General features: G+C 48.7%; 37 protein-coding genes (1 of these 37 only partly in view). 12 read left to right on the top strand and 25 right to left on the bottom strand.

Features of this window, described 5'->3' with window-relative positions; genetic code table 11:
- Window positions 1-72: 72 nt before the first annotated feature.
- Window positions 73-390 carry a class I tRNA ligase family protein gene (locus tag BUB55_RS06090; protein WP_073189123.1) on the bottom strand — a complete coding sequence of 106 codons (318 nt, stop codon included), beginning with the start codon at window positions 388-390 and terminating at the stop codon, window positions 73-75.
- Between the two features lie 103 nt (window positions 391-493).
- Between BUB55_RS06090 and BUB55_RS06085 the strand changes: the two genes are divergently transcribed.
- Window positions 494-778: a type II toxin-antitoxin system RelB/DinJ family antitoxin gene (locus tag BUB55_RS06085; protein ID WP_073189121.1), complete on the top strand. Its 285-nt coding sequence runs from the start codon at window positions 494-496 to the stop codon at window positions 776-778.
- A 33-nt stretch (window positions 779-811) separates the two neighbouring features.
- On the opposite strand, the gene BUB55_RS06080 is transcribed toward BUB55_RS06085, so the two are convergent.
- The 8 genes from BUB55_RS06080 to BUB55_RS06045 form a co-directional block, all read right to left on the bottom strand.
- Complete coding sequence (locus tag BUB55_RS06080) at window positions 812-1,252, bottom strand: hypothetical protein (RefSeq protein WP_143152940.1); 441 nt, start codon at window positions 1,250-1,252, stop codon at window positions 812-814.
- An 11-nt stretch (window positions 1,253-1,263) separates the two neighbouring features.
- Window positions 1,264-1,914 (bottom strand): hypothetical protein, encoded by a 651-nt coding sequence (locus tag BUB55_RS06075; RefSeq protein WP_073189118.1) that lies wholly within the window; start codon window positions 1,912-1,914, stop codon window positions 1,264-1,266.
- Between the two features lie 41 nt (window positions 1,915-1,955).
- Window positions 1,956-2,726 carry an amidohydrolase family protein gene (locus tag BUB55_RS06070; protein ID WP_073189116.1) on the bottom strand — a complete coding sequence of 257 codons (771 nt, stop codon included), beginning with the start codon at window positions 2,724-2,726 and terminating at the stop codon, window positions 1,956-1,958.
- The gene (locus tag BUB55_RS06065; protein ID WP_073189114.1) at window positions 2,723-3,775 is read right to left on the bottom strand and encodes a radical SAM protein; all 1,053 of its coding nucleotides are present in this window, start codon (window positions 3,773-3,775) and stop codon (window positions 2,723-2,725) included. Before BUB55_RS06065 ends, BUB55_RS06070 begins: the two co-directional genes overlap by 4 nt.
- Window positions 3,768-5,225 carry a radical SAM/SPASM domain-containing protein gene (locus tag BUB55_RS06060; protein ID WP_073189113.1) on the bottom strand — a complete coding sequence of 486 codons (1,458 nt, stop codon included), beginning with the start codon at window positions 5,223-5,225 and terminating at the stop codon, window positions 3,768-3,770. The genes BUB55_RS06065 and BUB55_RS06060 overlap by 8 nt, the downstream gene beginning before the upstream one ends.
- A complete protein-coding gene (locus tag BUB55_RS06055) occupies window positions 5,225-5,650 on the bottom strand; it encodes a hypothetical protein (protein WP_143152939.1) in 426 nt (141 codons plus the stop codon). Before BUB55_RS06055 ends, BUB55_RS06060 begins: the two co-directional genes overlap by 1 nt.
- Before the next feature lie 7 nt (window positions 5,651-5,657).
- Window positions 5,658-5,876, bottom strand: coding sequence for a hypothetical protein (locus BUB55_RS06050; RefSeq protein WP_073189109.1), 219 nt, complete (start codon window positions 5,874-5,876; stop codon window positions 5,658-5,660).
- Between the two features lie 350 nt (window positions 5,877-6,226).
- Window positions 6,227-6,859, bottom strand: a complete 633-nt coding sequence (locus BUB55_RS06045; RefSeq protein WP_073189107.1) for a hypothetical protein — start codon at window positions 6,857-6,859, stop codon at window positions 6,227-6,229.
- Between the two features lie 514 nt (window positions 6,860-7,373).
- Here BUB55_RS06045 and BUB55_RS06040 point away from each other — a divergent pair.
- Window positions 7,374-7,553 (top strand): hypothetical protein, encoded by a 180-nt coding sequence (locus BUB55_RS06040; protein WP_200778518.1) that lies wholly within the window; start codon window positions 7,374-7,376, stop codon window positions 7,551-7,553.
- On the top strand, window positions 7,550-7,954 hold the full coding sequence (locus BUB55_RS06035; RefSeq protein ID WP_073189105.1) for a putative toxin-antitoxin system toxin component, PIN family: 405 nt from the start codon (window positions 7,550-7,552) through the stop codon (window positions 7,952-7,954). The genes BUB55_RS06040 and BUB55_RS06035 overlap by 4 nt, the downstream gene beginning before the upstream one ends.
- Before the next feature lie 303 nt (window positions 7,955-8,257).
- Here the strand turns inward: BUB55_RS06035 and BUB55_RS06030 are convergent, their stop codons facing one another.
- The 4 genes from BUB55_RS06030 to BUB55_RS06010 form a co-directional block, all read right to left on the bottom strand.
- A complete protein-coding gene (locus BUB55_RS06030; protein WP_073189103.1) occupies window positions 8,258-9,142 on the bottom strand; it encodes a class I tRNA ligase family protein in 885 nt (294 codons plus the stop codon).
- 296 nt (window positions 9,143-9,438) lie between these two features.
- Complete coding sequence (locus BUB55_RS06025) at window positions 9,439-12,048, bottom strand: TnsA endonuclease N-terminal domain-containing protein (RefSeq protein ID WP_073189102.1); 2,610 nt, start codon at window positions 12,046-12,048, stop codon at window positions 9,439-9,441.
- The gene (locus tag BUB55_RS14460; protein WP_200778517.1) at window positions 12,049-14,004 is read right to left on the bottom strand and encodes a site-specific DNA-methyltransferase; all 1,956 of its coding nucleotides are present in this window, start codon (window positions 14,002-14,004) and stop codon (window positions 12,049-12,051) included.
- Window positions 14,005-14,020: 16 nt separating this feature from the next.
- Window positions 14,021-16,906 carry an ATP-dependent helicase gene (locus BUB55_RS06010; protein ID WP_073189100.1) on the bottom strand — a complete coding sequence of 962 codons (2,886 nt, stop codon included), beginning with the start codon at window positions 16,904-16,906 and terminating at the stop codon, window positions 14,021-14,023.
- 863 nt (window positions 16,907-17,769) lie between these two features.
- Between BUB55_RS06010 and BUB55_RS14455 the strand changes: the two genes are divergently transcribed.
- From BUB55_RS14455 to BUB55_RS06000, 3 genes are all read left to right on the top strand, one after another.
- Entirely contained in the window at window positions 17,770-17,922 is a 153-nt protein-coding gene (locus tag BUB55_RS14455; RefSeq protein WP_200778516.1) for a hypothetical protein, read from the top strand.
- A gap of 77 nt (window positions 17,923-17,999) precedes the next feature.
- Window positions 18,000-18,284, top strand: a complete 285-nt coding sequence (locus BUB55_RS06005) for a type II toxin-antitoxin system RelB/DinJ family antitoxin (RefSeq protein WP_073189098.1) — start codon at window positions 18,000-18,002, stop codon at window positions 18,282-18,284.
- Entirely contained in the window at window positions 18,281-18,559 is a 279-nt protein-coding gene (locus BUB55_RS06000; RefSeq protein WP_073189097.1) for a type II toxin-antitoxin system YafQ family toxin, read from the top strand. Before BUB55_RS06005 ends, BUB55_RS06000 begins: the two co-directional genes overlap by 4 nt.
- Before the next feature lie 254 nt (window positions 18,560-18,813).
- Here the strand turns inward: BUB55_RS06000 and BUB55_RS14190 are convergent, their stop codons facing one another.
- Window positions 18,814-18,984 (bottom strand): hypothetical protein, encoded by a 171-nt coding sequence (locus BUB55_RS14190; RefSeq protein WP_157797868.1) that lies wholly within the window; start codon window positions 18,982-18,984, stop codon window positions 18,814-18,816.
- On the opposite strand from BUB55_RS14190, the gene BUB55_RS14185 reads away from it, so the two are divergent.
- Window positions 18,975-19,280 (top strand): hypothetical protein, encoded by a 306-nt coding sequence (locus BUB55_RS14185; RefSeq protein WP_159431935.1) that lies wholly within the window; start codon window positions 18,975-18,977, stop codon window positions 19,278-19,280. The genes BUB55_RS14190 and BUB55_RS14185 overlap by 10 nt on opposite strands.
- Before the next feature lie 30 nt (window positions 19,281-19,310).
- Here the strand turns inward: BUB55_RS14185 and BUB55_RS05995 are convergent, their stop codons facing one another.
- From BUB55_RS05995 to BUB55_RS05985, 3 genes are all read right to left on the bottom strand, one after another.
- A complete protein-coding gene (locus BUB55_RS05995) occupies window positions 19,311-20,843 on the bottom strand; it encodes a hypothetical protein (RefSeq protein ID WP_143152938.1) in 1,533 nt (510 codons plus the stop codon).
- A gap of 299 nt (window positions 20,844-21,142) precedes the next feature.
- Window positions 21,143-23,836 (bottom strand): leucine--tRNA ligase, encoded by a 2,694-nt coding sequence (gene leuS / locus BUB55_RS05990; protein ID WP_073189093.1) that lies wholly within the window; start codon window positions 23,834-23,836, stop codon window positions 21,143-21,145.
- Between the two features lie 94 nt (window positions 23,837-23,930).
- Window positions 23,931-25,265, bottom strand: a complete 1,335-nt coding sequence (locus BUB55_RS05985; protein ID WP_073189092.1) for a hypothetical protein — start codon at window positions 25,263-25,265, stop codon at window positions 23,931-23,933.
- Window positions 25,266-25,417: 152 nt separating this feature from the next.
- On the opposite strand from BUB55_RS05985, the gene BUB55_RS05980 reads away from it, so the two are divergent.
- Window positions 25,418-26,419, top strand: coding sequence for a porin family protein (locus tag BUB55_RS05980; RefSeq protein ID WP_073189090.1), 1,002 nt, complete (start codon window positions 25,418-25,420; stop codon window positions 26,417-26,419).
- Between the two features lie 157 nt (window positions 26,420-26,576).
- Window positions 26,577-27,401: an outer membrane beta-barrel protein gene (locus BUB55_RS05975; RefSeq protein WP_083596905.1), complete on the top strand. Its 825-nt coding sequence runs from the start codon at window positions 26,577-26,579 to the stop codon at window positions 27,399-27,401.
- An 87-nt stretch (window positions 27,402-27,488) separates the two neighbouring features.
- On the opposite strand, the gene BUB55_RS05970 is transcribed toward BUB55_RS05975, so the two are convergent.
- Genes BUB55_RS05970 through BUB55_RS05950 form a run of 5 tightly spaced genes read right to left on the bottom strand, consistent with a single transcriptional unit; the run spans window position 27,489 to window position 33,980 of the window.
- Window positions 27,489-30,437 (bottom strand): fused MFS/spermidine synthase, encoded by a 2,949-nt coding sequence (locus BUB55_RS05970; protein WP_073189087.1) that lies wholly within the window; start codon window positions 30,435-30,437, stop codon window positions 27,489-27,491.
- A 6-nt stretch (window positions 30,438-30,443) separates the two neighbouring features.
- Window positions 30,444-30,818, bottom strand: coding sequence for a P-II family nitrogen regulator (locus BUB55_RS05965; protein WP_073189086.1), 375 nt, complete (start codon window positions 30,816-30,818; stop codon window positions 30,444-30,446).
- Window positions 30,815-31,234 (bottom strand): hypothetical protein, encoded by a 420-nt coding sequence (locus BUB55_RS05960; RefSeq protein WP_143152937.1) that lies wholly within the window; start codon window positions 31,232-31,234, stop codon window positions 30,815-30,817. Before BUB55_RS05960 ends, BUB55_RS05965 begins: the two co-directional genes overlap by 4 nt.
- An 8-nt stretch (window positions 31,235-31,242) precedes the next feature.
- A complete protein-coding gene (locus BUB55_RS05955) occupies window positions 31,243-32,775 on the bottom strand; it encodes a DUF1538 domain-containing protein (protein WP_073189082.1) in 1,533 nt (510 codons plus the stop codon).
- The gene (locus tag BUB55_RS05950; protein WP_234971823.1) at window positions 32,775-33,980 is read right to left on the bottom strand and encodes an FKBP-type peptidyl-prolyl cis-trans isomerase; all 1,206 of its coding nucleotides are present in this window, start codon (window positions 33,978-33,980) and stop codon (window positions 32,775-32,777) included. The genes BUB55_RS05955 and BUB55_RS05950 overlap by 1 nt, the downstream gene beginning before the upstream one ends.
- Before the next feature lie 129 nt (window positions 33,981-34,109).
- On the opposite strand from BUB55_RS05950, the gene BUB55_RS05945 reads away from it, so the two are divergent.
- Both BUB55_RS05945 and BUB55_RS05940 read left to right on the top strand, forming a co-directional pair.
- Window positions 34,110-34,676, top strand: a complete 567-nt coding sequence (locus BUB55_RS05945; protein WP_073189079.1) for a hypothetical protein — start codon at window positions 34,110-34,112, stop codon at window positions 34,674-34,676.
- On the top strand, window positions 34,669-36,855 hold the full coding sequence (locus BUB55_RS05940; protein WP_073189077.1) for a PorV/PorQ family protein: 2,187 nt from the start codon (window positions 34,669-34,671) through the stop codon (window positions 36,853-36,855). Before BUB55_RS05945 ends, BUB55_RS05940 begins: the two co-directional genes overlap by 8 nt.
- Window positions 36,856-36,884: 29 nt before the next feature.
- On the opposite strand, the gene rsmG is transcribed toward BUB55_RS05940, so the two are convergent.
- Window positions 36,885-37,661: a 16S rRNA (guanine(527)-N(7))-methyltransferase RsmG gene (gene rsmG / locus BUB55_RS05935; protein ID WP_234971822.1), complete on the bottom strand. Its 777-nt coding sequence runs from the start codon at window positions 37,659-37,661 to the stop codon at window positions 36,885-36,887.
- Between the two features lie 55 nt (window positions 37,662-37,716).
- Here rsmG and BUB55_RS05930 point away from each other — a divergent pair, with 55 nt between their 5' ends.
- The gene (locus BUB55_RS05930; protein WP_073189075.1) at window positions 37,717-39,090 is read left to right on the top strand and encodes a hypothetical protein; all 1,374 of its coding nucleotides are present in this window, start codon (window positions 37,717-37,719) and stop codon (window positions 39,088-39,090) included.
- Window positions 39,091-39,308: 218 nt separating this feature from the next.
- On the opposite strand, the gene BUB55_RS05925 is transcribed toward BUB55_RS05930, so the two are convergent.
- Together BUB55_RS05925 and BUB55_RS05920 are read right to left on the bottom strand one after the other, a co-directional pair.
- The gene (locus tag BUB55_RS05925; RefSeq protein ID WP_073189074.1) at window positions 39,309-40,388 is read right to left on the bottom strand and encodes a radical SAM protein; all 1,080 of its coding nucleotides are present in this window, start codon (window positions 40,386-40,388) and stop codon (window positions 39,309-39,311) included.
- Window positions 40,389-40,393: 5 nt separating this feature from the next.
- Window positions 40,394-40,656, bottom strand: partial view of a hypothetical protein gene (locus tag BUB55_RS05920; RefSeq protein ID WP_073189072.1) — the end only. The gene runs 304 nt beyond the window's last position; the window shows 263 of its 567 coding nt (coding positions 305-567); the start codon falls outside the window, past its right edge; the stop codon is at window positions 40,394-40,396.

Genomic DNA, 40,656 nt, shown 5'->3' with positions numbered 1-40,656 from the left:
GAAAAGAGCATGAAACTACTTGACAATGAAGCGCTAATAGCCTAGATTTACACCAGTTGGAGACCTGGATTTTCAACTAAAAAAGGGACAAATTCCTCGTTCGTTGTCAAGTGCGAGCTTTTCGAGGGCGGCCTTGTCCATGTCCTTCGCGACACTTGCCTTGGCGCGGACCTTGCCGTTCACCTGGAACACGACTTCCACGGTGTTTTCTACGGCCTTGGAGTGGTCGGCTTCGGGCCAAGCGACGTTCGTGAGCGATTCGTTGTGACCGAGGATGCTCCACATTTCTTCGGCGATGTGCGGGGCAAACGGGTGCAGCAACTTCACGAACGTTTCGCACGGTTCGCGGTAGCGCTTGTCCATCTTCATCATTTCGTTGTTGAAGATCATGGCGTCTTTGATGTTCTGTAGCGGGTAAATATGGATAAAATTTAATACACTGTATTGCTCTTTTACTAATTTCTATATAAATTTTAGTAAAAAGGAGCACTTTATGGGAACCACAATGAACACCATCAGCGCAAGAATCGATTCGAAGCTCAAAACGCAAGCCGAAAACCTGTTCGACCAACTCGGGTTGAACATGTCAACAGCAATCACCGTTTTCTTGAAGCAGGTTGTCCGCCTCCGCAAGATTCCTTTCGAGATCGCTCTCGACTCTCCCAACGACGAAACCATCGCCGCCATGGCAGAAGCTAACGAAATTGCATCTGGCAAACGCAAGGCAAAGTCTTATAAAAATGCGAAAGCAATGATCAAGGAAAGTCTTGGTAAGTAAAAGTTTTCAGGCGACACGTTCGGTTTGCTATCCCTAACGCTTTTTCGCGACAAAGCAGCCTTCGCCCGTAATTGCCACGAAGATATTATTACCCAGCATTAACGTATCACCCGCCGTGGTGTGGTAAATTTTCCAAACCTCGTTACCGTCTAAACGGTCATCGTTACAGTGTTTATATGGCGGCGTTATCTCGCGGCATTCCGTGTATGTGTAATTTCGATACGTTTCATAGCAGGTTTCGCCATCAGCCAGCCCGTAACAGACCCGAAACGGATTATCCTTTTTTTGTTGAACATTCACGCGAAAGTCAGTTTGAGTTTCTTCAGAAAGCGAAGTTCTGTTTTGACAATGTATTCTTGAAATGCTACTGAATTCAGCAGATGCAAGCAAGTCGAAGCAATTTTCGCCGTCTTGCGTCATCGCGCATGTGCAAAGGAACAACGCTACAACAATAATCAAATGACTTCTTTTCATGATACTTCCTATCAGCGCCACACACCCTTGCTTTTTCCATTTGGATTTCGCCCCGGTTCATACACGCTACCCGGCCGCTCCCATGCATCCCAACCTGGACCAGGCTTAAGCTGCACCCAGTCGTAAGTGTCGCGGTAACGAATCTGGTTCTCATATTTCTTGCCAAAGCGATCCATCACTTCTCGGGTATTGTCCAAGACCTGCCTAATGGGAGTCTTGTCTTCATAATATATTGTCTGATTTTCCATCGGCTTGAAATAGTATTCCCCAATGACCTTCGGGACACTCTTCACAAACACAGTGACGATAATATCTGGGCAACTTTCGCGCAAGTTGTCTATGCTCCATAGGAGCCCGCCAGCAGGAAAGCCATAGTCGTAATAGCAATGGAGCCCCGCAATGTGATTGCTCTTGTATTCTGCAGCAGCCTTTGCCAAATGTCTGATTTCCACCGTTGGGCAAAAGCCTTCTTCATCCGCAGGGAAAGCAATCTGCCCCGTATAATGGCAGACTTTGACACCCGCCGCATCGATTAGAGTCCCTTCGGCCACCCAAACGGTCGAATATACGGCCAAGATGGAAGTTATATTCCACTCCCCCGTCGGTTTGTCGGCAAAGGTCAAGACAGAAAACGCAAGTAATAACAAAAGGATTCTTTTCATAGGCGGGCTCCGTTCATAAATCGCTTTAGGCTACAAATTTGTCAAAAGGAAATCAGCTTTTTTGCGTTCTCCCACGAAATTTTCTTCCAATCCTTACCCGCAATTTGCTTGCTGGCGGCAATTCGCGCCCGCAAGTGCCTCGGGAGGGAGCTTTTCAGGTAACGCCCAGGGATGGGAGTATCCGTCCCGAAAAGAATCCGATCAATAAATCCCTGTTCTCGTGCAACATGAATAAGATTTCGCAGCTGATTATGTGGCATAAAAGAGGTATCTACATAGGCGTTCGGATTTTTCATCAAAACATAGATGGCAGGAGATAACGGGCGTCCATGAGCAAGAATTACAGGAACATCGCTATAGATTTTACAAATATGCCCAAAATTTCCTGCATTACACCAATCGTTCTTTTCACCCGTATGGACTTTCACAAACAGTCCCAATTCCCTCGCAATTTCAAAGACTCGCGTAAAACATTTGTTCGACGCAGTAGGTATCCATTTCTCGGAATCACCATGAATTTTCAGCCCACAAATTTTTCCACCCTTTTCGCTCATATACAAAGACAAGTCCCGAGAACGTTTAAGCATATCATGCGTTACCCACAAAATGGGTTTGGCTCGACCTTTCGAAAGTTCATGCATAGCGACACGTTCTTCTAGCAAAAAACCAGGATTATCCGTGACGATCGTGCTGGTGCTAGAATAAGCGAAATGCGTGATCCCCGACAGTATCAGCGTGCGTAGTATTCGTGGCGGCGTGTAATAGTCGTCAAAATATTGCCCTATATGCACATGAAAATCGAAAAAATTCATCCTATTTTCATTTCCGCTTTAGCAGCATCCCTACGTTCCGCCATCTGTCTAATCAAATGAACATAATCACAATAATCCTTGCTCAATTTTCCTAATTGACCTTTATTCGCAGTCAAATGGGATATAGGACAGAAGGAACAATAGCCTATATCGTCACATTCACGACATTCCTTAAAATCTCCGATTTTTATTTGACGACATTTCGCTAGCAACGGATTGTTCAAGAAAACATTTTCCACCGAATCTTTGTGGATATTCCCCAATTTTTCATACCAACCAATCATAGGGTAAATACTTCCATCGCCTGAAATTAGAACACCCGATGCGGCATACTCATAAAAGAGCGAATTTAAATCTTTTCCATTTTTACAACTAAATCCCCAAACATACCCCAACTCAAAATTGTTTTTTGACGTTTCTGCATAGAAGATTTCCAAATCTTCAACAGAAAGCCTATGTCCAATGTTTACGCCTTCATAATCAGAGTTTTCAAAAATAAAAAGATTTGCACAATTGCCAATTTCTGCATTATCCATATATCGCATCAAGGCGGGAATAGTCATCATATTTGATTTCATAACAGGACTGGAAACAAAAACCTGTATTCCTGCGGCTTTTAGCGCACTAATAGTTTTAAGAGATTTTTCGCATGAGCCCTTAAACCCTGTTATGGCATCATGTATTTCAGGTTGCAACGAATAGAGCGATATTTGAACTTCCTTAAAATGCGGATTATTCTTGAATTTAGCGAGAAATTGAACATCTTTGTCACTCATCAAAGTTCCGTTCGTAAACAAGGTTACTCTGGCATTTTCCTCCATAGAGTGGACTAAAATTTTTCTCCAGTCCCTGTTTAATAACGTTTCGCCTCCAGTCAAAAGAACATTAATTTTTTCTTCGCGGATGGGTTTTATAGCGTCAAATATTTCCTTGACATCATCAATAGAAAGAAAACCCCGCTTGGTCTGTTCGCACGTTCTATAACAATGAATGCAATGTTCATTACACGGATTAGAAATCTCCAAGTCAAGATTTTTCAATTTAGGCATTCTGTTTTGCTCTTTTCCTAACTTTGGCCTCTTCCACAAGTTTGCGATTCAAGTGGGCTGCCTTACAGAAGTGCGGAGCCACTTTCAAATAGTCTCCACCACTTTCATTGAAATTACGAACAAGACAAGGCGCACAGAATTGTCGATCTTCACAATCATAGCATTGCGGAATAGCAGATTTGGTAAGATTACGGAGCTTATTCAATTGCGGAGACTTTTCCCAAATATCCTTGATAGACTGTTCACGAACATTACCACACGCCATTCCCTGCCAACCGCTGCAAGGATATACAATACCATCGCTTGCAATGCAGAGATTGTTCATACCAACCCCACAGAAAGGACGATTTCCCCAATCTTCCCGTGATATTGGACGAACAGGCATATCCGTAAAATCAAGATAATCTTTGTCAAATTGAATAATATCTTTGAGTAATTCTTCAGTCTGCTCAATAGTCAAACGTTCCGCAAGATTATCCGTCGTAAAATCGTACCGTGCCATCATTACATAATCGGTCCGAGCCTTACAATTACGTTCATAAGCGTATTTCAGTACATCTTTGTAGGTATGATAATTCGTTTTCATCACTGGGCAACTGATTTGTACAGGGATATTCGCCGAAATCAACGCATCAATAGCAGCCTTGGTTTTCGCACAGGAGCCTTTAAGTTGCGTAATATGGTCGTGTTCTTCAGGAATAACACTATAAAGCGATGTCTGTACATAATTCGGATTGACTTCTTTAAGAACATCAATCATATGCGGTGTAATCAAGGTAATGTTCGACAGCACATAAAAACTAAAATCGAGTTCACGAGCCTTGCGCAAAATCTTTTCTGCATCAGGATGCGTAAAAAATTCGCCACCCGATAGCGTCAAGCCCATCACTCGCAAATCATGCAATTGGTTAAGGACGCTTTCAATTACTTCATAAGGCAAAACCACATTCTTCAGTTCATGGGGAATATAGCAATGAATACACCTTTCATTGCAACGATTTGTTGTTTCAATTTGACAACTATGGATTTGCGGATGCTCACGGTAATATGCTCCTAAAACATCTTGCGTATCCGCATAGAGATTTTCATCATCGGAATTTTGCAGAGCATTATACGTGAACAGTGTTTTGGGATTTTCTGCATAGCTGAAATAGGTATCCATTGCCGCACACTCTTCAACAGTATTTCCAGAAACCAAGTAGCGGTCGGCAACCAAGGAATCCAAAAAATCTTGCATATCCGTCTGAATATCTAATGGAGTGATTCCTTCAAAGCATTCGCAGGCCTTTACAGCAAGCATTTCTAAGCTCTGAGGCTCGCGAGAGAGAGCTTTAAGAAATGCACCACCTTCCTGAGTATAGGTGCGGTCATGCTTGGTAAGCTGACTATAGATATAGCCATATTCACCAATAGACCGGATAAATGTGTCACGAGATTGTCGATAGAACATTATACATCAGCCTCGTTATTCTTTGAACAGATTACATCGTTGATTATTTGCTTAACCATATCGCAGCAATCGTTTATGTTTGTTGAAGAGGAAATTTTTTCTTTTTCTTTGTATACGTCAAATTCAGCCTTGCTGTAAAAAACCTCTATCATTATTCTTACGCAAGTTTTTTCACCTTTTTTTATTGTTAGGAAGAAATCTTGTCCATGTATCTTATTTGATTCTCTTTTTGATTTCTCAATAGAAAAATCGTGAAAATTTTCATCTTCACAATCATTTTCAAACTCTCTTTTGATTTCATTCACAATTTTTTCTACATCATTCAATCTATTATTATATGATTTCTCAACATTACTTATGGAACAATCTATCGACTTATTAGCAACTTCTTTTATATTTTTTAAAGAGTCTCTAAAAGCACCCATACAATATTTACTCCTTATTACCAAATTGAATACTGTTGATTTGACGAATTAATTCCTCCGCTTTGTTCTGTATTTCTTCAACTACCATTTGACGAATAGTCTCCATATCCTCATCCTCATATGTATTTTTATATCTTATTAAAGTATTAATGTAAAAGTCTGTAGAAAAATTATTACGAAGCTGCTCTAAGAGAATTTCCTTAAGCAATTGATTATTAGCAATCATACAAATCCTTTTTTGATGAAAAAAATCCAAACGCGATGAATATTACTCCATCGCGTCGGAGAATTGATTTACGTCTTACTCAGTACGTTCGCAGTTAAGGCAACTTTGCGAGCCACAACGAGTATCCGACGGGCAACCAGCAGCAAAGCTTCCGGTCGGATTGTTTTTTGCAATCAGACGCGGCTTCTTGTAAGCCATTTTCTTTATTGTTTTCATAATATACCTCTAGAGTATGTTATCCCGCATTCTGTTGCACACCATGTCGCGCGGGTTTCAACACAGCGTGATTTGCATATGCAAATTTTTTGTGGTCCCTATCGTTACTATGTGGCTCCTAGGAGACCATAAAATCAATCTTCGAAATCTTCTTCAGCTTCTACGTCTTCCTGCATTTTTTCCTTGGGCCAAAAATTCCATAGCAGGAAAAACACCCCTACCACCACTTCGATTACAATGCATATAACCGAACGTGTTTCGGGAGATCTATCACCAGTGAACGCAAGCGAAGCAATGAGAATCGCAAGCAACAGCAAACACGAGACAATTCTTATTAAAACCAAACCAAATTTCACAAAAAAGAGCAGAGACAGCACCGTCATCACGGTCCAAACAATGAAAATGTTATCCTTAAAAAATTCCTTGTAAGACGGACAGACCTGATCAACAAAGACCGACAATAGCGTCATCGGCAAAAAAGCGAGAACTGCCGAAATAACAAAACGGACAAACGCCTGCTTATATTTGTGTGTGGAATATTTCGACGCATGACAAGGGAGAGCCACAAGCCAAATAATGAAGGCTCCAACCGTCTCAAAACGAAGTCTTTTAGCGATAAGGCCTTGTTCCCGAGCCTGCGACTCCCTATCTAGAATATTCTTCACAAAACGCATGTGAAGAAAGATGATTTCGCTATCGAGCAAGCTGAAAAAATTTCCGATTTTTTTGAGAAAACCGGGACGTTCGGAGAATTCTTCGTCTTCCATAGGCACCATTCCTTCTGTTAAACATCCGGAGTTCGCCCCTGCTCTACAAAGAGCCTCGCCAAATTTTGTATGGATACAAAAAAGGCGCAGATCGTTGCATTTACCTGAACGGGGCTCTAGACAGCCACTAACCGATAAACGCAAACGACCCACGCCCCAATAGGGCTGTTGCTTACACAGCAAACCGAGATACGCCGCAAAACGGCATACCTGCGTGAGCGCTTGCCTTGTCCTCGGTTAGGGAAATTGTCTAGATTTCGTTCAGAGGGCAAGAGCAAAAACTCTTTTACTCTTTAAAAGTAACATAAAAAGCGGCGAAGCGCTCAAAAAGTTTACAAAAACGAACAATTTCTTAAAGAAAATGGTGAATTTGAGGCTAATTGTAAAGCCAGCGTAGTATTCCTACTTGGAATGAGGGTGACAAATCACACATAAATAATGTATATTCCTCTTTAGAAACATGGAGCGACCTATGGAAACCGTCCTGAACCCGACTCAATTGCATCTTTTAAAGATGTTTTCATTTGCCAAGGATTCCAAATCCCTGGAAGAGATTCGCGTTGCCTTGACGGATGTTTTCGCCAAGCGTGTCGAGAACGGCATGGACGCTCTGTGGGAGTCCGGCGAGTGGGACAACGAAAAGAATGAAGCTGTCTTGAACGAACACCTTCGGACACCCTACAAGAACATATGAGAATTGTTCTTGATACGAATTGCCTCTTAGCATCCCTTTCTAAGCGGGGAGCTTATTTCAATGTCTGGCGAGGCTTACAGGAAGGCAAATACACCCTTTGTATTTCAAATGAAATCCTTGACGAGTATGAAGAAATTATTGAGCAAAAGACAAATTCAATAATCGCCTCGAATGTCATTCAAACTCTTTTGAACGCCCCTTCCGTAGAGTTTATTGACACATTCTTTAGGTTCAACCTTATAAAGGATGATTCAGACGACAACAAGTTTGTCGACTGCGCTATTGCCGGAAACGCAACATTCATCGTATCGAACGATTCGCATTTCAAAATTCTTCAAGAAATAGATTTTCCAAAACTAATCTTGAGAAGTCTGCAAGAATTTTCCGCCATGCTACAATAGCTTCAAGCCCGGGCGTTACGGGCGCGGCGGCTGAGCGTCCGTTAGAAGGGGTAGCGGAAGACCCGACCAGGGACGGGTTATAACAAAAGACGCCCACTCAAATGAGTGGGCGTGACTATAAGGGTGGGGCCGGGGCTGTAGCGAGGGGAAGGCTTTCCCCTCCTAGATCCTTCGGCTTCGGCGCGATGCGCCTCCGCTCAGGATGACACGACCGAAGGTCGCGTCACTTCACCACGATGTTCACGAGCTTGCCCGGGACCACGATGGACTTCACCCCGGAACGAGTCCGGGGCAGGCTCATTTTTATGCCGGCTTGACAACGATGTTGACCAACTTACCAGGCACAACAATTGCCTTGACGACCTGCATTCCCTTCATAAACTCCTTCACTCTTTCGTTTTCCATGGCGAGCTTTTCGAGGGCGGCCTTATCCATGTCCTTCGCTACACTTGCCTTGGCGCGGACCTTGCCATTCACCTGGAACACGACTTCCACGGTGTTTTCCACGGCCTTGGAGTGGTCGGCTTCCGGCCAGGCGACGTTCGTGAGCGATTCGTTGTGACCGAGGATGCTCCACATTTCTTCGGCGATATGCGGGGCAAACGGGTGCAGCAACTTGACGAACGTTTCGCACGGCTCGCGGTAGCGCTTGTCCATCTTCATCATTTCGTTGTTGAAGATCATCAGCTGGCTAATCGCGGTGTTGAAGCTCATGTTCTCGATGTCGCTCGTGACCTTGATGACGGTCTGGTGCATCACCTTCTCGATGGCTTCAGGGGCAGTTTCATCAACGAACACCGGGGCTTCATCGCTGTCGCCAACAACGGAGCGCCAGGCGCGGCCGAGGAAGCGGTTCATGCCTTCGATACCCTTGGTCTGCCAAGGCTTCACGGCGTCCAGCGGGCCCATGAACATTTCGTACAAACGAAGGCTGTCGGCACCGTAGTCGCGCACCACGTCATCCGGGTTCACGACGTTCTTGAGGGACTTACTCATCTTCGCCACGATCTGCTTGAGTTCGATGTCGGTTCCCTTCTTGAAGAACTTTCCGTTCTTCTCCTCGACTTCGTCGGTGGGGACCTTGGAGCCAGCGGCGTCTTCGTAAGCGAAGGCAAGAATCATGCCCTGGTTGAAGAGCTTCTGGAAAACCCCGCAAGGCGAGAGTCGCGGGCAAGCTCGCTTGCCCATGACCGAGCCGAGGAGGTTTCTGCAACGGTTCGCCCCTTTGCATTTGGGCGTTTCCCACTGGCGTGGGTCGGGCTATATTTTATGGGTTGCCCGGTTCACTCCGTTCCCGCCCAACCTCATAAAACGGAGCCTTACCCTTGTCATCCCCGCGAAGGCGGGGATCTCCATTGTGCGTCTCCGCCCTATCGGGTCACTATCCCTAACGCGAATTCTAAATATGGCGAATTTGCCTTATTTAAAATTACTGAAATCTGTAACATTAAAAAGGGGTCGAAAACGACCCCTTTTAGCATTTTTTACTGACCAGCTATTGGAATATCGTCTAAAATATGCGAACTAGTAACTTGGCTTCCTGCATACATGAGATACTTGATTCCACTTGCAATAGCCATTTCCTCAGCTGCAGTTTGTTTCGCCTTTACCACGATGTCGTCAATTTTATTATCGCCTTTAACTTCAATCAATTGATACGAACCATCTGTCATTTTTGCAAGAAAGTCTGGGTAATATTGACGAATTCTTCCTGATTCAGGATCGTAATAATGAACAGAAAGGTCACCTTGATTGGAAGTAAACATTCCAGTAAAATACACTTCAGCAACTTTCCCGCTTGTGATATACTGCAAAAAACACTCCCTTTCAGGAATGGAGTCAAAACAGTATGTATCCGCATGGAAACTTTTCTTGATTTGTTCAGGTGTGAAACCGGGATAGCGATTTGTAAGTACAAGGTCATCCTTTGCGGAAAACTCATAATAACCGCCCTCCTTCGGCTCACGCAACAAGATTAGTTCTTTATCCTCTGTTTTTATTTCTGATGTTATGTCAAAAAGTGCATGGAATATAGTTGGAATAACAAAATCAGTCAAAACAGCATTGTAGCGGTTGACTGCATTGAGGACTATTTCAGCTCCATCAGTTGACTCACGAATGATTTTTGAGACTAGAACACAAGAAATATTTAGGTAACGAGCAACTTCTCCAACAAGAGTAATTTCGCTATACTTCCTATTTTCTTGTAGATAATCCACATTTTTTTCTTTGACAGCGCTTTCATGAGCGAGACTATCTCGTTCGTACATGATGCTTGCATATTTCGAAAGGTCGGCATCAACTAATTTAAAATTGACTGGTTCAGAATATTCTTTTTCATGAAGCGTATATTCGTGCCAAACTCGTTTGAGAGTGATTTTCCGAGGAGGGGGAACAACACGCACCTGATATTTGTGACGATCATCGTTAGCCGGTTTCTTGATATCCTTGAGTTCCATATTGAAATTTTTATGGAGTTCTTGATCTAGGGTATCATAGTTTTCCTTGGAGAGAAATACCGTTGCGGTCAACCGTTCTTCTGTAATTGCTCGGAGGCAGCGCATTGTTGCTTGAAGAACGAATATCTTCGAACTTGGACTGCGGAAAAGAGCAACACCAAAGAGCGATCGACAATTCCAGCCTTCTTTGCCTTTTTCAACAAGAATTATGAATTGCTTTTCATTTCCTTCGGCACCAACAACATCAAGGTTGTTGAAATCTCTAATATCATCGTTCTTTGTGTATTTTGCATCACCGACATTCAAGAGAATTTTCGAAGCAGAAACACCAAGTTTTGCAAGAATTTTCTCAAGAGTAGGCTTTACCTCAGTAGCGGCTTCTTCTACTCCTGCGGCATAGATTGCAAGTTTTGGATTCAATCCCTCATAAGTTTTTCCACCATAGCGTTCCCAGAATGTCGTTACAGCTGCAGAGAGAAATTCTTCATTCTTTACATTTTCAAAGCCGAGCGGATCGGCATCTTTGAGGAATCCATTCCAAATGGATTCTCGCAAACCGTACGCATAAACAACTTCTGGCAAAAGTTGATTTTTGACATACGGAGTACCCGTATAGTTGTAACAAGCGACGATTGAAGTATTAGCAGCAAGCAAATTGATTGTATCACGAAGGCTTGTCTTATTCGCTCCACTCGACCTGATTTCTTTCTCCAAATCAGCACCAAAAAGATGGTGCGCTTCATCTACATAAACGCCAAGTTGTGGGAGACGACAGAGTTTCTTGAATCGTTGATTATCCATCAAAGATGTTGGATCCCATGCATCATCATCGTCCTCACTATTAGTCCCATAAACAGCAGAAAGTAACGATCCGGAACCACTGAAAAGTGTTTCGGCAGCAGAAGTGTCTTTGCGTTTTTTCTTCACGATAATTTTCTGCGTATTGGATATGATGATATTGAAATCGGAATCATCAATCGTATGCAGGATTGTCCCTGTTTCGTCCAAAAAATGAAACTTGATGTTAGAGTCAAGTACTCGTGCATATTCCATCGGAACGACTTTCGTTTTATCAAAAGTCATGATTTCGCGAAGAGATTGAAGAACTGTTTTGTCAGGCGCAAATACGAGTGCATTATGGCAGAATCGCTTATCACTCGGATACTTTTTTGCCAACAAAAATTCATAAAAAATACAGGTGGCCATGAGGATGGTCTTGCCAAGACCCATCGTGAGAGCATAGATGTAGTTGGGGTAGTTTTCCCGGAACTTTTTCATTTGCTTGAAGAGCGTGTCGGTTTGCTTTTCTGTTGGTGCATCAAAAAGATGAATTTGGCCGCCTTTATCAATTGAGTAGTATGATGCATCCGAAAAACGGTCTCTTTTATGGCGCCAATCATCGAACATCTCATAGACTTGTTTGTTGTTCATAAATTCCTTCACGAACACGTACATTTCTAGAGCTTCGAATTGAGGCTTTCGTAGAAAAGCATGCGAATTTTCTTCGCTGTCATTATAAGCAAGGAATTTCCTAGTGAGATCATTATAACGAGAGCGAATTTTTCCGCGGTTTGTGGTATAGTAATACCACAATTGTTGATTAAACGAAAAATTTGAATCAAAATTTTCTGCCATTTAACGAACCTCCACTTCCAAAGATTCTGAAAGCAGATCCGTAATCTTGACTTTAATTGTCCCACATCCTTCAGGAATGTCGTAGATGCCTTTGACCATTTCATTCTTATTGGGGATGTCCATTACAGAGGGTTGCATGACTACACCATCATAGTTCCAGTCAATCATAATTGAATCAACTAACTGCCGCCAATCTTCAACGTACTCTTTTTGAATGGAGAGTTTTTGCATCAAATTCATCGGGTAGAACGCGCGGATGACAAGTTTATCTCCTTCGCGAACGATTTCTGCTTCAGAGTCTCGCTTCAGTTGCAAATCAGATTTGTCGCGAAGAATATCGACGATTTGTACATCCACCTTATAGTCTGTTAATTCTTGCTCTAACGCGCCCTTCAAATCAGGTTCATGACCCATGCAAACGATTGTGATTCGCTCTACAGGCTGGCCTGGATTTTCGGCTTTGCGTTTTTCGTATGTCTTGTACGGAAGATTTGCAAGAAGTTCTTTTAGATCGGCCTTGGTAGCAATTCGGTTAACAGGCATAATCTTTACCATTCGTCCGTCTAATTCACCATCCCACACATCGCTTTTCGGGAAGGGTTGAATTTCGAGAGCTGCTATCAAAAGGTCGCGAGCTTCTACAGGGTTACGGAAGAAATCATAGTTATTGACATTATAAACCTCAAAACCAGTATATTTGATATTTCCTTCTGCACTTGCAGATTCTGTTTCATTTGCTTTACTGAATTCAATGATTTTATCGTTACTTTGCGAAGTATTTTTCTTGCTAGGATCCGCTGTATAAGAAGTCCTGTTATCGGCAGCCATTGAATATTGTGGTTGCACCATTTTATAGGTCATAGGTTTATTAGCAGGTTTAAGTTCTTCTGCAATAGAAAGCAATCGCTTGGTTGTTGTTTGTATAGCACCAAGATTTATGTCAGCACCGATAAAGCGACGACCGAGTTTCATGGCGACAGCCTGAGTCGTGCCACTGCCCATAAAACAGTCAAAGACAAGATCGCCGGGGTTTGTTAAAGCCTTTATGATGCGTTCAAGTAAAGCTTCTGGTTTTTGGGTAGGGTATGATACGTTTTCAGGACTTTTGGGATCAACTACTTTTATATACCATACGGAGCCTAGGACAGAACCTTTAAAATCTACTATAATATCTTTATTTTGGGGTTTTCTTCCATAATTTTTTTCAAAACGATTCACATAAGTTGTAAATCTTGAATCATGATATGGAGCATTATCTGCATAAATACGATTATTTACAATATAATTATACCATCGATTATAGTTGATTCCACCAGAAATGTCGTCATCATTCAAAACATTAAATTTATAATCCGAGGATTTTGAGAAAAACAACAAGGAATTATGTCTTCTTGGAAACCATGAATCGGAATTAACCCAAGCACCCTGATTTTCCCAAATAATTTCATTTCTAAAATTAGCAGATCCAAAAACTTCTTCCAAAAGGCAACGGAGATGATGTGATTTATGCCAATCACAATGAAGAAAAATACTGCCTTGTTCTGAAAGCAATTCTCGTAATATAGTGAGTCGTTCATACATAAACTGAAGATATTCATCGTTTGTCCAAATATCACCATATTGCTTTTCTTCAAACGAAGAACTATCAGACTCAGCCTTGCCTATTCCGCGAATATCAATTTTCTTTTTGTAGTCTGCCTTACTATCAAACGGCGGGTCAATGTAGATGAGGTCAACTTTGCCACGATATTCTTTAAGCAAGTGGCTCATAACTTGGAGATTGTCACCCCAGAATATCTTATTCATCCATCCATTCTGCTCTTCGCCATAGGATTCGCGAAGCTGAGCCGGATAATACTGCGTAGAACGGTAAGGGCGTTTTCCCGTCCAACGGAGTTCAGGGAAGCCTTTAATTGTAGGTTTCTGATCAAAATTGAAAGTTAGCTGTTCATCCATTTTAAGCCTTCTCCGGTTATTTGTTCATGCAGTAGAAACGAAAATCACATTCTGCGCAAACTTTTGAATCATTTGCACAGCGATGGAAGTCCTTTTTCAAAATTTTCTTGACCGTATCATCGAATACCGCCATAGTTCCCTCTACAGCAGATTTCGTGTACGGATATGTAATCGTGGGGATACCGCTATCTTCACCAGTGTAGTAGAGGTGCATCTTACTGACTTTTTGCCCAGTGCGTTCCTCTACCAAGTGTGCATATATGTGGAGCTGTCGTCGGTATCGCTCAAGTCGGTCCCGCATTTTTTCAATATCGGGTTTTCGCTCGGCTTTAAAATCAACGATTTCAACAGTATCGCCTTCGCCCCGAATCAAATCAATCTTACCTTCAATGATGTAATCTGGTTTTACCAGCGAAACATCTACTTCGGCTTGCTGAATATGGGACCAATCACCATGTTGTCGCTCCATATAACGCAACACTTGCTTGAGAGCCGCCTCTCGCTGAGGTGCTGCTAGGTAAGTATGTTCGGTCTTTGTGAGCGACTCATAGTTGGAATCAAACCAATGATTCACATTTTCTTCAGTAATCGTCTGTTCCTCATGACGCATGGCCGCACGATGAATATCCTCTATCGTTTCGTGTACCAACGTACCGAAAAGCATGGCATTCGCACGCACAGGCGCGAATCCCAATTCTTTATAAAATTTGTATTGGAGAGCGCATGTCTCGTAAACTGTAATGTGCGATGTGAATGAGTAGGTATTTTTGACATTCACATCTTTTACAAGTTTAAAGTCAAATTCTTTTATATCGAATTTTGGATTTTCTACAGATTTTAGTTTGCCATATACATCTTTAAAGTAGTTGCTAGGCGCTCTTGAATCTTCACAGCAAGTTAAAATCAATAAATCCTGCGCACGGGAAAACGCCGTATAGTAAAGTCGCCAAAAATCGAAATACTTTGTGAGTTCATAAGGTTCAAATGCAGGTCGTTTAAAATAGCGATCTTCAATTTTCAGCATTAGGTCATTTGAATTTTTTCTCGGAACATTCCAAAGAGAATCCACAAAGACAATTGGAAATTCCATGCCCTTAGATTGATGAATTGTGAGGAACGAAACACAGCCGCTGGGCGCATATTCAGAATCATCTTCATATTCCGTAATGCCCCCATCAAAAAGCAATCGAAGATATAGATTAAACAGTTTTTCGGTATCTTGGTCAATGCGTCGCTTGCCGCGATATTCATTTGCATTCAAAACGTCAATTCGATGCAAATATTCAAATTTTCCGATAATCTGCGTCAGTTTAGCAATGTTGCGTGCTGGACGGACATCAACCATACCGACATTCATTTCTGTATCAAGAATTCCTGCGAATGGGTGGAATTCGAACAACTGATACATAAGTCCGCAATAGGCGTAGTCGGTCGCTTTTGTTAATCCAATATGTTCTTTGCCTTTACGCCTAACCCATTTTAAAAGTTTTTCGTTTTCTGGTTGCGTAAGAAACTCGTTTGCCATCACAATGCAATTACGATAGTAAGTCAAATGTTCCGGCTGCAAGAACGTATAGTCTCCGTTTTCCAAGCCATGCACATAGCGAGGGAACATGAGCATGAGGCAGCCCAAAGCAAGCTGAATTTCGTATCGATGGAAAAACATATCCGAGCGAGGAGAATAAACGTTTATCCGATTTTTCTCTAAGAATTGTGCAAGTGCGATAACTTTAGGATGCTTTACGGAATTGAAAAGGAATGCAATTTGATTGTAATCTGTGAGTTTGCCTGAATCTTTTAGGTCGTTAATGAATTGCAGAATCTTTTCGTGCCATTCATCGACATCTTCTTCGCCAGCCAATTTCACGACTGAAGGGCTATGCAGTGAACTTTTTTTATGCGGCTCTATTGTTTTGTCGTAACGGAATTTGTCCCACCGGAATTTGAAGTTTGCACCTTCTGTGCATGTCATCCATTCGTTGTAGAAATCAACAATGTCACTGTTAGAACGGTAATTGACAACGAGAGGAATTACTTTGCATTCTCCAACGGTAAATTTCTGAGGAAATTCCAAAATATTACGGATTGTAGCCCCTCTAAAACGATACAAGCCTTGGTCATCATCGCCAACTACACAAATATTTTTACGGTTCCCTGCAAGAAGAAATACAATCTGTTCCTGAATAAAGTTTGTGTCCTGATATTCGTCAACCATGATGTGCGTAATCTTGGAGCGAAGTTCTTCCAAGATTTCCACATGGTTTTCAAGCAAATGGTAGGCTTCAATTTGAATAGACGAAAAGTCCATCAAATTGTCTTCTGCAAGAATTTTGCGATATTCTATCAGTATTCGGCCAAGAGCCGCAATGGATTTGTCGGAGTCGAAGACCAACTCATCTGGATTCACCAACTCTTCGGAAAGACTGTTTACGTAGTTGCAAATAGACTCTGATTGAATCCATGTTCCGCCATTCGGAAGTACATTTTCTAATTCTGGAATGTTCCGAAAACGGTAAATGTTTTGGAACACCATATACTGTTGATCAAAACCATCCAATAGACGATAATTTTTGCGAAGCCTTGTAAATTCAAGATGTTCTTTCAGAATGCGGAGGCATAGCGAATGGAATGTACCGATGTACATTTCATTAATATTTGCAATAATGCCGCGAGCTGCCAATTCATTTGTAATTCGGGTAATCAGTTCTTTTGCAGCTTTTTCTGTAAAGGTCGCAATGAAGATGCTTTCCGGTTTTACGCCACATTCTTGTATGAGATAGATTGCACGTTGAACGAGCGTGTATGTTTTACCCGTTCCCGGCCCTGCCGTAATGAGAACCGGACCTTCGGCTGAAGAAATCGCCTTGCGCTGCCCTTCGTTCGCATTACCGAAATCAAACATGATGGGCCTCCATCACGCTAGGAACGCAATCTTTTTTCAAACAAAGAATCAATCAAACCTCGTTCATTACGCTCCTGAACTGGCTGATTGACTACGCAATTTCTAAGAAAAAGAAAAGGCGCAGGTCACCCGGTTTATCACACTGAGGCTCTAGACTAGCCCTTACACGATAAACGCGAGCGACCCACGCCCCAAAATTTTTTGCAAATACGCAAAAGCACCGCCAAAGGCGGCCAGAGGGCAATATACCGGACTACATCGCTGTAGCCACGATACACCGAACCATACCGCAAAAGCGGCATGGCTGCGTGAGCGTTCGCCTTGTCCTCGTGTAATTGAAATTGTCTAGATTTCAGTGTGAGAACAAGAGCTTGAAACTCTAATATGTCTATGGAGAATGATAGTAAAAAAGAGAATGATTGTTTTTACAACTTGCCGAGAATGGTTAACTGCACGCATTTTTTGCGTGTTGATGGGCTAAAAGGCCATATGTTCCATTTTGGAACTTATGTATTGCCCAACAGTCGCAAATTTTGCGACTGTTGGGGTGAACGGGGTAAGCCGGGCGTTGCGGGGCGGCGTTTACAGAAACCCCTGTCGCTCGGTCATACCCGTGCAAGCACGGTCGCGACACTCGCTTACAGGGTTTTGAGCACCCGCAGTGGGGGGGCGCGAAAGACGAAGGGAGATCCCCGTGATTCTATCGGGGCTTCGCCCCTCCAGAATGACAGCGGGGATGACAGTCGGCTGGAGCCAGGGGGACCCCTCCCCCTCAATATTCAAAAATCGCCCCAAATGCGTCAAAACAGCCATTTGTCATAATCTGACATCCAAGGTATGTATATTTGTACCAGCGAGGTTCTATGCTGGTAACTTTCCTTATCGTGCTTGGCATATTGGCCCTTTTCGGAGCTGGTGACGCAGGGGATGCCTGCGCCATTACCTTGCTGTTGAAAGTGCTGCCAATACTCATTTTCGTGGGGATTTTCGTGTTTTTGACGTTCTGTAGCGGGTAAATATGGATAAAATTTAATACAATGTATTGCTCTTTTACTAACTTTTATATAAATTTTAGTAAAAAAAGGAGCATTTTATGGGAACCACAATGAATACTATCAGCGCAAGAATCGATTCAAAGCTCAAAACGCAAGCCGAAACCCTGTTCGACCAGCTCGGGATGAACATGTCTACGGCAATTACCGTTTTCTTGAAGCAGGTCGTTCGTCTCCGCAAGATCCCGTTTGAGATCGCCCTTGACACTCCCAACGACGAGACCGTCGCCGCCATGGCCGAAGCAAACGAAATCGCGTCAGGAAAACGCAAGGCAAAATCCTACAAGAACGCAAACGTAATGATTAAGGACATTCTAGGCGAATGATGGAAATCAAGACCACTGCAAAGTTCAGGAAAGACCTTAAGCAGGCTAAAAAGAAAGGGTTAAATATGGCTCTCCTGCAAAAGGTCGTTGACGATTTGGCTGCAGGGAAAAAGCTAGACGAACGACACCACGACCACGCCCTCGTTGGGGAGTGGGTCACGTTCCGCGAATGCCATATTCAACCGGACTGGCTGTTGATTTACAAGATTTCGGGCGATGCGCTCATATTGACACTGACGCGAACAGGCTCGCACAGCGACTTGTTCAAGAAATAGGAAGAAGGCGTTGCCGATGGCAGCGCCTATTTTTCGCAAAAGACATCAAAAAGCTATCTTTGCAGAGTCCGTTTAGCCAGATGTGAAATTTTCGCCGATTCCAGTCTGTTAAGCGGACTTTTTTTATTTGCCAGGATTGTTGTTCCCGCGCCCACCGCCGGAAGGACCAGTGCCTCCGCCGTGTCCTGTGGGCCATCCTGCGCCATTGGGGTCGTTTTGTGGTTGTGCCATAGTGGGCCTCCTTTTACTTGGTCTTACCATTGTCTCTGATTACTCGTGATATGCCAGCCACCGCCTTCGGGGCAGCGGTAAACGTGCATCGTGATGCCCGTTGCGAACCTGCGCTCATTGGCGACCACGCCAGCTTCGTATTCGGTAAGATAAAGATTCTTTTTCTTACCGTCCTTGCCGCAGCATGAACACATGGCTATTTACCTCCCTTCCTCGCTCTAGTTTCTTGGAGTTGGCGATTGCGATTCGTTTGGGCATCATCCCATTGCTTGTTGGTTCCCGAAGTTTTCCAGTTTCCATTCTGCATATTGCTGATGTTATCTTCTGGTTTCATAGTAATAATCCTCTTTTTTTCATCTTAGACGAAATTGTCCTCGATGCAAAAACAAAAATACCTTGTTCGCTTTTGCGGCACAAGGTACTTACAGCAGTGGAAAAAAATCAAAAAAAAAGGGTAAGAGAAAAAAAGAAGGGGAAGAAGAAAAAATGAAAAAAAAATGGGGGTATGTGAAAAATGAAACTAAACCAACATTTGAATAGTTTTCTTCATTATTTGCTCCATTTCTTGTTGAGATTGCAGAGGTTTGTACATGTCAAAGTGAGTTAGTAAGCCGACTAGTTTTTGGACAGATAGTTTTGGGGAAAGCGACAAACTTGCATCTCCAACTATTTTTAAAAAGTCGGTTTTTTGATTTTTGATATTGCCTCTGTAATCAGCACTAATTACTCCTTTTCCACTCAATGAACCTAATACTTCAATGATATGTTCTGGAATCTCACTCAAATTATTTATTTTCGGGATTTCTATGTCGCCTAAGCTGGAAATAAGATTAATCATTCCTTCATTTATTCCTAAAGAACTTAATGAATCTGAAACAAATGCAGGAATTTCTTCCGCTGATTTTATATTAGGGATTTTTGAAACGTCTATGCTAGAAATAAATTTGGTTACTACAGTTTCGTAATCGTCTCCCTGCTGTAATGGAACAGCTTGAGGAAATTGTTTCATTAAGCGGTCTATGTCAACTTTAGGAGCTTTTTTGTCATAGAGTTCTTTTTCGCTCGGCTCAGACATTTTTCCCGAACTGTTTTTTCTTTTTGCTTCTTCAATTTCATCTTTTGGCGTTATTTTGAATTTGCAAACACGCCGCCATGTTTCGTGCGCGATACTTTCTAATATGGTCCTTTCTTTTTTTACATAACGCAAAGGAAGTTGATGTACATTATAATATCGACCTAGATAGAATAAATGATTTAATGGAATGCGGAATCCTTTAGCGTCTCCGGTTTTCTCGTCAGAAATATTGCCAAAGGTGACAAACATTTCCTTAACGAAGAAAGATTTATTTTCCTCGCTAAGTGAAGCAAAGTCTATTTTTTCCAGTTGTTCTTTAAACCATTCGCGAACATTTTTTAATTCATTTGCAGGAGAAGTTATATAATTTTTAATGGTTTCAAATTTTTGAACGTGGTTGTCAATCCATTCTTTATTGCGTTCAGAGGGAATGTCTTTTCTATCGAAAGGATAAACGAAGAAAAAACGTTTGAAAAAATCTATGGATTCCGTATTTTTGTATTTGGATATAAATGATGAAAAAGCTCGAATGAAAATAAATTCTTCGATTAAATAATGAAGCATTTTTTTGTCATCGGAGGAAAAGTCTTCTTCATGTAAACAAAGTTGCACATTGTCAAATAGTTTTAGGCATTTGATTTCTGATTTAAATAACGATTTGTTTAATTCACGCGGGTCGGAAGGAGTTGTAGAACTCTTAGTAAAATAGCGATAACAAAAGTCAAAAATTTTTTTGGAAAGAATACTTCTTTTCTTTGTTTCGTCTGCTAAATTGATTTGTGTGTCAAACACCTCGGACCTGATATATTCAATAAATATTTCAATAACGGCCTTATGGGCGTGCTTTGTTGATTGAATTTTATCGAATTTTGTTTTAAGGAAAGAAAAAAATTGCATATGAAATCCAATGTTTTTTAATATGGAGTCATAAGCATTATAAAATTCAATGCAACAAGGCTTTTGGAATTTATCGAACATAGAAAACAATATACCTAATTCGTATGTTATTGTGCGAACAATAAAAATCAAAAAAGCTTAACAAGCCGGGCGTTACGGGCGCGGCGACTGAGCGCCCGTTAGAAGGGGTAGCGGAAGACCCGACCAGGGTGGGATATAACAAAAGATCCCCGACCAAGTCGGGGATGACATTTGGGGTGGGGTCGGGGCTGAAGCGAGGGGAAGGCCTTCCCCCTTTTACTACTTAACCACGATATTCACGAGCTTGCCCGGGACCACGATGGACTTCACCCCGGAACGAGTCCGGGGCAGGCTCATTTTTATGCCGGCTTGACAACGATGTTGACCAACTTACCAGGCACAACAATTGCCTTGACGACCTGCATTCCCTTCATAAACTCCTTCACTCTTTCGTTTTCCATGGCGAGCTTTTCGAGGGCGGCCTTATCCATGTCCTTCGCTACACTTGCCTTGGCGCGGACCTTGCCGTTCACCTGGAACACGACTTCCACGGTGTTTTCGACGGCCTTGGAGTGGTCGGCTTCAGGCCAGGCGACGTTCGTGAGCGATTCGTTGTGACCGAGGATGCTCCACATTTCTTCGGCGATGTGCGGGGCAAACGGGTGCAGCAACTTGACGAACGTTTCGCACGGCTCGCGGTAGCGCTTGTCCATCTTCATCATTTCGTTGTTGAAGATCATCAGCTGGCTAATCGCGGTGTTGAAGCTCATGTTCTCGATGTCGCTCGTGACCTTGATGACGGTCTGGTGCATCACCTTCTCGATGGCTTCAGGGGCAGTTTCATCAACGAACACCGGGGCTTCATCGCTGTCGCCAACAACGGAGCGCCAGGCGCGGCCGAGGAAGCGGTTCATGCCTTCGATACCCTTGGTCTGCCAAGGCTTCACGGCGTCCAGCGGGCCCATGAACATTTCGTACAAACGAAGGCTGTCGGCACCGTAGTCGCGCACCACGTCATCCGGGTTCACGACGTTCTTGAGGGACTTACTCATCTTCGCCACGATCTGCTTGAGTTCGATGTCGGTTCCCTTCTTGAAGAACTTTCCGTTCTTCTCCTCGACTTCGTCGGTGGGGACCTTGGAGCCAGCGGCGTCTTCGTAAGCGAAGGCAAGAATCATGCCCTGGTTGAAGAGCTTCTGGAACGGTTCGTCGGTAGAGACGAGGCCGAGGTCGAACAGGACCTTATGCCAGAAACGGCTGTAGAGCAAGTGAAGCACAGCGTGTTCAGCACCACCCACATAGAGGTCCACGGGCATCCAGTACTTTTCAAGTTCCTTTGCAACAAATGCGTCGCCGTTGCAGGCGTCGATGTAGCGGAGGTAATACCAGCAGGAGCCTGCCCACTGCGGCATGGTGTTCGTCTCGCGGATACCCTTGCGGCCGTTCTTGTCCGTGACCTGGAGCCATTCGGTAGCGTTTGCGAGCGGGGACTGTCCGCCGTCACCCGGCTTGTAGTCCTTGAGTTCCGGCAACAGCACCGGAAGTTCGGCGTCGTCCACCGTAGAGATTTCGCCGTCTTCCCAGTGGATAATCGGGAACGGTTCGCCCCAGTAGCGCTGACGGCTGAAGAGCCAGTCGCGGAGCTTGTAGTTCACGGTAGCCTTACCGATCTTGTTGGCTTCGAGCCATTCGATGACCTTCGCGATGCCCTGCTTCTTGTTGAGGCCGTTCAGGCAAAGCGTGTCGTTCTGGCTGTTGATGTAGGTGCCGTCGGCAGCCCAGCAGGCTTCCCCTGCGAGGACCTTCGGGCGAACGTCTTCGGGGCAGCTTGCATCGGGTTCCATGATGCAGATAACCGGCAGGTTAAACTTCTTCGCGAAATCGAAGTCGCGGGTATCGTGAGCGGGCACGGCCATGATGGCGCCGGTGCCGTAGCCGGTCAAAACGTAGTCGGCGACCCACACCGGAATCTTGGTGCCGGTAAGCGGGTTCACGGCGTAGCTACCGGTAAACACGCCGGTCTTTTCCTTGGCAAGTTCCGTACGGTCGAGGTCGCTCTTCAATGCGGCGGCGTGCACGTATTCTTCCACGGCAGCCTTCTGTTCGGCGGTCGTGAGTTCCGGCACCATCGCGTGTTCCGGGGCGACGACCATGTAGGTAGCGCCAAACAGCGTATCGCAACGGGTGGTATAGACGCGGAGCTTCTTTTCGGTCGGCTTGCCGTTAGCGTCGGCAATCGGGAAATCCACTTCGGCACCGTAGCTCTTGCCGATCCAGTTCTTCTGCATGTCTTTGACGCCTTGCGGCCAGTCGAGCTTGTCGAGGCCCTTCAGCAGGCGGTCGCCATACAGCGGGATGCGCATGAGCCACTGCTTCAGGTTACGGCGTTCCACTTCCTTGGTGCCGCACTTTTCGTGGCTGCCGTCATTCAAGACTTCTTCGTTTGCACAAACGATCTTGCAGTGCTTGCACCACCACACCTGAGCGTCGGCGTAGTAAGCGAGGCGCTTCCCATCCTTGTACTTGCGGACTTCTTCCTTGCCCTTGGCTTCGACATCGGCAGGAATCGGGAGTTCTTCGATGGGGCGGCCCTTCTGCTGGTCTTCATCGAACCAGGTGCCGTAAAGGCGCTTGAAAATCCACTGCGTCCACTTGTAATACTTCGGGTCGGTGGTGTTGACTTCCTTGTTCCAGTCGTAGGAGAGGCCAAGACGCTTGATCTGGCGGCGGAAATTGTCGCAGTTTTTCTTGGTGGTAATGGCCGGGTGCGTACCGGTCTGGATGGCGTACTGTTCTGCGGGGAGGCCGAAAGCGTCCCAACCCATCGGGTGCAACACGTTGAAACCGCGGCTGCGCTTGTAGCGGCAGATGATATCGGTAGCGGTGTAACCTTCGGGGTGGCCCACATGCAGGCCTGCGCCACTCGGGTACGGGAACATGTCCAGGCAGTAATACTTGGGCTTGGACTTATCTTCGCCCGTCTTGAAAGTCTGATGTTCTTCCCAGTAGGCTTGCCACTTGGTTTCGATCTCTTGCGGATTGTACTTAGCCATGATTTATGTCCTTAAATTTTCGGGGGTAAAGATAGCAAGAAAAAGGGATGGCGGTCAGCCATCCCGATGTTCAAAGCCCTTAAAAGAGGGGAATTCATTTCTTTTCAAACCGATTAAAGATGTATTCAACAATTACTTCATCATATTCAATAGTCTCATTATCAACGGCAACACATTGAAGAACTGTACCCGGCTGATCTTCGTCCGGCATTCTAATCCACTGTTGGCCTTCTGTTTCTGCGTTACATTCAAAACTAGAAGAATTTATATCCTCAAAAAATTCATCCACCGTTTCTTTTGCCCAAGAACCATCTTCATGATAGCGGTAATAATTTTGAGATATGCAATAATCATACACTTCCCATCCATTTACCGTATATAATTCCTGATTATACTCGCATTTTTCCAGCAAACCACCGGCACGGTCGCCTACCTTGGCATCCTTGGGCAAATCCAGGACATCGTATTCCTCGTCTGTCAAGCCTTCTTTTCGAGGGTCAGTATATTGTTTCGGTACAAGATTTACTTTTTCCCATTGCCCGGCCCAGCAATAGTAATAACTGGAATCGAGCAATTTTGGCAGATTATATGAGGAAGACAAAGAATAGTACATTGGACAAAGACCTAATTCAGGATCGTAGCCGGCTTTCACCCACACGCTATCCACCATCGCGCCATTCATCCAGAATTCTTCATCATTGTATTTATAGTACACCATTTTTCCATCTACTTCAAACGAGCAGGTTCCACTGGTAGAGGCGGAATCCGCACAGTTGTAAAAAGTAGGCTCGTCTATTCCGGTCCACGCGCCGCCTGTACACTTATAATACACAATCAATGTGTTGTCATCACGGCCATAAACGATTTTTTCCATGTCGTCTTCGTTTTCGGCAGTACACTCCTTGGTCATTTTGGCCAAACCATCAAAGTTTTCCCAAACACCATTGCCTGCATAAACAAACACATATTCAGGCGATGTGGGGTTCATGCCTGCCTGGAATATGTTCGTCGATCCATATCTCCGGCATATGTCACCCACCTGCACGCCAGCAGTATCGCAAGTCAAACTAATATCCCCTTGAACCCACGAACCGCGTTCGCATCGGTTATAGGTATTGTGCCCGTACTTGGGGTTCCCAACCCAAACCTCCTTGACCTCGCCCTCGTTTTGAGCGGTGCATTCATCTTCGACCAAGGATTCACATCCTTCGACCAAACCCAAAGAAACATTACACGAAAACTCAGTCCCTTCAGATGAAGACGAACCTTCCTCAACCGACGAAGAAGATTCTAGCCCAGTTTCTTCACTTGACGAAGTCGGCGTTTCATCGGAACTCGCAGACGAGGAATCATCGCCGCAGGCGACAAGTGCCATAGAAGCGGCAAGCGCAATCGAAGCCGCAGAAAACAAAGTCGTTATTTTATTCATAGTTTTTCTCCTTTATCCCACCAACGTGTAATGTACAATTTTGCCTTTCTATAGCCCCCTCTAGTTTGTAAAGTTTCATTTACAACGTAAATTTGTAAGCAGTTCTCCTTGCTGGCCAAGACTCTCCTCGCCAAAAAAACTATATTTGGGCCATGAAATTCAGCAAACTCATTCTGGCAATTTCTTTTATCGCCCTATTCAACGCGGCAGCTTTTGCCCAGGAATACGAACCGGACGTGGATTCAGCATGGGTCGCCAAGCAAAACGGCGGCAGCACCGAACTGAATAACGGCGAAACAGACGAGCCGGCCCCCGCCTGCATAGGCGACGGTTGCGACGGAACTGAACAAACTCAAACAGCAGAATCCGCCACGGACACGGCAAAGTCTGCCGCCGCAGACGAAGAAGAAGACTGTACCCCCGCTGATTCGCTTTTGCCCGAATGCCAAGAGACTGCCTCGAATGCAGTTGACAACGACGATGATGACGTCGACACGTACGACCGCTACATTACCGAAGACTCCGAAATTTCACGCTCCCGCAAAGAAGGCTTTTCCCGCCGCATCCGCCTAGGCGCCCGCGTGGGCGGCGGCATGAACATGCTCTTTGGCAAAAAGTCCGACGACTGGAAACTCGGTTACGAAGGGGTCGGTGGATTTTTCGCCAAGCTCCCCCTTGGCATGCAGTCTGTGCAGTTCTCCGTTTCCCTGGACTTCAACTACAGCCGTTACCTTTACGAGGCCTCCACCATTTACGGCGAAGGCTACGAGAGCGATGACGACGCCCGCATCGACATGATGCTCCTCGAGATCCCCTTCATAGTGCAATACGCCCCCGACGAAGAAGGGTTCTTCTTTGGGTTAGGCTTTGACCTTGGGCTCAAACTTTCGAGCAAGTCCTCTTACCACCAAGAAATTGACTCCGACAAGGGCATCGAAAAAGACAAGCGCAAGAACACTCTCCCGACCTCGGGAGTCTTGATGGGCGGCGTCGCGACCATTGGCTACGCATTCACCCGTTGGATGTCCATAGACGTCCGCGTATCGCAGTACTTTACCAACTTGCTGAACGAACCCGCCATCGCCGAATCTGAAGTGATGAATTCACAGTTGTACCCGTTCCATGCAGGTCTCGGGCTTTCGTTCATTCTCTAACAAATTCATAGGAAAACTTTTGTTAACAAAAAAATACGGAACCTTATGTTCCGTATTTTTTTCATACTAAGTAAACTTTCTTTTTCTACACCCTTTTTACACATAGATATATTTTTATGGGGACAATTTTTTAGCACAATTATTATAATTAAGTCGTATGAAGTCAAAAACACTCTCTCTATTGACCTCGGCAGTGCTTGCACTGGCTATTTCTGCGCAAGCCGACGAGTTTGACGATTTCGATTCTACACCGTCGGCATCCGCCTCCTCTGACAGCTCGTCTTACGACGGATCAACAGACAGCGAATTCGCCAACGACGAAGAGTATGCAGCCGCTTATGCTCGCTATAAGAACGAGCAAACCTCCAAGGCAGAAATCAACCGCCAGCGCACCGAAGGCTTTGCCCGAGTCATCCAGCTGGGCGCCCGCGTTCAGGGCGGTACCAACACCTTCTTTGGCAGCAAATCGGACGGATGGGGAATGGGCTTCATTGGCGGCATCGGCCTCATGGTCAAAATGCCCTTGGGCGTCAAGAACCTGAGCATTGCCCCGGAACTGGACTTCAACTACCGCCACTACTCCTTTGAAACCGACACCGAGTTCGGCAGCGACGACGCCGTCATCAACATGATGGTTTTTGAAATCCCGCTGATTGTGCGTTACACCTTTGAAGATTGGGGGTTCTTTGCCGGACTCGGTCTGAACCTTTCGCTCAAGTTGACAGGCAGCTCCGAATACAACCAGAACTTTGGCGACAGCGAACCCGTAACCGACAACAACGCCCTCGTGACCTCGAGCGTTGAAGTGGGTGGCATCCTTGACATTGGCTACATGCTGACCCGCTACATCAACATCGACATCCGCGTGGTGCAGAGCCTTTCCAACTGCCTGAACAAGGCCCTGGTCCCTCCCGAGAGCCGATTCCAAAAGGCGAACCTACTCTCGTTCTACACAATGGCCGGCGTGACCTACCTGTTCTAAAACAACAAGTGCTCTAAAGATTTAGACATTAGAAAACGGCACTCCCCCGGAGCGCCGTTTTTACTTGTAGCCCATTCGCGAGGGCGGTTACTTTTTGAGGTTCGCGCGTCGGAGCTTCGGGATTTCCTTGGAAATGAGGAGTTTTTCGACCGCAAAGAAGCTCTCGTGTGGGCGAATCGCCTCCTTGTAGAGCACACTTGCCAGTTCCGGTTCACGCGCGAGGAAGGCTATAAGGATCGCGTTCCTGAGGAAGAACTCGTCCATGTCCTTGACCTCGTACTTTTCGTAGAAGTCGGCCACCAGGCGAGCGGCGGTCGGGTAGTCCTTGACGCGGGCAACCTCGAGGATATTGAACTCGTCCACAAACGAGGCTGGGAACACGCCCGCGTTCACAAGGGCGCGAACCTTGCGATAAATGCCGACGGTATCGCGGACTTCCATGGGCACACCGCGGATCCACTCGATGTACTCCTCGCGGAACTTTTTCCAGGACGGGGATTTTTCGTTAACGGAGAGAGCGACCGCAGCGCTGTCACCCCGGGGTTCCGCCATGGAATCTATGTTCGCGAGGTAGGCCTCGAGGGCAAGCGTCCTGTACGGGTCCGCCATGTGCTCCATCATCGCCTTCACGCGGGCGGGGCGGCGGAGCGCGTAGTCGGCGGAGTCGAGGTACTCGGGCCAGCAGATTTCGCAGCTATCGAACACCTGCACTATGTGGGCGTCGGAGTGAACAAAGCGCGCCTCCTCCGCCTTGTTGTCGACCATCGGCGTAAAGATGCTGTTGGGCTCGATGTTCTCGAGCATGGACTTCACCATCTTGGAGGTGAACAAGAAGTTCTGCTCGCCAAAGAAGTCGGGCTCGCGGTGGATGCGCTTGAACTCCTTCACCAGCACGGGGTCGGTGCTAAAGCGGCCGATGTTCTTTTGCATTACCGGCTGGTCACTCGCAATAATGATGATGTCGGGTTCCTCGGGCGCCTTGTAGAGCGACACGTGCGGGAACACCACGTCCAAAGCCTTGAGAATGTTGAGGAACAACTGGTCGTTGAACTCGTAAGTCTGAATCCACTGCACCCAAAGTCCGCCCGGTTTGATGTAGCGGCGCATCTTGGCGTAGAACTCGTGGCTAAAGAGGCTCGCGACGCCACTCACCCAGGGGTTACTGGGCACGCTAATCATAAGGTCGTACTGGCGGCGGTTCGTGAGGAAGAAAGTCTGTGCATCATCGATGTATATGTGGATACGGGGGTCGTCGTAACCGCGGGAGTTCCACGGATAGAAACCCTTCGCCAAGGTCATCATCTCGTCCTCAATTTCGACGCAGTCAAAGTCGCGCAGCAAAGGGTCCGCCAGCAGGTAATGGGCGCCCATGCCGCTGCCAAAGCCCACCATGGCGGCATCGTAGGGCTCGTTCTTCACAGCCATGGGCATGAACGCCGTAGCGGCCTGCGTCAGTTCGTCGCCCTCGATAGGATGGCTGCGGTCCTTGCTCATGCTGGCGTCGGCCTTGCCGTTCGTCTTGATGTAGTAATGGACGTTAGATTCGTGGAAGCTGATGGTCGCCGTCTTGCCGTCGCGCACGATAATCTTTTCGTCGGGGTGCAGGTTCTTGTAGGCACGGAACGCACCCGAGGTGACGAGATGCGGGTCGAAGTTCACAAAAATGGAGGGCAGCACCATGAATGCCGCTATCACGTAGAACAACACATTGTAGCGGAACTTTTTACGGTACACGACCAGCAAAACAAAGCCTATGGCAAAGTCCAAAACCGCAGCCAGCACCAAGGCGCCCTTGAGCTGCAAGAACGGGAGCAACAAGAGGCCTCCACCAGCACTGCCCACAATGGAGCCGAGGGTGTTCCAGCCGTAGACCTTGCCGATGGGAGCTTCGCTCTTGAAGGCGCGGGTCAAGATCAGCGTGATGAGCGGGAGCGTCATGCCCGCAAAGAAACTCGTGGGCACCATCCAAAGCACCGAGAGCGCGTACTTGAAAACGCTCCAGCAAATGTAGCCGTCAGAGGTCGCATTAAAAATCTGGTTTGCCTCGTTCATCATGCCCCAGAAGGGCTTGTGGAAGTACAGCGTGCAGAGCGCAAAAAACGCCATGAAAATCTGCGCAAGCGAAAGCACCACCAGAGAGTCCTTTTTGAGGAGCTTGCCGCTTACGGCACTGCCAAGCGCGAGGCCCAAGATAAACGCCGAGAGCATCTGGTCAAAGCTGTGACTCGACGAGCCCATCAAAAGCGAAAGCAGACGAATCCACACAATCTCGTAAACGAACGAGGTCAAGCCCGTGATGGCCGCAATCCAGAGCCAGGTGCTTTTGGGCGGCATGGGAAGCTTGTGCTCGGCCACGTAATCTTCGTTCAGCGGCTCCTCGGTCGAGGGGTCAATACCCGCCTCTTCGTCGGCTTCGGCCTTGGTCGCAGGCGTCATGAAGCCGATGAGGCCAAACACCGCCGCGAGCAAAAAGTTGATGGACGCCGCCACGCAAAGTGTCGCGTGGTTACCGAGTTCCGGGATGAGCAGGTAGCTTGTAAAAAGAATGCCGATGGCGCTCCCGAGGCTGTTGGTAAAGTAGAGCATGGGAAGCGAGAGTTCGGCGCCGCTTTTGCGCATGAGACCCGCCGCAATAAAGGGGAACGTCATGCCCACCGCGATGGCGATGGGGAGCGTGGAGCCCGTGGCCAAAAGAACCTTTACGGCCTCGGCTCCCTTGAAGCCAAGGCCAGCCACAAAGTCGCTATCGAAAAAGAATCCCGTGAGCAGGTTGTAGAGTGGATGGTAAACGAGGCCGCCAATGCCAATGGCGAGTTCCACCGCCGCGTAACCCAACAGCGGGCGCTTCACCTTCTCCACGAATTTGCCCGCCACAAAGCTGCCTATGGCGAGTCCACCCATGTAGATGCAGAGCGTAAGCACCTGGCCGTAGCTGGCGTGACCGAGGAAGAGTTTGAGGTAGCGGGCCCACGAACCTTCGTAAATGAGGCCGGCAAAACCCGAGAGCGCAAAGAGGAAGTAGACAAGGACATTCATGGATTGTTACTCCTTCGCCACGGCAGGAATCTTGATAGTCTTTCCGTCTTTGTCGACAGCCTTTTGCCACGGCGTGAGGCCGACGACGTCATCGACGGGGAGCGAGAAGGCGATACCCCGCCCCATGGTATCGAGGCCCGCCTTTTGGTAAAGGGCGTGCAACACCGCATCCTTGATTTTGGAATCGACCAAAATCATCACGACTTCCTTTTCGGGCTGGATGGCGATGTGGAAGAACGATTCCGCCTCCTTGTTGGCAGTGCCGCGCCCACCAATAATAGTGCCGCCGCGTGCCCCCGCATCCTTGGCGGCCTCCATGACCGTTTCCGAGAACCCGGTGTTCACAATGCACAAAATCAATTCGTGGCTGTTTGCACTCATTTTTCGTTCCTCCTTACCACATCGCGGTTATCGCTTAGGAAGTTGAAAATGGACTTCCCGATGATGCTTGTCATAGGGATGGTATAGGCGATTCCCTTGCCATTCGGGATGGTGTGGAATTTTTCTTCAATGCTCTCGAGGGCGGCCTTCAGCTGGTTCTCGCCAATGACACTCATGATGATGGCGCGGTCCGAATCGGTGAGGCCCATGGCGGCGATGATCTCTTGCGGGGCGGTCCCCCTGCCGTAAATGACCATCTGCATGTTCACGCCGAAAGACTGGATGTGGTCCATGTAAAAGTCGGCCTTGGCGCGGTTCACGATGGTCACTAGAATCTTGAGCCGGTTCATGGACACGCGGGCACGCCGACCTCCCGGTGTACGCTTCTTCGCAATGTTCGTCTTTACATCTGCCATGGTGCCGCCTACGTGAAATCGATAATCTGTTCGTCGTCCGCATCCTGGATACGGCGCATCATCATGCGGTTCTTGAGTTTCGCCGTGAATATCGCCCTAAAGCCCATGACCTGGATGGTAATGAGGGGCGTCATGGCGACCATCGCCACAATGCCAAAGGCATAGCTCAAAACGGAATCGCCACCATCGTGAATCACGGAGCACGCGCCAATGGAGAGCGGCAAAATAAAGCTTGAGGTCAACGGACCGCTCGCCACGCCGCCAGAGTCAAAGGCGATGGCCGTGTAGAGCTTGGGCACAAAGAAAGAGAGTCCCAAAGAAATAAAGTAGCCCGGAATCAGGTAATAGATGATGGGGAACCCGACGATGATGCGGATCATGGAGAGACCTATGGAAACGCCAACACCCAAGCTCAAGGCGATGAGCATGGAGCGCTTGGTCACAAGGCCTCCCGTAATCTCTTCGACCTGCTTATTGAGCACGTGCACCGCGGGCTCGGCGAGCACCACCACCATACCAATGACAAAGCCTGCCACCACGAGCACGCGGGGCATTTTGGCGAGTTCCCTACCCAGCTCAAAACCGATAGGCATAAAGCCCACCGCCACCGCCGTCAAAAAAATCACGAGTCCCGCAAATGTGTAGCAAATGCCAAAACCGATTTGCATCAGCTTGGTCTTGGAGAGCCTGAGCGCCACGAACTGCAAAACCAAAAAGAACCCCACGATGAGGCTCAACGCCACCAGCACCTCTTTGACAACGGCGCCGACCGCCGGCAAAAAGTGACTGCCCAGCGAAGCGTCAATAGAATAGCTCGCCGCATCGAGGGAATACACGAGGTCGCCCTTCGAAAAAACCACGAGACCCATGAGGGCAAGAATCGGCCCTACCGAGCAAAGCGCAATGAGGCCGAAGCTGTTCTCGTTCGCGTTCTTGCCGCCAATGGCGCCTGCCACACCCACGCCCAGTGCCATGATGAACGGCACCGTAATGGGACCCGTCGTCACACCGCCCGAATCAAACGCCAGTGCAACAAAGGTCTCCTTATCCATCGAGATCATGAGCATGCCCAGCATGAAGAGGGACATGTAAAAGAAAATGATGATGGACGACAGGTCCTTTTTCCAAACGATCTTCACAATCGCCGTCACCAGGAAGAGCCCTACCCCGATGCCTATGGTTACAATAAGCAGTACTGGCTCGATGGCGGTCTTTACCTGCTCCGCCAGTACCGAGAGGTCGGGTTCCGCAATGGTGATGAACACGCCCATCATAAAGCACACCGAAACCAGCAGCAACAGCTTGCGGGACTTGGTGAGGCCCGAGCCCACATGCTCGCCCATGGGGGTCATGGCGAGGTCCGCGCCCAGGTTAAAAAGGCCTATACCCACCACCAAAAAAACAGAGCAGACGGCAAAAACAACCATCTGTTTTGCCGAGAAATCCACAAGGGGCGTAAACGAAAGCAACAGCACAATGACGGCCACCGGCAACACCGAGGCAAAAGCCTCCTTGAATTTTTCGGTGAGCGTCTTGAGCATTATTCGCCGAGGTACTCCACTGCAAATATCAGCGTAGAACCTCCGGGGATGGGACCCGCAGCGCGGCTGCCATAGCCGAGTCCAGGAGGCACAATCAAAATGCGCTTTTCGCCCGGGAGCATGCCGGCAACGCCCAATTCCCAACCGCGAATCACGCGGCCGCCGCCCAGCGGGAAGGCAAATTCTTGCCCGCGGTCACGGGAGCTGTCGAACTTGTAGCCGTTGGTGAGCCAGCCCGTGTAATGCACACGTACGGTGGAACCCGTCTTGGCGGGTTCGCCCTCGCCCGGCTTGACGATAGCGTAGCGGAGCCCTTCGGAGCCGTGCTCAAACGTGAGGCTCGATGTGTCGGGGAAAAAGTCCATCTTGGCGGCGATTTCTTCGTCCACCTCGGAGGAGACCAGCTCTACGCGGAAAATGAGGGTGGAGTTGGCGGGAATCATGGTGTAGGCGGTAGCGCCGTAGCCCATGGACGGGGCGATGCGGAACCAGCGTACACCGCCTTCCTTCATGCCCTCGAGGCCGACTTCCCAGCCCTTGATCATTTTGCCTGCGCCCATCACGACCGAGAGCGGCTTGCCCATGTCTTTGGAACTGCCAAACTTGCGGCCCGAGAGGAGCCAGCCAGTGTAATGCGTCTTGAGCACGGAGCCTGCCACGGCGGGCTTGCCGCCACCGACCTTTTCGTCGTAAATCTTGAGACCTTTCGCCACGTCCTTCCAATTTAGTTTGTCTACACTCTGCGGGAATTTATCGGGTTCAATGGGTTTGTCGGCGTGGACCAGCTCCACTTCAAAATACAGGTCGGAGTATGCCGGAATGCCTTCGAGGGAATTCTCGCCATAGGCCATTTGGTAAGGCACGGTAAGCTTGCGGACCTCGCCCACCTTCATGCCCATAAGGCCCTTTTCCCAACCGGGGATCACCTGGCCCATGCCAATGGTGAATTCCAAAGGCTCGCCGCTATCGTAGGAGTTGGCAAAAGGTTGCGGACCCGTGGCCGCGGCAGAATCCACAGCGGCGGAATCGGCAGTCGCAGCGGGAGCGACCTTCGCGGAATCCTTGGCGGCAGAATCCTTCACGGCAGCTTTGGCCGTATCGAGCAAGTCGGCGAGCAAAAATCCCTTATAGTGAACCTTGATCAACTGGCCCGCACGAATAGTGTCGCCGGAGCCTTCCTTGACCACTTCCATGCTATATGGCACGGCCCAAATATTGCAAGCTAACAACAAGACTAAAAAAAACTTTAATTTCGGCATATAAACTCCTATCCCACAAGATAGAAAATGCTAGTTTTATTGAGTAAAGTTTTTAATTAGAAAAACGGAAAGATTATGCTGTCGATCATTATCATCATTGCCATCGTCTTGCTATCGCTTATTCTTGCGGGCATCGGGGCCTACGTGGTCATCCACAGCGCCGACGAAAAGGAAGAGGTAAAGCCCGTCATTGACGTCTCGGGACAGTACGCGGTTGTAGTCCGGCCCGCACGGGAATCGATCACCGCCGTAAAGCCGAGCGAAGCCTCGCTGCGCTCCTGGCTGGAGACCCAGGAACAGCTCACCCCCGAACAGCGCGAAGAATACATCGCCCGCTGGAACGCGACCATCGAAGAAACCATCAAGACCATTGACGAAGGCGACAAGAACGGCACCGTCACCTACCGCATTGAGATTGGCCCCAAGGGCAAGAACTATTGCAAATTCGTCAACGACGAAAACTTCATTACCCGTGAACAGATCCGCAACCACGCCGAAATTCTGCCGCCCTACGTTTTGGGCTGCGACTGCAGGCTCCTGCCCAAGCAACCCTGGGAAAACCCCAGCAAGTCCGGCTGGAAGGCGGTTGTTCCGACACACGGAAGCACTTACGACGTCCCCGATTGGAGGCAACTTGCGTAAATCCCTATTATCTGCACTTCTATTAGCGCCCGCCATTTCTTTTGCTGCCGGTTCGGCCATCATCACCCTCGAAATGCCTGTAGGCGCACGCCAGCTGGGCATGGGCGAAGCCGGTGCAGCACTGGCGGACGACGCTACCGCCATGTATTACAACCCGGCGGGTCTCGCCTTTGGTCCTCTCGCCGACGAGTGGCGCATTTCTTATGCCAAGGACGGCAAGACCGTCCCGTACTTCACCAGCATGACCAGCCGTTCCAAGAACGGGTTCTTTTCAAAAAGCGAGCTGTGGGCCGGCACCGCCGACGGCATTTTGAAGTTTGACGGCGAACAGTGGGTGGACTACTACTCCGTGACGCTCCAGGGCAACGCCAAGGTCAAGGACGCCGTGCGCGTGTACGTGGGAACCGAACGCGGTCTCGACGAATACTCCCGCCAGGTCAAAAAGTTCAACGACATCCAGAACGCCGACGACGAATCCCACGTGGTCGAGGTCAAGATGCCCTGGAACCTGGTGGTGAAGGACACCATTACCGCCGTGCTCTACGACAACCGCACCGAAAAGCTGTGGGTCGGCACGCCCAAGGGCCTGTTCCGCTTTGACGGCAAAGCCTGGAAGAACTACGAAAGCGAACTGGGCGAGCACCGCATCACCTCCCTCGCGAGCCAAGGCGCCTCCCTGTGGATCGGCACCGACAACGGTCTGTTCGTTTACCGCAACGGCCAGTTCGAACAAAAGGGCAAGGTTCTCCCCAGCCAAAAGATTAACGCACTCGTATGGAGCGAAAACCGCAAGGAACTTTACGTGGCCGTCGACGGCGCCGGCATCGCCCGTCTTGTCCCCAAAAAGAGCGTGAACGACAAGGACCGCTGGAGTCTGTTCAACCAAGAAGACGGCATCATGGACTTGCAGCCGACGGCACTCGCCGTCGATAGTTCCGGTCACGTTTGGGCTGCCCACAAGGGCGGCCTCAGCCACTTCACTCTCCGCAAGTGGGAGCAGGTGCAGTTCGCGGGCAACACCGTGAACTCCATCTCGGTCGACCACAAGGGCGCCATCTGGATTGCAACCGACAAAGGCGTATGGCGCCACCTCCCCGACTACGCGACCGCAAGCGGACGCAAGGCAGAACTGGAACGCGGCACCGCCGAAGAAGAAGGCAGCGTCAAAAGCGAAGACGAATGGACGCACTTCCATTCGGGGAACGGACTCAGCTCCAACAAGGTATGGGTGGTGCTCCCGCAGGGCAACGACGTGTGGTTCAGTACCGCGAACGGCATGGAGCAGTACAAGGACGCCGACTACCAGCTCACCGCCTTCTACGAAAAGCTCTTGCCCATCTTGAACATCCCCGACCTTTACCACCTCTATGGCGGCCTAACCATCCCGCTCAACGACTGGGGAACCCTCGGCTTCCACGTGAATTTCGTGAGCTTCGGTTCGACCGTGGTCTCGGGCGACGTGGACGCCGACGACCTGGTGGCCTACAACAGTTCCGAAATCGTGGGCGGCTTCAGCTACGGCACGCGCTTCCCCAACGACTGGGGCCTGGGCCTCACCATCAAATTCTTCTACTCGGACCTGAGTTCCGGCGCGGGCGCGGGCGAAGAGGAAGCAACCACCTTCGGCTACGCCTTTGACGTGGGCGTTTTGAAAAAGAACCTGATTGTTGACAAGTTGAACTTCGCCCTGGTGCTGGCGAACATCGGCCCGAGCGTTTACTACGTAGACAAAACCATCGAGGACCCCATCCCGCTCACCTGGCGTCTGGGACTCGCGTACGAACTGTTGAGCCTCGCCGACTACAAGTGGACCATTGCCGCCGACTACAACCGCGAAGTGGTTTACGACGACGACAAGGGCGACCCCGAGCCGTTCTACATCGCCAGCTGGAAGTCCCTCTTGAACCCGGAACGCGAAGGCGACGGGTTCGAAGCGGTCAAGAATTCCGTGATGCAAGGTGTGTTTAACCTCGGTACCGAATTCATCTACTCCAACACGATTGCGCTCCGCTTGGGTTACCTCTACGACCAGACCGGCAAGCGAAACGAAGTGGACTTCGGCTTTGGTTTTATGCTCTCCGACGTGCTGCAGTTCGACTTCGCCACCATCAAGGACGTGGGCGACCACGATGGCGTGCGTGACGGGCAGATGCGCTTCGGCATGCTGTTCAAGTTCTAGCGGCTACGCCGCAATGTGAAGACTCACCGCTACTCCACGCGTTCCAAGATAATCAGAGCGCGGTCCTGCGTGCTGTTGGGGATAGTGTAAAAATGCTTGGCGATTAGTTTGTACCCAAAGTCCTCGGGATGGAACGTGGCGAGCTCTTCGGCGACTCCGGGACCTTTCATAAAGTACACACGGCCACCCACCTTGAGGCTGTTCGCTAGGCGCGGGAGCGTCTTGTCCATCCACTCGAAAGCGCGGCTGATGACGCCATCCACAGGGAGCGTCATGCTGCGGCTCGTGACTTTGTGCCCAAACACGTCAATCCCCTTGAGCCCCATCTTTTCGATGACCATGTTGAGGAAGTTGATGCGGTTCGGCCGCGGTTCGCAAAGCGTGAGGCGAATTTGCGGGTTCACGAGCTTCAAAGGGATTCCCGGGAAGCCGGCGCCGCTCCCCACGTCGATCATGCGGGCTGGCCACTGCGGCACGTAGGCGTTGATGAGCGTACAGTCGGCATAGTGGCGCTCCACCATCGTCTCGAAAGCATTCAGGCGCGTAAGGTCCTGGTCGTCGTTGTTCGCGCGCAGCAGCTGGTGGAATTCCCAGAACTGCTTGAGGGTCGGCTCCTGGAGTTCCACACCGTAGTAGTGCAGCAACTTGTCGAGACCCGCGAGCGAGGGCGTCACGCGCTTGCCGTTAAACAGCGGGAACTCGGTGCGGGGCGCCTTGAGGTGCGGCACAAACGCTTTGCCCACCGCATCGGCGGCACGGGCGGGAGTTCTACGAAACGGCTTTTTGGACCAGCTGGAATTTGCCATACCATAAATTTAAAAATATACGGAACATTTTTCACCAAAAATCCGTTTATAAGGTATGGACCTCAAATGTTTTTTATTTTGGACGGCGCGGTTATCGTTGTTTGCCCTCCTGAGCGCCGCAGGCACGGGACACGCCGTAAACGAAGCCGACATATTTGACTGGTGGGACGGCGGGATCATTACACCGGAACAGGCGCAAGAGATGCTTGCCCTGCTGGACGAGGGCAACGAGGGCGAAGCCTGCCTCCTGGCCGAGGTATACGCGCAGGAGCCGTGCGCCGAACGCAAAAGAATTGCCGACACCCGTCGCAAAAAACGCACCGCAAATCAAAAAAGCCCGGGGATCATCCCGCACGGGAGCGCCACTTGGAAGGCTCGACTCGATTCCACTGGCCGCATCGAGAGCCTCCGCGAAGAACTCGACCTTTCGTTTTACCGCTACACCCTCCGGCTCGGCACGCAGGAACTGCTCACCTACAAAAACGGCGGGAACGAAGCCCACCTCGGTCAAATCTCCACCAAGGAACTCCACAGCCACTTTCCGCTCGACACCCTGTGGGGAACCGCCCTCCTCTACCCCATCGGGAACTTCCACCTGGCAGGCCTCCTGGACACGAGCCGCACCGTGCAAGCCCGCGGTGGCTACACCTTCAACAGCAAAAGCAGCGCCGAGGGGATCTTTTGGTTCCGCAAGAACCACCGCGAGAAACCAATCTATTCGGGGGCATTACAGACAAAGTTTAACCTCGGGAAAATTTCGGGCTGGTGGGAGGCGGGTCAAAAAAAGCCCCTGGTCAAGGCGGAACTCTCGCAAACAGGGATACCCTCGTGGAAGACCACCCTGTATGCGCACGGGGACTCCGTCCCGAGTTTCGCCCGGCTAAGCCCGGGTATTTTAAAGAGCCGCCTCTGGGGTTCGCAAACCGTTTCCGCCACAGCTAAGAACTTCCTCGACACCAAGGGTTCGCTCAATGCGCGTTTCATCAACCCGCTGCACAGCGACAGCGTGCAAACCCGTTTCAAGGCGACGCTCCAAAGCGGGCCGCCGGAAGCACGCGTGTTCCTCGGCGCCACCTGCCTCGAGGGCAGCGAAAACTGCCGCCGCACCGACTGGATTGCGGGAGTCACCTCCCAGGCAGTCGAGTCCTGGACCCTGGGGGGCAAAGGCAGGGTGCGCCACACCCGTGGGGAGGGATTCGGGCCGCCGAGGCTCGAATTGGGCGTCCAATACCAGGATTCCCCCAAAAATCGCGTAAAAACGGTAATTGTCGCCCCCGACGGGTTACCCACCAGGCGCCTCCAGATCCAAAACGAGGTGCATCTCCACGCCGATTTCCTGGACTTTTCGCTCACCACGACCTTCAAAAACAGCAAAAAAACGCCACTTCACCCTGTACACGGCGCAGTAACCACCCAAATCGCCTTCTAAAACGGCAATTTCAGCCTAAAAAAGGCATTTTTACGCTAAAATCATCCATAACGGATAAAAATCGGTGTATACTTCGGTAAACACAAATGTTCCGGCCCGGATGGATTTTGGGGCATGCGAAAGCTAATTTTTTGGCATACCCAAACACTCCCTGACCCCTTTAGGTTACCTCCTTTACCTGAAGGGGTCTTTTTTTTACCCCGGCAAGGCGGCAGCCATTATTTTGTCAGTATCATATCCGCAGCGTCGTCGCAAATCGCGGCGAGCATGCGCTCGTGCGCACAGACTTCGGGCGAGACGCCTTCCAAGGTTCCCGTGGTGTAAAACGAAGTGCAGGCGCACTCATGCGCCGTGCAGCGATGCCGAATGGCGCAGCCCTCGCAGGCGGCCTTGTCGTTGTGGACAAATTCATGTACCGCGTTAGCACGATGTTCGTCAACGCCCGTAAAGACATTCCCCTGGCAATAGGGGGCTTCCGGGTCCGAGGCGATGAACCGCGTGCATGGGAAAATGCTCCCGTCGGTCGCGACCGAGAGACCTCCCTCGTAAACATGGCACGAGTACAGGCGGTAACGCGAACCCTCCACGGCAATCTTCACCTTGTCGTGAATGGTCCCCAGGTAAAAGACGTCTCCCGCCTTCTTCTTTTGAACCCAAAGTTCCGCCAATTTTTGGTATTCCGCGCCGAGGGCGTCCAATTCCTCCTCGGTCCACTTGCCGTCAAAATCTACAGCTGAGGTGATGTTTTTAAAGCCCTGCGCATAGAGCCACCTGAACGAGTCGCAAAGTCCTCGGATATTGTCGCGCGTAATGACCGCGAGCACAATGACGTCGGTGTTGACAAGCGTTTTAATGTGCGGTGCAATGAGGTCAAAGCTTCCCTCGCCGTTCACCTGCCTGCGGCAAATGTTGTGGCGCTCGGCGGAACCGTCCAGCGAAAGGAAGATTTGGAAGTTCTCGCGCTTCATAAAATCGACGATCTCGTCGTTCAAAAGCGTGCCGTTGGTATTCACGGCAAAGCGCACGACAAAGCCCTGCGGCGCAGTTTCGCTTACCACTTTTTTTGCATATTCCACACCACGTTTAATGGCATCGAAGCGGAGCAGAGGCTCACCGCCAAAAAAAGTGATGTTCAGGCGGCGTTGCCTAAAGGCGACCGTGCGCCTTACCGCAAGCCCGATGGCAGCCTCCATGACCTCGTCGCTCATCACTTTGACGCGACCCGCATGAGACTCTTTGTAGTAACAATACGTACAACGCAGATTGCACTGCTCTGTAAGGCTCAGAACGAGGTTCATGGATACTAGACGTTGACCAGGGGCACCTGGATGTGGCCCACCGTCGAGGGCATGCTCACCACGGGATAGTCGTCCGGGAGGCACGGGTCAAACGGACTCGTAAACGCGCGGTCTTCTTCGCACTGCACCTCTTCGCCATCGGAACTGGAACTTGACGGTTGAACTTCCGACGAGCTGGACTCGGGCTCGGCGCTGGAACTGCTGGGCTCAGGAATATAGATGTCGCCAGCAATAAGCACGTCCACCGGCCCGTTGGAACTGCTACTAG

This window comes from Fibrobacter sp. UWP2 (assembly GCF_900141705.1).
Classification (GTDB): domain Bacteria; phylum Fibrobacterota; class Fibrobacteria; order Fibrobacterales; family Fibrobacteraceae; genus Fibrobacter.
The sequence above is the reverse complement of the archived record's forward strand: the minus strand, read 5'-3'. Positions and strand labels throughout refer to the sequence as shown.

Bases quoted from the DNA above. Each gene is read 5' to 3' on its own strand.
- BUB55_RS06090 (WP_073189123.1), bottom strand. From the start codon at position 390: ATGATCTTCAACAACGAAATGATGAAGATGGACAAGCGCTACCGCGAA.
- BUB55_RS06085 (WP_073189121.1), top strand. From the start codon at position 494: ATGGGAACCACAATGAACACCATCAGCGCAAGAATCGATTCGAAGCTC.
- BUB55_RS06080 (WP_143152940.1), bottom strand. From the start codon at position 1,252: ATGAAAAGAAGTCATTTGATTATTGTTGTAGCGTTGTTCCTTTGCACA.
- BUB55_RS06075 (WP_073189118.1), bottom strand. From the start codon at position 1,914: ATGAAAAGAATCCTTTTGTTATTACTTGCGTTTTCTGTCTTGACCTTT.
- BUB55_RS06070 (WP_073189116.1), bottom strand. From the start codon at position 2,726: ATGAATTTTTTCGATTTTCATGTGCATATAGGGCAATATTTTGACGAC.
- BUB55_RS06065 (WP_073189114.1), bottom strand. From the start codon at position 3,775: ATGCCTAAATTGAAAAATCTTGACTTGGAGATTTCTAATCCGTGTAAT.
- BUB55_RS06060 (WP_073189113.1), bottom strand. From the start codon at position 5,225: ATGTTCTATCGACAATCTCGTGACACATTTATCCGGTCTATTGGTGAA.
- BUB55_RS06055 (WP_143152939.1), bottom strand. From the start codon at position 5,650: ATGGGTGCTTTTAGAGACTCTTTAAAAAATATAAAAGAAGTTGCTAAT.
- BUB55_RS06050 (WP_073189109.1), bottom strand. From the start codon at position 5,876: ATGATTGCTAATAATCAATTGCTTAAGGAAATTCTCTTAGAGCAGCTT.
- BUB55_RS06045 (WP_073189107.1), bottom strand. From the start codon at position 6,859: ATGGAAGACGAAGAATTCTCCGAACGTCCCGGTTTTCTCAAAAAAATC.
- BUB55_RS06040 (WP_200778518.1), top strand. From the start codon at position 7,374: ATGTTTTCATTTGCCAAGGATTCCAAATCCCTGGAAGAGATTCGCGTT.
- BUB55_RS06035 (WP_073189105.1), top strand. From the start codon at position 7,550: ATGAGAATTGTTCTTGATACGAATTGCCTCTTAGCATCCCTTTCTAAG.
- BUB55_RS06030 (WP_073189103.1), bottom strand. From the start codon at position 9,142: ATGGGCAAGCGAGCTTGCCCGCGACTCTCGCCTTGCGGGGTTTTCCAG.
- BUB55_RS06025 (WP_073189102.1), bottom strand. From the start codon at position 12,048: ATGGCAGAAAATTTTGATTCAAATTTTTCGTTTAATCAACAATTGTGG.
- BUB55_RS14460 (WP_200778517.1), bottom strand. From the start codon at position 14,004: ATGGATGAACAGCTAACTTTCAATTTTGATCAGAAACCTACAATTAAA.
- BUB55_RS06010 (WP_073189100.1), bottom strand. From the start codon at position 16,906: ATGTTTGATTTCGGTAATGCGAACGAAGGGCAGCGCAAGGCGATTTCT.
- BUB55_RS14455 (WP_200778516.1), top strand. From the start codon at position 17,770: ATGCTGGTAACTTTCCTTATCGTGCTTGGCATATTGGCCCTTTTCGGA.
- BUB55_RS06005 (WP_073189098.1), top strand. From the start codon at position 18,000: ATGGGAACCACAATGAATACTATCAGCGCAAGAATCGATTCAAAGCTC.
- BUB55_RS06000 (WP_073189097.1), top strand. From the start codon at position 18,281: ATGATGGAAATCAAGACCACTGCAAAGTTCAGGAAAGACCTTAAGCAG.
- BUB55_RS14185 (WP_159431935.1), top strand. From the start codon at position 18,975: ATGAACACATGGCTATTTACCTCCCTTCCTCGCTCTAGTTTCTTGGAG.
- BUB55_RS14190 (WP_157797868.1), bottom strand. From the start codon at position 18,984: ATGTGTTCATGCTGCGGCAAGGACGGTAAGAAAAAGAATCTTTATCTT.
- BUB55_RS05995 (WP_143152938.1), bottom strand. From the start codon at position 20,843: ATGTTCGATAAATTCCAAAAGCCTTGTTGCATTGAATTTTATAATGCT.
- leuS (WP_073189093.1), bottom strand. From the start codon at position 23,836: ATGGCTAAGTACAATCCGCAAGAGATCGAAACCAAGTGGCAAGCCTAC.
- BUB55_RS05985 (WP_073189092.1), bottom strand. From the start codon at position 25,265: ATGAATAAAATAACGACTTTGTTTTCTGCGGCTTCGATTGCGCTTGCC.
- BUB55_RS05980 (WP_073189090.1), top strand. From the start codon at position 25,418: ATGAAATTCAGCAAACTCATTCTGGCAATTTCTTTTATCGCCCTATTC.
- BUB55_RS05975 (WP_083596905.1), top strand. From the start codon at position 26,577: ATGAAGTCAAAAACACTCTCTCTATTGACCTCGGCAGTGCTTGCACTG.
- BUB55_RS05970 (WP_073189087.1), bottom strand. From the start codon at position 30,437: ATGAATGTCCTTGTCTACTTCCTCTTTGCGCTCTCGGGTTTTGCCGGC.
- BUB55_RS05965 (WP_073189086.1), bottom strand. From the start codon at position 30,818: ATGAGTGCAAACAGCCACGAATTGATTTTGTGCATTGTGAACACCGGG.
- BUB55_RS05960 (WP_143152937.1), bottom strand. From the start codon at position 31,234: ATGGCAGATGTAAAGACGAACATTGCGAAGAAGCGTACACCGGGAGGT.
- BUB55_RS05955 (WP_073189082.1), bottom strand. From the start codon at position 32,775: ATGCTCAAGACGCTCACCGAAAAATTCAAGGAGGCTTTTGCCTCGGTG.
- BUB55_RS05945 (WP_073189079.1), top strand. From the start codon at position 34,110: ATGCTGTCGATCATTATCATCATTGCCATCGTCTTGCTATCGCTTATT.
- rsmG (WP_234971822.1), bottom strand. From the start codon at position 37,661: ATGGCAAATTCCAGCTGGTCCAAAAAGCCGTTTCGTAGAACTCCCGCC.
- BUB55_RS05930 (WP_073189075.1), top strand. From the start codon at position 37,717: ATGGACCTCAAATGTTTTTTATTTTGGACGGCGCGGTTATCGTTGTTT.
- BUB55_RS05925 (WP_073189074.1), bottom strand. From the start codon at position 40,388: ATGAACCTCGTTCTGAGCCTTACAGAGCAGTGCAATCTGCGTTGTACG.